The 56,746-nt window shown below is 69.5% G+C and carries 50 protein-coding genes and 4 pseudogenes (1 of these 54 cut by a window edge); 21 read left to right on the top strand and 33 right to left on the bottom strand.

What is annotated here, in order from left to right; all coding sequences use genetic code 11:
* The 3 genes and pseudogenes from EDD90_RS53470 to EDD90_RS53460 all read left to right on the top strand — a co-directional run.
* On the top strand, positions 1-409 hold the 3' portion of the coding sequence (locus tag EDD90_RS53470; RefSeq protein ID WP_311737289.1) for a transposase. The gene continues 218 nt to the left of window position 1, outside the view; 409 of the gene's 627 nt are visible here — the last part of the coding sequence; its start codon lies off the left edge, out of view; the stop codon is at positions 407-409.
* Positions 410-454: 45 nt separating this feature from the next.
* Positions 455-1,123, top strand: a pseudogene (locus EDD90_RS59375) (carotenoid oxygenase family protein); the annotation flags it as partial.
* Positions 1,124-1,169: 46 nt separating this feature from the next.
* The gene (locus tag EDD90_RS53460) at positions 1,170-1,307 is read left to right on the top strand and encodes a carotenoid oxygenase family protein (RefSeq protein ID WP_107472567.1); all 138 of its coding nucleotides are present in this window, start codon (positions 1,170-1,172) and stop codon (positions 1,305-1,307) included.
* 50 nt (positions 1,308-1,357) lie between these two features.
* Here EDD90_RS53460 and EDD90_RS53455 read toward each other — a convergent pair whose 3' ends face one another.
* Together EDD90_RS53455 and EDD90_RS53450 are read right to left on the bottom strand one after the other, a co-directional pair.
* Positions 1,358-3,058: a thiamine pyrophosphate-binding protein gene (locus EDD90_RS53455; protein WP_123982607.1), complete on the bottom strand. Its 1,701-nt coding sequence runs from the start codon at positions 3,056-3,058 to the stop codon at positions 1,358-1,360.
* A gap of 44 nt (positions 3,059-3,102) precedes the next feature.
* Complete coding sequence (locus tag EDD90_RS53450; protein WP_123982605.1) at positions 3,103-4,560, bottom strand: benzaldehyde dehydrogenase; 1,458 nt, start codon at positions 4,558-4,560, stop codon at positions 3,103-3,105.
* 160 nt (positions 4,561-4,720) lie between these two features.
* Here EDD90_RS53450 and EDD90_RS53445 point away from each other — a divergent pair, with 160 nt between their 5' ends.
* Positions 4,721-5,191 carry a VOC family protein gene (locus EDD90_RS53445; protein WP_121417173.1) on the top strand — a complete coding sequence of 157 codons (471 nt, stop codon included), beginning with the start codon at positions 4,721-4,723 and terminating at the stop codon, positions 5,189-5,191.
* Positions 5,188-5,952, top strand: coding sequence for a glucose 1-dehydrogenase (locus EDD90_RS53440; RefSeq protein ID WP_101375148.1), 765 nt, complete (start codon positions 5,188-5,190; stop codon positions 5,950-5,952). Before EDD90_RS53445 ends, EDD90_RS53440 begins: the two co-directional genes overlap by 4 nt.
* A 350-nt stretch (positions 5,953-6,302) precedes the next feature.
* Here EDD90_RS53440 and EDD90_RS53435 read toward each other — a convergent pair whose 3' ends face one another.
* Complete coding sequence (locus EDD90_RS53435) at positions 6,303-8,528, bottom strand: MMPL family transporter (RefSeq protein WP_123982603.1); 2,226 nt, start codon at positions 8,526-8,528, stop codon at positions 6,303-6,305.
* 105 nt (positions 8,529-8,633) lie between these two features.
* On the opposite strand from EDD90_RS53435, the gene EDD90_RS53430 reads away from it, so the two are divergent.
* Positions 8,634-9,224: a TetR/AcrR family transcriptional regulator gene (locus tag EDD90_RS53430; RefSeq protein ID WP_123982601.1), complete on the top strand. Its 591-nt coding sequence runs from the start codon at positions 8,634-8,636 to the stop codon at positions 9,222-9,224.
* 175 nt (positions 9,225-9,399) lie between these two features.
* On the opposite strand, the gene EDD90_RS58310 is transcribed toward EDD90_RS53430, so the two are convergent.
* Positions 9,400-10,185 (bottom strand): TetR/AcrR family transcriptional regulator, encoded by a 786-nt coding sequence (locus tag EDD90_RS58310; RefSeq protein ID WP_260328844.1) that lies wholly within the window; start codon positions 10,183-10,185, stop codon positions 9,400-9,402.
* A gap of 147 nt (positions 10,186-10,332) precedes the next feature.
* On the opposite strand from EDD90_RS58310, the gene EDD90_RS53420 reads away from it, so the two are divergent.
* Positions 10,333-11,181 (top strand): SDR family NAD(P)-dependent oxidoreductase, encoded by an 849-nt coding sequence (locus EDD90_RS53420; protein ID WP_030944676.1) that lies wholly within the window; start codon positions 10,333-10,335, stop codon positions 11,179-11,181.
* A gap of 250 nt (positions 11,182-11,431) precedes the next feature.
* A complete protein-coding gene (locus EDD90_RS58790; protein WP_311737288.1) occupies positions 11,432-12,034 on the top strand; it encodes a transposase in 603 nt (200 codons plus the stop codon).
* Here the strand turns inward: EDD90_RS58790 and EDD90_RS53410 are convergent.
* The 10 genes from EDD90_RS53410 to EDD90_RS53365 form a co-directional block, all read right to left on the bottom strand.
* A complete protein-coding gene (locus EDD90_RS53410; protein ID WP_311737287.1) occupies positions 12,016-12,414 on the bottom strand; it encodes a hypothetical protein in 399 nt (132 codons plus the stop codon). The two genes, EDD90_RS58790 and EDD90_RS53410, sit on opposite strands and share 19 nt — an antisense overlap.
* Before the next feature lie 125 nt (positions 12,415-12,539).
* Positions 12,540-13,952, bottom strand: a complete 1,413-nt coding sequence (locus EDD90_RS53405) for an NF041680 family putative transposase (RefSeq protein ID WP_221305243.1) — start codon at positions 13,950-13,952, stop codon at positions 12,540-12,542.
* Positions 13,953-14,113: 161 nt separating this feature from the next.
* Positions 14,114-15,724 (bottom strand): FAD-binding oxidoreductase, encoded by a 1,611-nt coding sequence (locus EDD90_RS53400; RefSeq protein WP_030944683.1) that lies wholly within the window; start codon positions 15,722-15,724, stop codon positions 14,114-14,116.
* On the bottom strand, positions 15,721-16,470 hold the full coding sequence (locus EDD90_RS53395; RefSeq protein ID WP_099926173.1) for an ABC transporter ATP-binding protein: 750 nt from the start codon (positions 16,468-16,470) through the stop codon (positions 15,721-15,723). The genes EDD90_RS53400 and EDD90_RS53395 overlap by 4 nt, the downstream gene beginning before the upstream one ends.
* Positions 16,467-17,183: an ABC transporter ATP-binding protein gene (locus EDD90_RS53390; protein ID WP_123982597.1), complete on the bottom strand. Its 717-nt coding sequence runs from the start codon at positions 17,181-17,183 to the stop codon at positions 16,467-16,469. Before EDD90_RS53390 ends, EDD90_RS53395 begins: the two co-directional genes overlap by 4 nt.
* On the bottom strand, positions 17,180-18,250 hold the full coding sequence (locus EDD90_RS53385; RefSeq protein ID WP_123982595.1) for a branched-chain amino acid ABC transporter permease: 1,071 nt from the start codon (positions 18,248-18,250) through the stop codon (positions 17,180-17,182). The genes EDD90_RS53390 and EDD90_RS53385 overlap by 4 nt, the downstream gene beginning before the upstream one ends.
* 3 nt (positions 18,251-18,253) lie before the next feature.
* Positions 18,254-19,123, bottom strand: a complete 870-nt coding sequence (locus tag EDD90_RS53380; RefSeq protein ID WP_115905603.1) for a branched-chain amino acid ABC transporter permease — start codon at positions 19,121-19,123, stop codon at positions 18,254-18,256.
* A 33-nt stretch (positions 19,124-19,156) separates the two neighbouring features.
* On the bottom strand, positions 19,157-20,488 hold the full coding sequence (locus EDD90_RS53375) for an ABC transporter substrate-binding protein (protein WP_185149721.1): 1,332 nt from the start codon (positions 20,486-20,488) through the stop codon (positions 19,157-19,159).
* A gap of 73 nt (positions 20,489-20,561) precedes the next feature.
* Positions 20,562-22,172, bottom strand: coding sequence for an FAD-binding oxidoreductase (locus EDD90_RS53370; RefSeq protein WP_260328843.1), 1,611 nt, complete (start codon positions 22,170-22,172; stop codon positions 20,562-20,564).
* Between the two features lie 81 nt (positions 22,173-22,253).
* Positions 22,254-22,877 carry a hypothetical protein gene (locus EDD90_RS53365; protein WP_007379940.1) on the bottom strand — a complete coding sequence of 208 codons (624 nt, stop codon included), beginning with the start codon at positions 22,875-22,877 and terminating at the stop codon, positions 22,254-22,256.
* A 108-nt stretch (positions 22,878-22,985) separates the two neighbouring features.
* Here EDD90_RS53365 and EDD90_RS53360 point away from each other — a divergent pair, with 108 nt between their 5' ends.
* Both EDD90_RS53360 and EDD90_RS53355 read left to right on the top strand, forming a co-directional pair.
* The gene (locus tag EDD90_RS53360) at positions 22,986-23,741 is read left to right on the top strand and encodes an SDR family oxidoreductase (protein WP_123982589.1); all 756 of its coding nucleotides are present in this window, start codon (positions 22,986-22,988) and stop codon (positions 23,739-23,741) included.
* An 80-nt stretch (positions 23,742-23,821) separates the two neighbouring features.
* The gene (locus tag EDD90_RS53355; RefSeq protein WP_007379938.1) at positions 23,822-24,391 is read left to right on the top strand and encodes a MarR family winged helix-turn-helix transcriptional regulator; all 570 of its coding nucleotides are present in this window, start codon (positions 23,822-23,824) and stop codon (positions 24,389-24,391) included.
* A gap of 275 nt (positions 24,392-24,666) precedes the next feature.
* Here EDD90_RS53355 and EDD90_RS53350 read toward each other — a convergent pair whose 3' ends face one another.
* Genes EDD90_RS53350 through EDD90_RS53340 form a run of 3 tightly spaced genes read right to left on the bottom strand, consistent with a single transcriptional unit; the run spans position 24,667 to position 27,342 of the window.
* Entirely contained in the window at positions 24,667-25,620 is a 954-nt protein-coding gene (locus tag EDD90_RS53350) for a hypothetical protein (protein ID WP_123982587.1), read from the bottom strand.
* Between the two features lie 46 nt (positions 25,621-25,666).
* Positions 25,667-27,139 carry an aldehyde dehydrogenase family protein gene (locus EDD90_RS53345; protein WP_260328842.1) on the bottom strand — a complete coding sequence of 491 codons (1,473 nt, stop codon included), beginning with the start codon at positions 27,137-27,139 and terminating at the stop codon, positions 25,667-25,669.
* A complete protein-coding gene (locus tag EDD90_RS53340) occupies positions 27,136-27,342 on the bottom strand; it encodes a hypothetical protein (protein WP_123982585.1) in 207 nt (68 codons plus the stop codon). Before EDD90_RS53340 ends, EDD90_RS53345 begins: the two co-directional genes overlap by 4 nt.
* A gap of 292 nt (positions 27,343-27,634) precedes the next feature.
* On the opposite strand from EDD90_RS53340, the gene EDD90_RS53335 reads away from it, so the two are divergent.
* Complete coding sequence (locus EDD90_RS53335; protein WP_260328872.1) at positions 27,635-28,855, top strand: CdaR family transcriptional regulator; 1,221 nt, start codon at positions 27,635-27,637, stop codon at positions 28,853-28,855.
* Between the two features lie 493 nt (positions 28,856-29,348).
* Here EDD90_RS53335 and EDD90_RS53330 read toward each other — a convergent pair whose 3' ends face one another.
* From EDD90_RS53330 to EDD90_RS56210, 3 genes are all read right to left on the bottom strand, one after another.
* Complete coding sequence (locus EDD90_RS53330; RefSeq protein ID WP_097258733.1) at positions 29,349-30,509, bottom strand: serine hydrolase domain-containing protein; 1,161 nt, start codon at positions 30,507-30,509, stop codon at positions 29,349-29,351.
* Positions 30,510-30,788: 279 nt separating this feature from the next.
* On the bottom strand, positions 30,789-31,418 hold the full coding sequence (locus EDD90_RS53325) for a TetR/AcrR family transcriptional regulator (RefSeq protein ID WP_123982581.1): 630 nt from the start codon (positions 31,416-31,418) through the stop codon (positions 30,789-30,791).
* Positions 31,419-31,909: 491 nt separating this feature from the next.
* Positions 31,910-32,206, bottom strand: a complete 297-nt coding sequence (locus EDD90_RS56210; RefSeq protein ID WP_185149720.1) for a hypothetical protein — start codon at positions 32,204-32,206, stop codon at positions 31,910-31,912.
* On the opposite strand from EDD90_RS56210, the gene EDD90_RS53315 reads away from it, so the two are divergent.
* From EDD90_RS53315 to EDD90_RS53285, 6 genes and pseudogenes are all read left to right on the top strand, one after another.
* The gene (locus EDD90_RS53315) at positions 32,186-32,836 is read left to right on the top strand and encodes an oxidoreductase (RefSeq protein WP_185149719.1); all 651 of its coding nucleotides are present in this window, start codon (positions 32,186-32,188) and stop codon (positions 32,834-32,836) included. The two genes, EDD90_RS56210 and EDD90_RS53315, sit on opposite strands and share 21 nt — an antisense overlap.
* A 510-nt stretch (positions 32,837-33,346) precedes the next feature.
* A pseudogene (locus tag EDD90_RS53305) lies at positions 33,347-33,532 on the top strand (MFS transporter); the annotation flags it as partial.
* 73 nt (positions 33,533-33,605) lie between these two features.
* A protein-coding gene (locus EDD90_RS53300; protein ID WP_101375162.1) for an IS5 family transposase occupies positions 33,606-34,432 on the top strand; the annotation gives its coding sequence in 2 pieces (ribosomal slippage) (positions 33,606-33,966 and positions 33,966-34,432; 828 coding nt in all).
* Between the two features lie 31 nt (positions 34,433-34,463).
* Positions 34,464-34,670, top strand: a complete 207-nt coding sequence (locus EDD90_RS53295; protein ID WP_260328841.1) for a hypothetical protein — start codon at positions 34,464-34,466, stop codon at positions 34,668-34,670.
* 904 nt (positions 34,671-35,574) lie between these two features.
* Complete coding sequence (locus EDD90_RS53290; protein ID WP_123982577.1) at positions 35,575-37,794, top strand: alpha-L-fucosidase; 2,220 nt, start codon at positions 35,575-35,577, stop codon at positions 37,792-37,794.
* 155 nt (positions 37,795-37,949) lie between these two features.
* A complete protein-coding gene (locus EDD90_RS53285) occupies positions 37,950-38,096 on the top strand; it encodes a DUF4177 domain-containing protein (RefSeq protein ID WP_107487142.1) in 147 nt (48 codons plus the stop codon).
* Here the strand turns inward: EDD90_RS53285 and EDD90_RS53280 are convergent.
* The 12 genes and pseudogenes from EDD90_RS53280 to EDD90_RS53225 all read right to left on the bottom strand — a co-directional run.
* A pseudogene (locus tag EDD90_RS53280) lies at positions 38,077-38,609 on the bottom strand (IS5 family transposase); the annotation flags it as partial. The gene EDD90_RS53285 and the pseudogene EDD90_RS53280 overlap by 20 nt on opposite strands.
* Positions 38,579-39,577, bottom strand: coding sequence for an aldo/keto reductase (locus EDD90_RS53275; RefSeq protein WP_116128618.1), 999 nt, complete (start codon positions 39,575-39,577; stop codon positions 38,579-38,581). The pseudogene EDD90_RS53280 and the gene EDD90_RS53275, both read right to left, overlap by 31 nt.
* A gap of 61 nt (positions 39,578-39,638) precedes the next feature.
* On the bottom strand, positions 39,639-40,733 hold the full coding sequence (locus EDD90_RS53270) for a sugar kinase (RefSeq protein ID WP_123982575.1): 1,095 nt from the start codon (positions 40,731-40,733) through the stop codon (positions 39,639-39,641).
* Positions 40,730-41,362 carry a bifunctional 4-hydroxy-2-oxoglutarate aldolase/2-dehydro-3-deoxy-phosphogluconate aldolase gene (eda, locus tag EDD90_RS53265; protein ID WP_101418912.1) on the bottom strand — a complete coding sequence of 211 codons (633 nt, stop codon included), beginning with the start codon at positions 41,360-41,362 and terminating at the stop codon, positions 40,730-40,732. The genes EDD90_RS53270 and eda overlap by 4 nt, the downstream gene beginning before the upstream one ends.
* On the bottom strand, positions 41,359-42,120 hold the full coding sequence (locus EDD90_RS53260; protein WP_116128617.1) for an SDR family NAD(P)-dependent oxidoreductase: 762 nt from the start codon (positions 42,118-42,120) through the stop codon (positions 41,359-41,361). The genes eda and EDD90_RS53260 overlap by 4 nt, the downstream gene beginning before the upstream one ends.
* Positions 42,117-43,160 carry a zinc-binding dehydrogenase gene (locus EDD90_RS53255; RefSeq protein WP_123982573.1) on the bottom strand — a complete coding sequence of 348 codons (1,044 nt, stop codon included), beginning with the start codon at positions 43,158-43,160 and terminating at the stop codon, positions 42,117-42,119. The genes EDD90_RS53260 and EDD90_RS53255 overlap by 4 nt, the downstream gene beginning before the upstream one ends.
* A gap of 159 nt (positions 43,161-43,319) precedes the next feature.
* Positions 43,320-44,225 carry an amidohydrolase gene (locus EDD90_RS53250; RefSeq protein WP_123982571.1) on the bottom strand — a complete coding sequence of 302 codons (906 nt, stop codon included), beginning with the start codon at positions 44,223-44,225 and terminating at the stop codon, positions 43,320-43,322.
* 58 nt (positions 44,226-44,283) lie between these two features.
* On the bottom strand, positions 44,284-44,631 hold the full coding sequence (locus EDD90_RS53245) for an L-rhamnose mutarotase (RefSeq protein ID WP_030944749.1): 348 nt from the start codon (positions 44,629-44,631) through the stop codon (positions 44,284-44,286).
* Positions 44,628-46,664 carry a hypothetical protein gene (locus EDD90_RS53240; RefSeq protein WP_123982569.1) on the bottom strand — a complete coding sequence of 679 codons (2,037 nt, stop codon included), beginning with the start codon at positions 46,662-46,664 and terminating at the stop codon, positions 44,628-44,630. The genes EDD90_RS53245 and EDD90_RS53240 overlap by 4 nt, the downstream gene beginning before the upstream one ends.
* Before the next feature lie 8 nt (positions 46,665-46,672).
* The gene (locus EDD90_RS53235) at positions 46,673-47,581 is read right to left on the bottom strand and encodes a carbohydrate ABC transporter permease (RefSeq protein ID WP_231976292.1); all 909 of its coding nucleotides are present in this window, start codon (positions 47,579-47,581) and stop codon (positions 46,673-46,675) included.
* A gap of 55 nt (positions 47,582-47,636) precedes the next feature.
* Positions 47,637-48,551, bottom strand: coding sequence for a carbohydrate ABC transporter permease (locus tag EDD90_RS53230; RefSeq protein ID WP_097258724.1), 915 nt, complete (start codon positions 48,549-48,551; stop codon positions 47,637-47,639).
* Entirely contained in the window at positions 48,548-49,912 is a 1,365-nt protein-coding gene (locus tag EDD90_RS53225) for an ABC transporter substrate-binding protein (RefSeq protein WP_123982568.1), read from the bottom strand. The genes EDD90_RS53230 and EDD90_RS53225 overlap by 4 nt, the downstream gene beginning before the upstream one ends.
* A 308-nt stretch (positions 49,913-50,220) precedes the next feature.
* Between EDD90_RS53225 and EDD90_RS53220 the strand changes: the two genes are divergently transcribed.
* A complete protein-coding gene (locus tag EDD90_RS53220) occupies positions 50,221-50,979 on the top strand; it encodes a FadR/GntR family transcriptional regulator (RefSeq protein ID WP_030944761.1) in 759 nt (252 codons plus the stop codon).
* A gap of 422 nt (positions 50,980-51,401) precedes the next feature.
* On the opposite strand, the gene EDD90_RS53215 is transcribed toward EDD90_RS53220, so the two are convergent.
* A complete protein-coding gene (locus EDD90_RS53215; protein ID WP_179852033.1) occupies positions 51,402-52,175 on the bottom strand; it encodes a FadR/GntR family transcriptional regulator in 774 nt (257 codons plus the stop codon).
* Positions 52,176-52,344: 169 nt separating this feature from the next.
* On the opposite strand from EDD90_RS53215, the gene EDD90_RS53210 reads away from it, so the two are divergent.
* The 3 genes and pseudogenes from EDD90_RS53210 to EDD90_RS53195 form a co-directional block, all read left to right on the top strand.
* Entirely contained in the window at positions 52,345-55,512 is a 3,168-nt protein-coding gene (locus EDD90_RS53210) for a DUF1349 domain-containing protein (protein ID WP_185149718.1), read from the top strand.
* Positions 55,513-55,609: 97 nt separating this feature from the next.
* Positions 55,610-56,050 carry an RICIN domain-containing protein gene (locus tag EDD90_RS58300; protein ID WP_123982562.1) on the top strand — a complete coding sequence of 147 codons (441 nt, stop codon included), beginning with the start codon at positions 55,610-55,612 and terminating at the stop codon, positions 56,048-56,050.
* A gap of 481 nt (positions 56,051-56,531) precedes the next feature.
* Positions 56,532-56,744: pseudogene (locus tag EDD90_RS53195) on the top strand (integrase core domain-containing protein); the annotation flags it as partial.
* Between the last annotated feature and the right edge of the window lie 2 nt (positions 56,745-56,746).

The following is a 56,746-nucleotide window of genomic DNA, read 5'->3' as shown; positions in this document are numbered from 1 at the left end:
GTGTCACCGGCTGCGGCTGCACACCGGGCGCAAGGGCGAGCGCCGCAGCTTGTCCGAGGACGACTACATCCGTCTGATCGACGGGATGCACCAGCTGGTCAAGGCGCCGATCGTGCTCGTATGGGACCGGCTGAACACGCACGTCTCCCACGCGATGCGCGACCTGGTCCAGGCCCGGGACTGGCTGACGGTGTTCATCCTGCCCGCGTACGCGCCGGAGCTGAACGTGGTCGAGTACCTGTGGGCCCACGTGAAACGCAGCCTCGCGAACCTTGCCAGCGTCGCCCTCGACCGCCTCGAAACCCTCGTGCGCAACCGGCTCAAGCGGCTCCAGTACCGCCCCGCCGTCCTCGACGGCTTCCTCGCTGGCACCGGCCTCTCCCTCGACCTCCTACCACCATCACCTTGAACCGCCGAAATCAGTATTCGCCTCGCTTGCTACGTCTCCTATCACGTGGTCGGCCCCGAGGGCCGGGTCACCCGCAGCGAGAACATCTCCGTGCCGTCAGGCGCGATGATGCACGACTTCGCCCTGACCCAGAACCACGTCCTCATCTACGACCTGCCGGTCACCTTCAGCCGCGAGGCCGCCCTGCGCGGCGCGCCGGTTCCCTACGAGTGGAACGACGCGCACCAGGCCCGCATAGGGGTGATGCCGCGGGCGGGAATCGCGGCCGACGTGCGGTGGGTCGATGTGGATCCCGTATGGATCTTCCACACGCTGAACGCCTACGACGACGGGGAGCGCGTGGTTCTGGACGTGGTCACCCACCCGAGGATGATGTCCAAAGCCACCGGCTCCATCGAAGGCCACGGCACGCCCGCCCTGGACCGCTACACCCTCGACCCGGCCGCGGGGAAGGCCACTGTGCAGCGCCTCGACGACCGACCGCAGGAGTTCCCCCGGATCAACGACCGGCTGATCTCGCTGCCGTACCGCTACGGCTACACGGCGGCCACCACCGATCTGATCGAGTCCTTCGCCAGCACCCTTGAACTCGAGCAGCTCCCTGACGACGCGTTCTCCAACCGGTTGATCAAGCACGATCTCCACCGCGGGACCCAGGAGATCCGCACGTTCGGCAGGGCCGCGACGCTCACCGAGCCGGTCTTCGTGCCCGCGGCGGCCGGTGGCGCCGAGGACGACGGCTATCTGTTGGTGTTCGTCCATGACCCCGAGCGGCTCCGCCACCGACCTGGTGATCCTGGCGGCCCAGGACGTCACCGCGGCCCCCGTGGCCACCGTCCATCTGCCGGCCCGGGTCCCCCTCGGCTTCCACGGCAGCTGGATCCCCGACGCGGGCTGACAAGGAGCCCTGGAAGGCGCCCGCTTCGGAGGGCCCGAGGCGGGCCACGATCACTCGTCCTGCGGGTAGGTCGTGAAGTAGTGCTCCTTGGTCTGCGCGAGCCGGGTGCGCGCGACGGCGAAGTCCAGGACGGCGGGGCGGCCGGCCGCGTTCTCCGCGAGGGCGCGCTTCAGGGCGTCAGGTACGGCGGCCGGGTCGTCGACGCGTTCGCCGTACGCGCCGCAGGCCTCGGCCAGGCGGGCGAAGTCGGGCTGGAAGGGGAACTCGGTGTCCTGAATGCGGTTGCCGTAGGTGTGTTCCTGGAGGTCCCGGATGGAGCCGAGGGCGTCGTCGTTGAGCACGCACCAGGTGACTGCGAGTCCGTACTGGGCGGCCATCGGCACGATGTTCATGACCATTTGGAAGGAGCCGTCGCCGACGAAGCACAGGGCGGGCCGCCGCGGGTGGACCAGGCGGGCGGCGGGCAGGGCGGCGGCCGCGAACCCCATGCCGTAGAAGCTGGACGGGGTGATGACGGAGCGCGGTTGGTAGACGCGGAAGAAGGGGAACGCGCCGCCGATGTGCTGGGCGAGGGCGCCGACGTCGACGCCGAGGACGGTGTCGCGGGGGAAGACGGAGCGGGCGGTGCGGATGACGCGGGCGGGATGGATCGGGGCCCTGTCGTCGAGTGCCATGCGGTCGACGGCGGCGTCGAGGGCGGTGATGTCCTGGAGGAGGCGCTCCGTGCGGCCGGGGGAGGCGTTTGTGTCCTCGGACAGGGCGGTAAGGAGTTGCTCCAGGACTCTCTTGATGTCGCCGTTGACGGGGATGTGGGCCGGGATGGCGCGGCCCAGTTCGGCCGGGTCGATGTCGACCTGGATGTAGGTGGCGTCGGGGGACGGGAGGGCGGTGGGCTGCCAGTTGGTCTCCATCTCCTCGAAGCGGGTGCCGAGGCCGAGGACCACGTCCGCCTCTCCGAGCAGCCGTTTGGCGACCGGGTTGCGGTGGGCGCCGAGGCCACCGGCCGCGAGGGGGTGGTCGTCGGGGAGGCTGCCGCGTCCGGCGAGGCTGGTCAGTACGGGGGCCGACAGCCGTTCGGCCAGGGCGCGCAGTTCGTCGAAGGCGCCGGAGGAGGCGACTCCGCCGCCCGCGATGATGAGCGGGCTGCGGGCACCGGCGAGAGCGGCTGCCGCGGCGTCGACGGCCGGTTGGTCGGCGGCGGGCCGGGCGGGCGGGCCGACCGGCAGGTACGGCTTGTCGGGGACGTCGAGGGTCAGCAGGTCACGCGGAATGTCGATCAGGACGGGGCCCGGCCTGCCGCCGCGGGCGCGGGCGAAGCCCTGCCGCAGGACGTCGGTGAGGAGGTCGGCCCGGTCGACCCGGACCGACCACTTGGTGACGGGGGCGAACACCTGGTCGGTGGCGACCTCCTGGCTGGCGCCCCGGTGCGCGGTCGCCGTGGCGCCGCGGCCGCCGAGCACGATCATGGGCAGGGCCCCGACGTATGCCTCCGCGACCGCGGTGAGGGTGTTGGTGACGCCCGGTCCGGCGGTGACCAGGACCACGGCGGGCCGGCCGGTGAGCTGGGCGTACGCCGCCGCCATGGCCGCCGCATGATGCTCATGGCGTACCAGGAAGCTGCTGATGCCAGGCGTGCGGTGGATGGCGTCGTAGAGGGGCAGAACATGACCGCCAGGCATGCCGAAGACATGGCTGACGCCCTCGGCCCGCAGGGCATTGACGATGGCCTGACCGGCGTTGATCTCGACCATGGCGGCGCGACTCCTGTTCTGGCGTGCTGGTTACGGGTGTCCGGTCAGAAGGGGTAGGGGGCGATCCGGGGGCGCGCGGTGAGCCACTGGGTCTCGGTGAAGGCCTCGATGTTGGCCTCGGGGCCGCCGAAGCGTGACCCGGTGCCGGAGGCGCCGACGCCGCCGAAGGGGGCGTTGGCCTCGTCGGAGACGGTCTGCTCATTGATGTGGACAATGCCGCTGGGAACCGCGTCCGCGATGGCCATGGCGTCGCCGACGTCACCGAGGATGCCGAGGGAGAGTCCGTACTCGCTCTCGGACGCGAGAGCGATCGCCTCCTCCGTCGTGGCGAAGGGCACGACGGGCGCCACGGGGCCGAACACCTCGTCCGTCCAGGCGGGCATCGCCGGGGACACGGCCGCCAGCACGGTCGGGGCATAGAAAAGGTCCTGGTAGGTGCCGCCGGCGGCGAGCCGGGCGCCGGCGGCCACGGTCCGCCGCACGAGGTCGTCGACGCGCCCGAGCTGCCGGTCGTCGATGAGCGGGCCGAGCGCGACCTGACCGGACGCCGGGTCGCCGACGGGCAGGTGGGTAGCCTTGGCGGACAGGGCTTCCACGTAGGCGTCGTGCAGGCTTTCGTGGACCAGGTGGCGGCCGGTGGACATGCATATCTGGCCCTGGTGCATGAAGGAGCCGAAGGCGCCGGCGGAGGCGGCCAGCGCCAGGTCCGCGCCGGGCAGCACGATGAGGGCGTTGTTCCCGCCGAGTTCCAGGTGCGTGCGCTTGAGATGGCGGGCACCCAGCTCTCCGACCCGGCGGCCCGCCGCCGTGGATCCGGTGAAGGAGACGACGCGGACCTCGGGAGCGGTCACCACGGCCTCGCCCACGTCGGCGCCGCCGGGCAGTAGTTGGAGGAGTCCCTCCGGCAGACCGGCTTCCTGGAAGATCCGTACGAGGGCGACTCCGCCGCACACCGCCGTGCGCGGGTCGGGCTTGAGGAGTACCGCGTTGCCCAGCGCGAGGGCCGGGGCGACGGAACGGATGGACAGGATGACCGGGAAGTTGAAGGGTGCGATGACGCTGACCACGCCCGCCGGGCGGCGCCGGGCGAAGCTCCAGCGTGCCTCGTCGGACGGCAGCACAGTGCCGTGCGGATGGCTGGGCAGCGCGGCGGCCTCGTAGCACTCCTGGGCGGCGATGTGGGTCTCCAGCACCGCCTTGGCGCGGATGGCGCCGCTCTCGCGGACGATCCAGTCCTGGATCTCCTCGGCGTGCGCCTCCCACAGCGCGCCGGCCCTGCGCAGGACGGCGGCCCGCTCCCCGGGCGGCCGGGCCGCCCACTGTGCCTGCGCGGCCGCCGCTCGGGTGGCGGCCTTGCGCGCGTCCTCCGCGTCGGCCATCCCGATGGCGCCGAGCGGGTCCCCGGTGGCGGGCTCGATGACCGGGGCGGTCCCGCCGGAACCGCCGGACCAGCCGTCGGCAAAGATCTTCGCAGTCCATGTGTCCGCGTCGAGAAGGCTCACGATGCACTCCCTGAAGTGATTAGACTTCACAGTATTGTCGTGTGTTTCAATTTCGCAAGACCTGTGCACGGATGGTCCTTCCACCTGCAGAAGTCTTGTTGCCGACATCGCCAGACTGCTTAGATGTCTTAGATTGTTGACTACTCCACAGGAGGCAGCGATGTGCTCGATGCACCCCACGGCGGCAGCGGCACCCCAGGCCTCGGCCGCAACCACGGCCATCGACCATGTCGGACTGTCGGTCCGTGATCTCGACGCGGCCGTCGTCTTCTACACCAAAGCCCTCGGACTCACCGAGGAGTTCCGCTTCGAGGTCGAGGACCAGCGCATGCGTGCTGTGGTGCTGCGCGCCGCCGACGGCTACGCGGTGGAGCTCATGTCCCGCCCCGATTCGGTCCCCTCGCCCCCCGCGTCCGACCCGAACACGGCCGTACTGCGCCAGGGTTACGGGCATTTCTGCCTTCGGGTGACCGACTTGGACGGCCTCTACGACCGAGTGCTCGCCGCGGGCGCCTCAGTGATCGTGCCACCGGGCCCGGCCCCCCACCCCGATGTCCGCTTCGGCTATCTCGCCGATCCTGAAGGCAACCTGATCGAGCTGATCCAGATTCGCGAGGGAGCAACGCTGTGACCGGCACACCGTTCATGGAGGGGAAGTCCGGACTGGTGACGGGCGGCGCCGGCGGTATCGGCCGGGCCAGCGCGCTCGCCTTCGCACGGGCGGGTGCCGCGGTGCTCGTCAGCGACCTGGAGAGCTGCCGGGACGGCGGGGAGCAGACGGTCGAGCTGGTCGGGAAGGAGGGCGGTCGTGCCCGCTTCGTTCCCTGCGACGTCACCCGCGAAGCGGACCAGGAACGGCTGGTCGCCGAAACCGTACGAGCTTACGGGCGGCTCGACTTCGCGCTGAACAACGCCGGCGTCGAGCACCAGGCGAGCCTCGTCGACATGGAGGCCGCCGACTTCGACCGGGTCATCGCCGTCAACCTCAAGGGCGTCTGGCTGGGGCTGAAGCACCAGATCCGGCAGATGCTCGCCCAGGGCGGTACCGGCGCGATCGTCAACACATCGTCGCTGGCCGGGCTGGTGTCGCCACCGCTGCTCGGAGCGTACGTGGCGAGCAAGCACGGTGTGCTCGGCCTCACCAAGACGGCCGCCGTGGAGTACGCCGAGTCCGGAATCCGGGTGAACGCCGTGTGTCCTGCCTCCATTCGCACACCGCTCATGGACGCGCTGACGGACGATCAGCTTGCCCAGTGGGTCAGCCGCATGGCCATCAAGCGGCTCGGCAAGCCGGAGGAGGTCGCGGCGGCGGTGGTGTGGCTCTGCTCGGACCAGGCGAGCTTCGTGACGGGGGTCGGTCTGCCGGTCGACGCGGGGGCGTCGGCGATGTGAACCCTCCGGCGGAGGATGACGAGGCAAGTACCGGGCGTGACCCGCGAGTTCGGGTCCCCCGGCACTCTTGTGTCCGAACACCTCTGCGTGAGACACGTCGGGCCTGCGGCCTGGTGCCGCGGGCCCGACTCACGTATGTGCTGTCAGAAGCCGTTGCACGCCCTCCACACTGGCCGGGACCGGCGCCAGCCCCAGTGAGGCGACGATCTCCTGACACGACATCACCCTGTGCCTGTCTGACCGGCGTTCGGCCAGTGGGGATTCGAGGGTCGCGGCGGCTGACCGCGCGAGGCCGCAGCCGGGAGCACCCGCTGACGCACCGTCATGCCGCGCGTCAGCGGGTGTTCGGGTCAGACGTGGTCGAGCTGCCGGACCGGGTTGGTCGCCGGGGTGTTGGCGGTCGGTGTGGGAGCGGGCAGGCGGGCGCCTTCGATGTCGACGTCGGGCAGTACGCGGTCGAGCCAGCGGGGGAGCCACCAGGCACGGTGTCCGAGCAGGGCCATAACTGCGGGGACGATGGTCAGGCGGACGACGAAGGCGTCGAAGAGCACGCCGAAGGCGAGGGAAAAGGCGATCGACTTGATGACGGGGTCGTCGGTGAAGATGAACCCGCCGAAGACGACCATCATGATCAGTGCGGCGGCGACGACCACGCGTCCGCTCCTGGCCACGCCGTGGGCGACGGCTTCGCGGGCGTCGCCGGTGTGCTCGAAGTGTTCGCGCATGCGGCTGATCAGGAAGACCTCGTAGTCCATGGCGAGGCCGAAGAGCACTCCGACGAGCAGGACGGGGAGGAAGGCCACCACGGGTGCGGCGGCGGCGACTCCGAAGGCGTCGGTGAGGTTGCCGTCCTGGAAGACCCAGACGGCGAAGCCGAGGCTGGCCGCGGTGGACAGCAGGAAGCCGAGTACGGCCTTGAGGGGGACCAGCAGTGACCGGAAGGCGATGGTCAGCAGGACGATGGCCAGGATGGTGATGATGGCGATGAACAGGGGCAGTGCGTCGGCCAGTTTGGCGGAGACGTCGATAGCGGTGGCGGTGGTGCCGGTGACGTACATGACGCCGCCGGCCTGGGTGACGGCTTGCTTGTCGTTGTCGCGCATCCGGTGCACCAGGTCGGTGGTGGCCTGGTCGTCCGGTCCGGTTGTGGGGATGACGCTGAGGAGGGAGACCGTGCCGGCCTGGTTGGTCACCGGCGGGGCGACGGCGGCGACGCCGGTGTCGCCCCGCAGCGTGTCGGCCAGGTTGTCGAGGAGCGCGGTGCGCTGGGCGTCCGGGACGCGGGCGGTGTCGACGGCGACGGTGACGGTGGCGTTGTAGCCCGGCCCGAGTCCCTGGCCGAGCAGGTCGTAGCCGCGGTGCTGGGTGCTGGCGACGGGTTGGGTCTCGCTGCCGGGCAGGCCGAGACGCAGGTGGCCGACCGGCAGCGCGACGGTTCCGAGAGCCGCCAGGCAGACGAGCAGGGCGGCGACGGGCCGGCGGATGATCATGCGTGCCCAGGCCAGGCCCCACGCCCCGGCGGAGTCGGGGCGTGCGCTCCGGGAGCGGCGCTGCTTGGCGCGGGGGCGCAGCCGTTCACCGGCGAAGGCCAGCACGGCCGGCACGAGGGTGAGCGAGACCAGGACGGCGAGGAGCACGGTGAAGGCCGCGGCCAGGCCCATGACGGTCAGGAACGGGATGCCGGTGGCCGACAGGGCCGCCAGCGCGATGATCACCGTGAGGCCGGCGAACGCCACGGCGCTGCCCGCGGTGGCGGTGGCGCGACCGATCGAGTCCTGCACGTCGAGCTCGTCGTCACCCTGGCAGGCCAGCTGCTCGCGGTGGCGGGACACCAGAAACAGGGCGTAGTCGATGCCGACGGCCAGGCCGATCATCAGCGCCAGGGTGGTCGCGGTCTCGGTCATCTGGACGAACCCGGCCACGAACTCGACGCCCAGAACGCCGATCGCCACTCCGACGAAGGCGGTGACCATGGGCAGTCCGGCCGCGACCAGCGACCCGAGGGCGAGGGCGAGTACGAGGAACGCGACGACGATCCCGATGATCTCGGCGGGGCCGCTCACCGAGACGGTCGGATCCATCGCCGAGCCGTCGTACTCGACCGTGAGGCCGGCGTCCCGGGCCGGTCCCATCGCTGAGATCAGCGCATCGGTGGCGGACTTCGGCACCTCTCCTGCCGCCTTGGCGAACTGGACGTCGGCGAAGCCGATCGTGTGGTCGGCGGACATCGTCTGGCCCGTCACCGGGTCGGACACGGAGATCACCCCGGGCACCGAGGCGGCGTTGTGCAGGCTCGAGGCGATCGCGGCCTGCTCCTTCCCGCTGAGCAGCGTGGCACCGGGCGGTGCGGCGAACACCACGCGTGCGTCGGCGCCGGCAGCTTCCGGAAACTCCTTCTTCAGCAGGTCCGTGGCCCGCTGCGCCTCGATCCCCGGCACGCTGAACTGTGTGGAGAGGTTCCCGTGGAGGGTGATCCCGAGCCCGCCCACCACCGCGAGCAACAGCAGCCAGCCCGCCACCACCCAGCGCCGGCGGCGCGCCGCCCACCGGCCAAGTGCGTACAACTTTCCAGCCATGACTGTTCCCTGTCGCCGATCCGTCGAGACGACTGCAGCCTAAGCTAAATTTGCAGTGCGCTGCAATATTGCGAGGAGCTGTAATTTTGCAGTAATCTTGGCGCCATGGTGAAGCAAGGTCTGCGGGAGCGCGGTAAGGCAAGGCGCAGCGAGGCGGTCATCCGTGCCGCCTTCGAGTTGTTCGCCGAGCAGGGCTACGACGCCACGACGGTCGCCGAGATCGCGGAACGGGCCGAGGTCTCGCCGCGCACGGTGGCCATGTACTTCCGCTCCAAGCAGGACATCGCCATGTCCAAGTTCAGCGAGGGCGCGGACCGGCTGACCGAGGCGATGCGCAACCGGAGCCCCGACGAGCGTGCGGTGGACGTCCTCGGGCGGTGGCTGCTGGCGGAACACGAGTCGGGCGACGACGAGATGGTCGAACTGGAACGCCGCATGTTCGTCGCCAACCCCGAACTGGCTGCGCTGCGGACGGCACGGATGGACGCCGCCATCCGCGAATCGACCAGAGTCGTCGCCGAGGATCTCGGCGTCGCCCCGGAGACCGTCGGGCCCCGGATGGTGGCCGTCGCGGCGACCGCCATCATCATCGAGCTCTTCACCGGCACCCAGGAGTCCGACCTCGAACAGGCCGCGGTGGTCGCCCTGCGCCTCATTGAGGCGGCGATCGAGTCCCTTCCTCGGGACGCCGGCTAGCGCCGGGTGTCCTTGGGTTTTCGGCCAGTTGCGGCGAAGGGGGCACCTCCCGGCCGAAGGCTGGGCGAGCGTGCATGGGGGGCACCTCCCGCCCCCTTGGGGCCGGGGGAAGCGTCGCGACGGGGCGAAGGTTGCCTGCCGCGGCCTTGGCACCGCACGCCGGCTCTCCGCACTTTCAGGAGTGGTGCACCCCGTGGGCGAAAGCGCGAGCGGTCACCAGGGGTAGGAGCGCCAGGGCCGCGGGGATCGCGAAGGCGAGGCGGAACGCGGGGTGGGGTGTGGGCCGGGTCCGGGGTGTGTCTGGGGGCCCGGGAATCGACCAGCGGGAGCAGGGCTGCGGGCCGGGGGTCACTGGGGGTGGTTCACGTGCCGGGGGCGGGGTGCGCTGCCGGCGTCCGGTGGTGCGGCCGGTCGGCGTCGCCCGGGTGAGCTGGAGCGCGGCGGGGCGGGGCTGGTGCGGTGTCCGCGCGGTGTGGTGCGCAGCGGTACGGCTCGGTGATGATGGCCCGACGGTCTCCGGGGCGACGCCGAGATCCTCGGCGACGACTCTGGTCGATTCGCGGATGGCGGCGTCCATCCGTGCCGTCCGCAGCGCAGCCAGTTCGGGGTTGGCGACGAACATGCGGCGTTCCAGTTCGACCATCTCGTCGTCGCCCGACTCGTGTTCCGCCAGCAGCCACCGCCCGAGGACGTCCACCGCACGCTCGTCGGGGCTCCGGTTGCGCATCGCCTCGGTCAGCCGGTCCGCGCCCTCGCTGAACTTGGACATGGCGATGTCCTGCTTGGAGCGGAAGTACATGGCCACCGTGCGCGGCGAGACCTCGGCCCGTTCCGCGATCTCGGCGACCGTCGTGGCGTCGTAGCCCTGCTCGGCGAACAACTCGAAGGCGGCACGGATGACCGCCTCGCTGCGCCTTGCCTTACCGCGCTCCCGCAGACCTGGCTCTCGGAATGCCCGCAAGTTACAGCCCACCGCAATGTTGCAGTCCGCTGCAAACTTAGCTTAGGATGAAACTCGCCCGCCCCGGCGGCCTCGACTCCCTCCCCACCGATGACCTGGACCGCGCCAAAGCCGCATCTGGGACCTCCTGCACCGAAAGGCCACCCCATGACCCCGACCCGGACCATCCTGATCACCGGCTGCTCCTCCGGCATGGGCCGGCAGGCCGCGCTGGCCCTGCACCGGCTCGGCCACCGCGTGTACGCCACTGCTCGCCGCCCCGAGACCCTGGCCGACCTGGCTGCGCTCGGCATGTCCACCCTGCCGCTCGACGTCACCGACGAGCAGTCGATGGCCGACGCGGTGGCCGCCGTCGAGGCCGAGCACGGCAGCGTCGACATCCTGATCAACAATGCCGGATTCGGGCTGCACCTGCCCGTGGAGTCCGCCACCCCGGCCGAGGTCCGCGCCCAGTTCGACACCAACGTCTTCGGCCTGGTCCGGATGGCCCAGCTGGTGCTGCCGGGCATGCGCCGCGCCGGGCACGGCCGGATCATCAACCTCTCCTCCATGGCCGGCCGCTTCTCCCCTCCCGGCGGCGCCTTCTACCACGCCAGCAAGCACGCCGTGGAGGCGATCAGCGACTCGCTGCGCCTGGAGGTCGCGCCTTTCGGCATCGAGGTCGTCGTCGTCCAACCCGGGCCCACCATCACCGAGTTCAGCGGCACCGCGGTCGGCACCATGGCTCCCGCCACGGACGCCGCCGACCCGTACGCCGGCTTCCGCGCCAAGCTCGCCGACATGTACGCCAACCACGCCTTCACCCGCCGCAGCGGCGCCGTCCCCGCCGAGGCCGCCACCAAGGTGATCGTCCGCGCCGCCACCACCGCCAAGCCCCGCGCCCGGTACGCGATCGGCGCGCTCGCCCGCGCCACCATGCTGGCCAAGCGCCTGCTCCCCGACGCCGCCTTCGACGCCCTGATGCGCCGCAGCTTCCCGCTTCCCGAGGCGGCCTAGTGGTGGGCATCGGTTCGATTGAGGTGACTCGGTCGGGTGATCTCCAGCCGGTTCGCGCATGAAGGCAGGGCCTCCTGTCCAGCTCGGGATTGTCGAAGTCCAAACGAGCCGGCCAGGAGGCCCTGTGTCGCAGTCTTGCGTTCCTATGCCCGTGCCGTCCAACTCGGCTACCCGGTCGTGTGATTGCCTCGCTCACCGGTTCGGGAATGCGGGCGACCGTCCGGACCGTGCGCGCGGCTACGACTTGGACATGACGGACACCGAGTGGGTCATCGTGCGGGACGCGATGCCCGTGCCGCCGTGGCTGCAGGGACGGGGCGGGCAGCCGGAGGGCTACTGCCACCGGCAGATGTCGGACGCCGTGCGCTCCCTGGTCGACAACGGCATCAAGTGGAGGGCGATGCCGGCGGACTTCCCCGCCTGGCACCGGGTCTACGCCTTCGCGCGGCGGTGGCGCGCGCGGGGCCTGCCGGCTGAGTTCCACGACCGGCTGCGGGGCATGGTCCGCGAGGACGCCGGCCGCGACCCGGAGCCGACCGCCGCGGTGATCGACGCGCAGTCCCTGCGCGCGGCGGCCACGGTGCCGGCGTCCTCACGCGGATACGACGGCGCGAAGAAGGTCCCCGGTCGCAAGCGCCACATCGTGGTCGACTGCCTCGGCCTGCTGCTGGCCGTGCTGGTCACCGCCGCGCCCGGCGGCGAGCGTGAACCGGCCCGGGGTCGGATCGACGGCCCAGCCCCGATCCGCCAGCCGCTTCATCTTCGAGCGCACGCCCTCCACACTGGCCGGGACCGGCGCCAGCCCCAGTGCGGCGACGATCTCCTGACACGTCATCACCCTATCCCTGTCTGACCGGCGTTCGGCCAGCACGGACAGGATGCGCCGGTAGCCCAGGGCCAGTACGTTTCCGCCGACAACGCGGGCCGCCACACCGGGACGACCGAACCCGCACGAGCCACCCGCGACGGCACGGCAGCGGGCGCGTCCGGGACGGACACCGGCTCCGACACGCAAGGTTCCTCGGCCGATGCCGGGCCCTCGAGTCCGGCTTCCACGGGCCTCGGCGCGGACAGGACCTCACCGACCCGCTGACGCGTGATCAGCCATTCCTGCCAGTCCGTCTCCGCCTCGGCGAGTGCGGCGAGCACCCGGTCTGCTTCCTCCCGCAGCCCCTCCACCCGCTCACGCGCGGCCAGCTCCCGCTCCTCCAGCAGACCCACGACCGACGCCATCTTGGCGCCTTCACCCACGAGGCAACCCGACCCGCCGAGCCTGCCTCGCCAACACCGACATCATGCCTGAGCTGCGGAAACACACCCATTAAGTTCGGTACGACAACGGCTTCTCAGCTTGATCATTAACCTCGCTGCTGTTTCAGGCGGACGTGTTCGGTGAGGGTTTCGATTCGTTTCACGGTCTTCCCCGGCTCGTGACGTGGGGCTGGCCTGCGGTTCTTCGAGCCGAGTGGGCGTCCGGGCCCTGGCTTGGAGGGTCTGGGCACGTCGGCGGGACGGGCGGTTTTCACGCGGAGGTGGCGGAACCCCCGGCGGACCCGGGCAGGGGTGAGCCGGCGCGGCTCGGAGGGCCGTTCCCAGGGGCGGCGGAGGTCCTCGGCGAGGGGCCGGGCAAGGCGGAGTTGGGTGTGGGCGGCGATGATCAGCCAGGTCCACAGGTCGGCCGTGTGTGGATCGCGGACCTTGGGGACAGTCCAGCCGAGGGTCTGCTTGAACAGCCGGAAGGTATGTTCAAGATCGAATCTGCGGAGGAACGCCTGCCAGCGGACGTCGACGTCCTCGCCGGTCATGCCGGTGCGCGAGGACCACAGCCACACCGGCTTGGGGTCGCGGTCACCAGGCAGGTACTCGACCTTCAGACGGATCAACGTGCCGTGGATCAAAGGGAGTTCACCGCAGTGGTCGAGCCAGGGGCCACGGGCCTGCAATCGGGGGTGCATCCGGTCCCAGGCGAGGGCTTCGGCCGTGCCGTAGCGGGTGGTGTCGCACGTCGTGGCCTGGTCAGGGGTGTGCCAGGACTCCGGGTTGGAGAAGGTGAGGACCCCGCCGTGCTTGCGGGGCTGCCCGCCACGCGGGGTGGAGCGACGCGGCCCGGCATCCCGGAGCATGACCCGGTCCGAGCGCAGCCGGCCGACCAGCTCGACGGGCAGGTCGGCCAGGACGTAGGCGAGGCGGGTCACGTCGTAGCCGGAGTCCATGACGACGAGGATGTCCTCATCGCCCGGCCGCCACTGCCCGGCGTGCACCAGCCGGGTGACCACCTCACGCAGCTGGGCGGCGGTGATTGCGGTGGCGTCGTCGGCCGGCCCGAGCCGGATCGCGTCCAGCACGGCTGTCCAGGAGGTCCGTCCTGTTTCCAGAGCGGCCACGAAGGAGTAGGGCCAGCCGGGGATGAACTGATCGGCGCTGCGGCCCCGCCCGTAGACATGGCAGAACAGCAACTCCGGACTGGTCGGGGCATCAGGGCGCAGCCAGTTGCTCACGTCCACGGCGAGGACGATCCGCCCGTCGGCGGCACGCGGCAGCGGGGTGGAGGCCAGCAGCCTGCGCAGGCGGCGCGGCTCCAGCCAGCCGTGGTTGACCGCGTCGTACATCGCCCCGTGCCCGCGCCGGTGCTCGGCCGTGAGCGTCAGCTCGACCAGCGAGGTGACCGGACCATCGGCACACAGCACTGCGTCGGTGAGCTCGAAGAGCGCATCCGCACGGCTGTAAAGGCAGTCGTAGAACTGGACACGAAAGTGGGACAGGATGCCCAACGCGGCCTCAGCAGACTGTTCAGCGGCAAGACTCTTCACCAGCGGCCGTTCCTTCACGCGACGTTGCTCGACACCTCGAAGCGTGAAGAACGGCCGCCCTGCTGTCTCAGGAACACACCAAGATCAGCAGGTCGAGTGACCAGCGAGGATAAATGCCAAGCTCAGCGCAGCGCCCGCGCCCTGATCCCCTGCTTGCCGGGCGAGAAGATGCCCTGCGGGTCGAGGCAGTCCTTGACGGCTTCGTTGAAGCGGCGCTGGGCGTGGCCGCCGAAGTCGAAGGTGTCGGCGACAGCGTCCATGTGGCGCAGGTGTGTGCGGTAGACGCCGTAGCCGCGGCGGGCGCCTTCCGGGATGAGCCGGCCGATCACGTCGTACGCGTGCCGGGTCTGCGCCGCGTCGGCCGTGTTGAACCACAACGAGGTGATGTTGACGAAGGCGCGCGGGGTGAGCATCAGGGAGGTGGCGTAGTCCAGGCCTTCGGCCGCGAGGGCGGAGCGCAGCCAGCGGTTCTGCTCCAGCGCCTCCTCGCCGGTGAGCGGGGCGACGGGGGAATAGTCGAGGTGGCCGCCCACGCCGTGTTCGTCCCAGCTGAGGTTGTCCAGCAGGTCGAGCGTGGGGACGCCGGCCTGGGTGGTGTCGGACTGGTGCCGGATGCGCGGCAGGGCGGCGGCCGGGCCGTCCGGGATGGGTTCGGCGGGCGCCGTGAGCCGGTCGACGGCGGTGGCGCCGTCGTATGCGCGAGCGGTGAGGCGGGCGCCGGGGATGGCCTCGAAGGCGCGGCGGCAGATCTCGTACTGCTGCTCCACGATTTCCGCGTGGCCGTACAGGGCGAAGCGCATGTACCAGCGGCCCGTGTCCGTCTCGCGGGCTATACGGTCGATGGCCTCCTCCGGAAGCGCGCCCTCTCCCCGGTACCAGTACTCGCGGGGGACACCGCTGAGCGCGCCGCCGACGAGCATCGTGTTGTACGCGATGGGGTAGTTGGGGATGGTGCGGTCCAGGAGCAGCGGGCGGACGGTGTCGACGAGGGCGACGATGTCCTCCTCGCGATCGACCCGCACGTCGCAGGACATGTACACCTCGGGCTGCGGTACGAGCCAGCAGCCCATCTTGGTGACGATGCCGTAGTTGGACTGCATGAACATCCCGTCGGCCGACGGACCGAAGCCGGGCTTGCGGACGGGCCAGGACGGGTTGCCCTTCATGGCGCCCATGCCGGTACGCAGCAGGGAGCCGTCGGCGAGGACGACCTCCATGCCGCTCTGGCGGCCGGGGTGGTCGCCGAGCGGGGTGAAGCCGACGCCGTGATCGAGGCAGTTGCCGATGACGCTGCCCCAGCCGAGGTCGGGGATGGAGGGCCACAGGGCGAGGCCGCGCCGCCGGATCTCCTCGAAGAGGTCGAAGAAGCGCACACCGGGCTCGACCACGCAGTACGCGAGGTCTTCGTCCAGTTCCAGGATGCGGTTCATGCGACGCAGGCTGACCGAGACCGAGCCGGTGGTGGCCGGGGCCGGACCGCCGTATCCGTTGTTGCGGCCCTGGGAGAACGTCCACAGCGGCAGGCTGTGTTCGCCGGCGATCCGGACGACGGCCTGGACCTCCTCGACGGTCGCGGGTGAGACGACAGCGGAGGGGATGTGCTCCTGCCAGGAGGCGTGGGCGTAGGGATCGCGGTACGGCAGCAGGTCCTCGGGGCGGTGCAGGACATGCTCCGGGCCGAGGGCGGCGGAGAGAGCGGCTAGGGCGTCGGCGGAGAGGGGCGGTCGGGTCATGACGGGGAGTCCTCGGCGTTCGTGCGCAGCAGGTACGCGGCGCTCAGCTTGTCGGGGTTGTCCTTGAGCTCCTGTGCCGTGCCGCTGAAGCGGATGCGGCCGCCTTCCAGGATGTGGGCGGTGGTGGCCAGGGCGAGGGCGACGTGTGCGAACTGCTCGATGAGCAGGACGGCCGTGCCGGCGGCGGCGACGTCGGCCAGGACCGGCATCAGACGCTTCACCACGACCGGCGCCAGGCCCAGCGACAGCTCGTCCACGACCAGCACGGACGGCCGGGAGGCGAGTGCCTGGGCCAGGACGACCATCTGCTGCTGCCCGCCGGACAGGGCACGGGCGGGGGTGTGCCAGCGTTGCCTCAGCTCGGGGAAGAGCTCCAGCGCGTACTCGACTCCGGTCCGGCGGGCCTCGCGGCCGAGGGAGTAGACCGCGGCGTGCAGGTTGTCACGGACGGTCAGGCTGGGCAGCAGCCGCCGTCCTTCGGGTACGACTGCCACCCCGGCCGCCCGCACCTTCTCGGGCCGGCGTCCCGTCAGCTCGCGCTCGCCGAGCAGGAGGCGCCCGCCGGTGGGGCGCAGGATGCCGCCGAGCGCGAGGACCAGGGTGGACTTGCCCGCGCCGTTGGGGCCGAGGAGAGCGGTGACCTCTCCGGCGGGGATGTCGAGACGTACGTCGTGCAGCACGGTCCGGGTTCCGCGTGCGACACGGAGCTCTTCGACGTGCAGCGCGGGCGCGGTGGTGACGGTCATGCGACCTCCTCGGTACCGAGGTAGGCCCGCACGACATGCTCGTCGCGCAGGACCTCCTGGGTGGGACCGGCGGCGACGATCCGGCCGAAGTCGAGCACGGCGGTGACGTCGCAGCAGGCAGACACCAGGCTCATGTCGTGGTCGACCAGTACGGTCATGGCGTCCAGCTCCGCCGGGATGCGGCGGATCACGGCACCGATCCGGCCCGTCTCCTCGTCCGGCAGCCCCGCGGCGGGCTCGTCGAGCAGGACCACGCGGGGGCGGCCGACGACCGCACGGGCGAGCTCGACCAGCCGTCGTTCCCCCGCGCCCAGGGCGCCGACCGGGGCCGTGGGGCTGACGGAAAGGCCGACGAAGTCCAGGGCGGTGAGCACGTCGCGGTGGCGGTCGCGGCGGTGGCCCCCGGTGTGCTCGTGGACCATGGCCACGTTGTCGTACACCGACAGTTGCTCGATCGCCTGCTCGGTCTGGAAAGTGCGGCGCAGCCCCCAGCGGGCTCGGCGGTGGCCCGGCAGGGCCAGCAGGTCGTCACCGAATGCCAGGACGCGGCCGGTCGCCGGGGTGACGAAGCCGCTGAGTACGTTGAAGAAGGTGGTCTTGCCGGCGCCGTTGGGGCCGATCAGGCCGCAGGCGCCGCCGGGCAGCGTCAGATCCATGGCCTGGATGGGGGTGACGCCGCCGAAGCGTACGGTCAGCTCCCTGATCTCGATCATGACGTGGTCCTCCGCATCCCGACCCGGGCACCCAGCCGGGCCAGGTCCCGGCTCATCTGGCCGGCGATGCCCTCCGGCGAGGTGACCAGTGTCTGCACGAGGCCCACCCCGAAGACGATCAGCAGGACGTTGCCGCTGACCCCCCAGGTGTCGAGCAGGGCGGGCATCGCCTTCAGCATCAGCCCTGCCACGACGGCTCCGGCGAAGTGGTACATGCCCGCCATCAGCAGGGCGGCCAGCAGAGTGATCGACTCCTGTGGGGGGAACTGGTAGACCGTCAGCCCGCCCGCGCTGGCCGCCAGCAGGGCCCCGGCCACACCGGTCATGAAGCACGCCAGGGCGAAGGCCCACAGCTTGTACAGGGTGACGTTGATCCCGGCGGCCACCGCCGCGTGCTCGCTCTGCCGGATCGCCGCCCAGGCCCTGCCCGGCCTGCCCCGGGTATGGGCGATGGCCAGCAGGAACATCAGGACACAGACCACGACCGTGTAACGGAAGTAGGCGGTGTCGCCGGCGGCGACGGCGGGCCGGGCCAGCGGCACGGTGCCGGATTTCACGGGGTCGTAGCCGAGGAAGCCGGGTCCGCCGTTGGGGAAGTTGGTGTTGGTCAGCACGATGGTGACCGCAGCGGCCAGCATGAGGGTGATCAGGGCCAGGTACAGGCCGGACAGCCGCAGGGCGGGGAGCCCGATGACGATTCCGATCAGTCCGGTCACCACACCGGTGGCCAGCAGTACCAGCCAGAACGGCAACGCACCGGTCTGGCCCAGCCGTTCCGCGGTCCAGCCGCCGACTGCGAGCATCGCGATCTGGCCCAGTGAGATCAGCCCGACCCGCCCGTACAGCACGCTCAGACCCAGGGCCGCGACCGAGAACACCGCCGCGGCGGTGAGAACCTGGATCCAGTACGGGCTGGTGAACAGCGGCAGCAGGAGCGCGGCCGCCGCCACAGCGGCCGGCCAGGCCGCCGCCGACAGGGGCTGCCGCAGCCTGTGCCCGATGGCCGCCGTCGGGTGCCGCGCATGGTCCGGTGCGGTGGTGCGGTGCGCGTCTTCGAGGACGTTCATTCGTCAGACCCTTGTCTGTGACGGGCGGCGGACGGCCATGACCAGCACGACCGCTATCGCCACCAGGAACGGCGTCATGGACCGGTAGGAGGACAGGCTCGCCACGGGAGTGAGCAGGGACTGGGCGACCCCGATGACGAGGCCGGCAGCCAGCGTGGTCCACAGCGACTCCAGCCGTCCGACGAGGGCGGCGGCCAGCCCGGAGATGATCAGGAACGTCAGACCGTTGATGTCGAGGCCGACCAGGTTGGACAGCACGATCCCCGCCACGCCGAAGACGACGCCGGAACCCAGCCAGGCGGCCGCCTCCACCCGGCGCACCGGTACGCCCAGCAGCGCGCTGCTCTCCCGGTCGTCGGCCAGCGCGCGCATCGCCGTGCCCAGCGCCGTGCGGTCCAGGAACACCGCGGTGACGGCGGTGAGCAGCAGGCCGAGCGCCAGGCTGATCAGCTGGGTGCCGTTGACGTGCACGGTGCCGAGGACGATGCCCCAGGCGGTCGTGGGCAGGGAGAGGGAGTAGGTCTGCGCGCCCCAGATCCAGGACATGGTGCCCAGCAGGACGAGCGTCAGACCGAGCGTGGCCGCGGCCTTGACCAGCGGTTCGCGCTGAGCGAGCCGGGGACCGAGGAGCAGGCCGTACACCAGGGTGATCGCCGCCGACAGCGCCACGCCGAGTGCGGCCGCGGGCCAGACGGACAGGCCCGCGGTGGTGGCCAAGGAGCAGGCGGTGAAGGCACCGACGGCGCCGACCGCTCCGCCCGCCAGATAGAGCACTCCGGTGGTGCGGTACAGCACCACGATGCCGACGCCGGAGAGCGAGAACACACCACCGAGAGCCAGTCCGAGAACGAGGAAGGGCAGAAGGCTTGGCATGGGAGACGTCCGGTTCCGATCAGCCGCCGGCGGTCAGCCGAGACCGATCTGCTTCTCGTATGCGCGGATCTTGGCGAAGTTGTTGTTCGGGAGGGCGGGCATCTCGGAGCAGTCCTGGGTCTGCGTCCACTGACCGCTCTTCGGAGTGATGGTCCGGGTGGTGTTGTTGGCGGTGTGGAACGTCTGGGTGCCGAAGTACCAAGGCTTGCAGTACAGGTCGGACCGGTAGTCCTTGACACCCTTGAACGCCGCGCCCACGGTGGCGGTGGTGTAGTCGCCGGACTTGATGCTCAGCAGCGCCTGGACGGCGATCCGTGCGGCGGTGAAGCCGAGCTGGCCGAAGTTTCCGAGCTGGGTCTTCGGGGCGTACTTCCGGCGCAGCTGGAGATAGAGCTGGTTGTCCGGACCGGGCGAGCTGGCCAGGTTCATCTCGGCGTTGACACCGAGCTTGCCGTCCCAGGCGCTGCCCAGTTGCTGGAGCATGGACTGGTCGTTGCAGCCCGCCGGGCAGCCCCATATGGCCTGGTCGATCAGTCCCTGCTGCTCGATTGCCTTGAACACCTTCAGAGCCTCACCCGCGTTGAGGTTCACCACGACACCGCCGCCGGCGCCCGCGGCCTGGGCGGCCTTGAGCGCGAGCCCGTTGGCGTCGGCGACCGGGACGTTCTCCACCCAGGCGGTGACCGGGACGCCAGCCTTCTTGCCGAGCTCCTTGATGCTGGCGTTGATGGCGTTGGAGCCGGGTGTGTTGCTGGTGAAGACGACCAGCTTCTTGGCGCCCTTGTCGAGCAGGTACTGGGCGGTGGCCAGCGCGCTGTAACTTGCGCCGACGTTGACCGGCGCGATGGCGGGGGAGTTGAAGCAGTCGAGGGCGAGGCCCGCGTCGATACCGTAGACGGCCTTCTTCTCGTAGGTCTTGGCGTTGACCGAGCAGTCCAGGACGCTGCTGCTGGCGGTGAAGCCGACGATCTTCTCGGTGTCTATCAGCTTGGTCGCCAGGGACGCGGTCAACTGCGGGTCGAGCGCGTCCTTTTCCACGACGAGTTTCACGGGGCGGCCGATGATGCCGCCGTTGGCGTTGACGCAGGAGAAGTACGCGTTCGCCATGTCGGTGACGTCGGTGAAGCTCAGCCCGGGGGTGTCAGAGACGATGGCACCGAGCTTGATGGCCGGCCCGGTGGCCGTCTTGCCGTTGCCGAGGCCGCACTTGGAGGCCTTGGACGGCTTCGCGGAGGAGGCCGCGGCGGCGTCGGTGCCGGTGGAGGCGCAGCCGGTGGCCAGCAGGGCCAGGAGGGCTGCGCAGGCGGCGACGGTGAGCACGCGGGTGCTCGTGGATCTGTGCGGGCGATTGCCGTTGGTCTTCACAATGGGCTCCGTTGCTCACGGTGGTCGACTGGGGCGAAGGGGAAGGGAGAGAGGGCGCGCAGGCGGAAGCGGGTCAGCGGCTGGGCGACACGTCGCGCAGGTGGCGCAGTCCGGAAGGCCAGACGCCCTGCTTGCCGGGGGAGAGAATGCCGTGCGGGTCGAGCGCGTTCTTGAGCCGCTCGTTGAAGCGGCGCAGTGCGTGATCGCCGAAGTCGAAGGTGTCGGCGACGGCGTCCATGAAGTCGACGTGCGTGCGATAGACGCCGTAGCCGGCCCCGGCGAGGGCGCGGACCAGTTCGGGGTAGAGCCGGTAGGCGTCGCCGGTCTGCTTCTCGTCGCAGGGGTTGAAGTAGAGCTGGGCGACGTTGGTGATGTGCCGCTGGCCCAGGATCATGGCGGGGTCGTAGTCCAGCCCGCTGCCGCTCAGCTGGTCGTCCAGCAGGGCATGCACCTGTACGACGTCCTGCCCGCGCAGGGGTGAGACGGTGGAGAAGTCGAGATGGCCGCCTCCCTCGCCGCTGTACCAGGACAGTGCGCGCATCAGGTCCAGGCTGGGGATGCCCGCCTGGACCTGGGCGTTCTGATCGCGGGCGGTGTCGTGTACAGCGTGTCCGGCGAACTTCTCGCCGACGACGTGGACGCCGGGGATGATCGACAGTGCCTTCCTGATCCGGGCGAGGCGGGCGTCGACGATGCCCTCGGTGCCGTACAGCGCGAAGCGCATGTTCCAGCGGCCGAGGCCCATTTGCCGGGCGAGCCGGAGAACCGCCTCCTCGGGTACGGGGCCGGGACCGTCGTACACCTCGGCACGGGTGGGTGCGCCGTCCATGACGGAGGCGATAAAGAGCGGATGGCCGATGGCGGGGTGGTTCTGGAGGGTGCGGTCCAGCAGGAGGGGGCGAAGCGCGTCGATGAGGATGGGCAGGTCCTCCTTGCGGGGCACCTGGACGCCGCCGGAGAGATAGCACTCCGGCTCGGGCATCAACCACACTCCCGCCCGGGTGACGATGGAGAGTCCGGACTGCTTGAACAGACCGTCGGCCGTGGGACCGAAGCCACGAGGGTAGGCGTGCCAGGCACGGTTGCCGGACATCGCGCCCATACCGGTGCGCAGCAGACTCCCGTCGGGCAGGACGACCTCCAGGCCGCACAGCCGGGCGGCGTGGTCGCCGTCGACGGTGTATCCGATCCCGTGGTCGAGGGCGTTGCCGATGACGCTGCCCCAGCCGAGGTCGGGGGCGGAGGACCAGACCTTGTGACCGCCGGCGCGCAGGTGGTCGTACAGGTCGAAGAAGCGCACACCGGGCTCGACGACCGCGTAGGCCAGTTCCTCGTTCACTTCGAGGACTCGGTTCATGCGGCGCAGGCTGACCTGCACTGATCCGGGGACGCGGGGGGCGGGTCCGCCGTAGGCGTTGTTGCGGCCCTGGGAGAAGGTCCACAGCGGGACGCGGTGCTCGCCGGCGATGCGGACGACCGCCTGGACCTCTTCGACGGTGGCCGGCATGACGACGGCGGCCGCGGTGTGGTCGCTCCAGCCCGGGTGGGAGAAGGGGTCCCGGAAGTCGTCGACGGTTCCGGGGGCGGTAAGGACCGCGTCCGTGCCGAGCGCCTCGACGAAGGCGTTGGCGGCGGCGTCGGGGAGCGGGCGGACGGCGGTGTGGGAAGGTGGCTGGAAAGGCACGTCGGGCCTCCCGGACATGCGGGCCGGCTCGGACCCGCGAGGTGCAGAAAAATACTGAGAGATCTAACCGATTTCTGGAAGCTACGCCGGGGTCACACCCACGTCAATAGGTGGGTCGAGCAACGGTGCCAGCAGGTCAGCGGCCTGCTGCGGCGTGACGACGTCCGCTGGATCCATGCGGTGGACCTCGCGTGAGGCGCGGTCGATGTAGACGTGTTCGCCGAGCAGCTTGACGGCCTCGTCATAGGGCCAGATGTTGGCCACTTTGTGGGTGACGAGGTAGTGGGCGTCGAGGTCGTCGACGTCCTCGCCCATCGCGGGCTTCATCAGCGCACCCGGGACGATCTGCCCCAGTAGTGACTCGATGGCCAGTCCCCAGTCCGCGACCGCGATGCGCTCGGTGAGCGGGACGAGCACGTTCAGTCCGGCGTCGGTCATCGTGCGGTAGAAGCCGGCGACGGCGTCATGGCCGTCGAAGACGGCGGTGTTGTCGCCTTCGACGATGCGGTAGACGGGGTGGGGCACGGTCAGATCCGGGTCGAGGATCTCCGGCCACCGGCCGGACACCTCCAGCATGGCGTGGCGGCGGAAGTTGGTCAGGATCGCCCGTTGACGGGGATCGGTCGCGAGGCCGAGCTGGCGCTCTGCCTCGCGCGGGACGTTCAGGACGTCCAGTCGCGGCACGACGGCCGGAATGAGGCGCACGGTGCGCTCCTCTCACTCTGAAGCGGCCTCAACGTAGCAACCAATTAATTAGAGGTCTAGGTACCGGGCGGGTGTGAATTACTGAGACATCGAGCTAGTCTCGGAGGCATGGAGATCATCATGAAGGGCAAGGCCGGGCTGGTCACCGGCGCGGCAGGCGGCATCGGACGAGCCGCCGCCGTGGCATTCGGACGCGCCGGGGCGGCGGTCGTCGTCGCCGATCTGGGCAGCCGACGCGCCGCCGGACTGGATACCGTGCGGCTGGTCGAGCAGGCCGGCGGGCGGGCAGTGTTCGTCGCGTGCGACGTCACCGAGGCCGACGAGTGCACCGCACTCGCGGCGACCGTGGCAGAGACGTACGGGCGGCTGGACTTCGCGCACAACAACGCGGGTATCGCCGTGCAGGGCAGCGTCACCGACACCGACGAGGCGGCCTTCGACCGTTGCCTCGCCGTGAACCTGAAAGGGGTCTGGCACGGGCTGCGGGCGCAGATCCCCCTCATGGCCGCGTCGGGTGGCGGTGCGATCGTCAACACCGCGTCGCTCGCCGGGCTCACCGGCCTTCCGCAGGGCGCCGCCTACTCCGCGAGCAAGCATGCCGTAATCGGTCTGACCAAGACCGCCGCCATCGAGTGCGCGGACCGGAACATCCGGGTCAACGCGGTCTGCCCGGCGGCGGTCCGCACCGATATGACCGCCGCTCTGCCGCCCGAACTCCAGGCGCAGGCCGTAGCCCCCCAGGTGATCAAGCGGTTCGCCGAACCGGAGGAGATCGCCGATGCCGTGCTCTGGCTCTGTTCCGACGCGTCCTCCTTCGTGACGGGGACGGCTCTGCCTGTGGACGCGGGGGCCACCGCGTCGTAACCGGGCAGGATGTGCGGCGAGCCGGCTATACGCTGAGACCTCTCAGTAACTTCTCCTAATGGTGAGGACAGAGTCCCTTCATGCAGCCGAGCCAGTCCCAGCTCCCGATCCCCGGCGATCCCGCCGAGGCCGACGCCCAGGCCGCCGAGGCCGCACGATCCTTCGCGCCGGACGCGGACATCGACGCCATGCTCATGATCTTCGGACTGGTAAGAGCGGCTGAACGACTCCAGCAGGACTTCGAGGTCAGCGTCCAGCGCCCGGCCGGCCTCACCTGGGCGGGCTTTCGTGCCCTGTTCGCGGTCAAGACGGTCGGCGAACTGACCCCGCTGCAGCTCGCCCGGCTGACCAACGTCTCCCAGGCCAGCGTTTCGGCGGTGCTCAACACCCTGGAACGCAAGGGACTCATCCAGCGCAGCAGGTCGGACAAGGACGGCCGGTCCGTCACCATCCAGCTCACCGACTACGGACACGACGTGGTCGGTGAGCTCTTCGCACGCAACAACGCCCGCGAGGCCGAATGGGCCCGAGCCTTGACCGCCCGCGAGCGCAGCACTCTGATCCGGCTGCTGCGGAAGATCCGTCGGCATGAGGTCAGCACGATCACGGACGCCACCCGAGTGGTGAACGGTGACGTCAGCACGGCGTGAGCTTTCGCAACGAACCGGTGGGTGAGGCGGCGGGCCGCGCGGTGTCGGCTGACGGCGTCGCCACCGCCTCGGTCGGAGCGACCCCGGCAGCACGGACCGCCGGGTAGAGGCCGGCCGCGGCCCCTCACAAGGGTCGAGGCGAGGCCGCCCGCGACCGCCCGGCGGGGGACGGTAGCCGGCCGACGACCGCCACGGGGTCGAGTTCGGGACCCGGTGCGGACGGGGCGAGGATCCCGACGACCGTGTACCGGTCCCCGCCGACACGTCAGGCGTCCTTACTCGTCGACCCGTCCGGCGCGGGCCGTTGTTCCCCTCATGCCGGACAGAGCGGCCTTCAGCCGGCCGCCCATCGGGGTCTCCGGGCGGGGCTCGGCGAACGCGGTGCGGATCGGCGCCACCTCGACCGGGTCGGGCGCCCACCGGACCTGGACGGTGATGAGCGTGCGCAGTGTCCGCCGCAGGGTCCGGGCCACGAGCGGTCGCGGGCCCTTGAGCCCGTGGACGGCGAGCAGGTCCGGGGTGGCAAGGGACAGCACGAGGGCACGACCGAGCCCGTGCAACGGGCGGGGGAACCAGCGGTCGCAGAACTGCTGCAGCATCGCCTCGGCGACGACGTTGCTCTCCGGAGCGGTCGAGTAGTCGTTGCGCTCGAAGTCGGCGAGGAAGGCGAGCATCCCGTCGAAGTCCGCCGGCACCGGGACGCCCTGGTCCGAACCGATACGGAACAGCCCGGCGATCTGCGACCAGTGCCGGTGAGCGGCCCGCTGCTCCTTGGCGCTGAAGCCGGGCAGGCCGAGCCGCTGCATCACCCGGTGCGGCTCGGCGGCGAGGATGCAGATCGTGTACGTGTACTGGCGTACGTCCAGGATCGCGTCGGGGTACTTCCCCGCCCAGGCGTCGTGCTGCCGGTTGACCCGTTCGACGGACTCACGCACGCGCGGGTCGTGCGCACCCTCGCCGAGGTACCAGGTCCACACCTCGCGCATGGTGCCCTCTATACGACGCTGCTGGTGCAGGACGACCTTGCCCGTGCCGCCGCGGACGAGTGTGCGTGCGCCGCTGCCCGGCCCGACGAGCCGCAGGAAGCCCTGACACACCGCCATGTTGAGGATCATCGGGCTGGTTCGGTAGGCGTTGCCGAGCTGCCAGATCCGGGCGTGATCGACGTCCGGGTCGAGCGCCTCGATCTCGGCGTCGATCCACTTGCGCGGTTTCTGCCTGGTGGCCACGTGTCCTCCTCGGGTTCCTGATCGGGTCTGGTGATTTCGTCAAGCACTAGCGCTGGATCGCCTTGGTCTCCAGAAACTCCTCCAGTCCCTGGGCGCCGCCCTCGCGGCCGACGCCGGACTGCTTGTACCCACCGAACGGCGCGCCCGGGTTGAACGCGCCCCCGTTCACCTCGATCTGACCGGCCCGCAGGCGCCGGGCCACCCGCAGCGCTCGTTCCCGATCGGCCGACCAGACCCCGCCGGCCAGGCCGTACTCGGTGTCGTTGGCGATCCGGACGGCGTCGTCCTCATCCTGGTACGGCATGATCGACAGGACCGGGCCGAAGATCTCCTCGCGGGCGATCGTCATCTCCGGGGTGACGCCGGAGAACACGGTGGCCGGCACGTAGTACCCCCGGCCCAGGTCGGCAAGGTCGCGTTCGCTCTCCACTCCGCCGACGACCAGGGTTGCGCCCTCGTCAATGCCCTTCTGGATGTACGACCGGACTCGCTCCCGCTGGGCCGAGCTGACCAGCGGCCCCAGCCGGGTCCCCGGGTCGGACGGATCGCCGTGCTGGTATTCGCCGGCCACCCGGGCGGCGATCTGCTCCGCCTCGGCCAGCCGGTCGACCGGCACCAGCATCCGGGTCAGCGCCGAGCAGGTCTGACCGGAATTGACGTAACACTTGGCCAGGCCGTCGGCTACCGCCCGCTCGAAGTCGGCATCGTCGAGCAGCACGTTGGCGGACTTCCCGCCGAGTTCCAGAGCGACCCGCTTGACCGTCTCGGCCGCCACCACCGCGACCCGCTTCCCGGCCCGGGTGGAGCCGGTGAACGACACCATGTCGACCCCGGGATGCGCCGCCAGCGTCTCGCCGACCACCGGGCCGAACCCGCTGAGCAGGTTGAAAACCCCGGCCGGCAGGCCGACGTCGTCGAAGATCGAGGCCATCGCATGACCCGCGAGCGGAGCCACCTCGGTCGGCTTGACCACCACCGTGCAGCCGGCCGCGAGCGCAGCCGCCACCTTCAGCACGATCTGGTGCAGCGGGAAGTTCCAGGGGGTGATGCAGCCGACCACACCGATCGGTTCCCGCACGATCAGGGAGTTGCCGACCTCGGGGCCGTCGAACGTGAAGCTCCGGGCCAGCCGGGCGAAGTTCGCCAGGTTGAAGGCAGGCAGACCGACCTGTATGGACGCGGCGGCCTGCAGCGGCATCCCCATGTCCCGGGAGATCAGCGCCGCGATCTCGTCGGTCCGGGCCACCAGCGCCTCGTGGGCTTTCTCCAGGTAGTCCGCCCGCTCGCCCGGCGGCCGGGCCGACCAGGCCGGCAGCGCCCGGCGCGCAGCGGCCACCGCGCGATCCACGTCCGCCGGTGTCCCGGCCGCGACCTGGGCGATCACTTCCTCGGTGGCCGGGTTCAGCACCTCGATCCGGTCGGTCCCGGCCGAGGCCACCCACTCACCGTCGATGTACAGGGACGTCCGGTCCAGCACCTGGCCGCCTGCGGGGGTGCCGGTGTAGGCCGGGGCGCTCAACGGTCGGCGTCCGTGTAGATCACCATGCCGCGAATGTTCTTGCCTTCTTTCATGTCCTGGCACCTCTGATTGATGTCTTCGAACCGGTACTTGTTGGTGATCAGCTCGTCGAGGTTCAACCGGCCGGCCTGGTAGAGCGAGAGCAGCGCGGGGGTCTCGACTCGCGGGTGGCTCTTGACCCCGGAGATTCCGTGCGCGAGCACGATGATCGGTAGGGCCCCTCGATCGTCGGAAACGGCGGGACGGAAGATCGTTGCTTCACGTTCGCCATCACCGGACCTGAATCGCGCTTCAGTCCGGGGCCCTGACACACGAGTCACCTGACTCTCCCATCGTCGTTCGCCTTTGTCCGATCGCGGGGTCGGCGAGCGCACCGACGCACTCATGGTCGACCTGTGACAGGCGCCACTCAATGTTGTGGTGCACAGCATTGACCGAGAGAACAGTGCACAGTGCACAGCGCAGGGCATAGGGAGGAGGGGTAGTGTGGGCGCTATGCATGGCGCCGGTTTGCGGGGCGACTCCGAAAAGTTGCTACGCACCATGTGCAAGGAATTCCTGGCCGATCCCTCCGTCTTGGGTCCGATCCAGGACGCACTTGTCAACGCAATCGATGCCCGCTTCGGATCGGACCCCTCCATTTCTGAGGCGATCGGTGAGGCGACCCGGGCCTACTCCCATCATTGGGCACGCTCGATGTACGAGGACCCGTGGCGGGACGTGGAGCCCCTCCTGACAAGCCAGATCGTCAACATCTCGCGCGACGGGTATCGCTGGGGTGAGGAGGACACCTTCCGCGCTTCCAACTACGCCGCTCAACAGGCGATGTGGTCCATCTTGATGCGGATCGCATTTTCACTGTGCGATGAAACCGCCGTCCTGCAGCCCGCGCTTGACCGGGCCTCGCGCTCACTGTCGCTCTGGGTCGACCGCACAGTCACTGCCGTGATCGACATTCTGGAGCAGGAGCGCGCAGCTCTGTCGGGCGACGAGCACGTAAGACGCCTTGAGCTGGTCAATCTCATCCTGGGTGGAACACCGGTTCCTGTGACCGGTGTTGATCAGAGTCTCGGATACCCGCTCTCAGCCAGACATCTGGGGGTAATCCTCTGGGCGCCACCACAGTTCGCCGATCGCGCGGCACTCGTGCAGGTGGCGAGCGCGCTCAGCCGGATCGCGGAGTCCAGAAGCCGGCTGCTCGTTCATGCCAGCGCTTCGTCGCTGTGGCTGTGGCTGACGCCCGGAATCCCAGTTTCGGCCGAGGCGCTCGAGACCGCTCTAGCCCCGCACCGCGACGTCAGGCTTGCGATCGGTTCATTGGACGAGGGAGTGGACGGGTTCCGACGCACCCACGACCGCGCGGTGGAGACCCAACGGCTGGTGCAGAGCAACAACGCGCACCGGGTCGCCTTCTATGACGACGTCGCCGCCGTCATATTGCTGGCCCGAGATGAAGCCCGGCTACGCGAATTCATCTACGCGACTCTCGGCCCGTTGGCCACAGGCCCACAGGACCTACGTGAGACGCTGCGAATGTTTATCCACCAGCGGTACAACGCATCCCGGACAGCAGAGCTGCTGTTCACCCACCGAAACACCATCCTGCAACGCATTCGCCGCGCCGAAGACCGCCTGCCCGTCACTCTGGACCGGCACGGCACCAATGTCGGCATCGCCCTGGACGCGATGCACTGGCTGAACCTCCAGGACGAGTAGGTGCAGCCCATCATCGGGGCTGGGGATGCCACACTGTCCCAGCGGTACGCCCGCGCCGCCCGCTGCAGGAGATGGTCAAAGGGCACAAGCGCCAACGCCCCAGCAGACCCCGGGCTTCGTCGACGCGGAAGCCGGCACGTTGGCCGACGACCTCGCCCGGCGTACCGAAGGGAATCCCGGGCGGAACGGCGCGCTCGTGCCGTTGGCCCGTCCATCCCTTCGCCGTCCGCTCGCAGTTCAGCGGGCCAGGCCAGAGGTGGGGCTTCGGCCTGGCCGCAAGTACTGCGCAGTGTCGGCCGCAAGACAGGAAGAGCGCCATCCGCGATGCTGGACATCGAGGAGCGGCTTTGCTTCATACTCACGGCCTGCGGCGATCTCCCGATCGAGGCTCCCGTTCGAGGCGCACAGCTCAAGATCACGCTGTGCGTTGGTCCTAGGTCTGGAGCGTGCTCGACGGATCCGTCGAGCACGCTTGCTGTGGTCGGTGCGGGCGTTACGGGCGGCCGAGGCCCTGATAGACGGCTTCTGCAATGCGGTGGAACCGCTCGTCGCCGCCGGTGTTGATGCTGCCGTTATTGCCGCCCAGCTTCATGTGGTTCATGGTGAACGCCACGGTCAGGCGGTTGTCGCAGTCCGCGATGACCATGTGGCCCCCAGCGCCGCCCCAGTAGCAGGTACGAGGCCCGGCCATGGGCAGATCGTCGTTGCCCAGCCCCCAGCCCATACCGAACTTCACGTGCTTTCCCAGGATCAGGTCGGCGCCGTCCGACTGCTGATCGAAGAGGGTCTGGACGCCCTTCTCGGACAGCACTCGCACACCGCGTGCCTCGCCGCCGCAGGCGATCACCGAGTGCACGGCGGCCACCGAGCGCGCATTGCCCTGGCCGTTGGCGGCAGGAATCTCCGCAGCCCGCCAGGCGCGCGTGGCCGCGAACGGCTCCGGGTCGGCCAGCACGTTGGGGCGCCCGAACACCTTGGCACCCGTTTCCTCCAGCTCGGGCGGGAGGGGGAGGCCGTCGATGTTGAAGACATTCGAGACACGATCGTCGGCCTCGGCGGGCAGGCCGATGTGGAAGTCGGCGGCCAGCGGGGTGGCCACCTGCTCGGCGAAGAACTGACCCACGCTCTGCCCGGTGATCCGGCGAACCACCTCACCGACGAGATAGCCCTGGGTCACGGCGTGGTAGCCGGAGGCGGTGCCCGATTGCCACCAGGGCTTCTGCGCGGCGAGCAGGTCGGTGCACCTGTCCCAGTCATACAGCTCGTCGGGAGCCGCCAGCGGCACGTCCCAGCCCGCCAGCCCGGCGGTGTGGGACAGCAGATGCCTGACCTCGACCGCGTCCTTTCCCTCGGCGGCGAACTCCGGCCAGTACCGCGCCACGGGTGCGTACAGGTCCAGCTCCCCGCGGTCGGCAAGCACAAGCGCGCAGAGATTGGTCATGGTCTTGGTGACCGACCAGACGTTGACCAGGGTGTCGCGGGTCCAGGGCCGGGTCTGCGCACGGTCGGCGTAGCCGCCCCACAAATCGACCACCGGCTCGCCGTCCAGGAACACCGCCGCCGATGCCCCGCCCTGGCTCTGGTCCAGGGCCTGTTCGAAGGCTTTCCTTACTGCGGCGAACCGGTCGTCGCACTGACCCGAGATCTCTGTCATCCTCAGCTTTTCCCTTCGTGTTTTGAATGTCTCAGCAGCGCTGAGCCCAGAAGAACGAAACGACTAATGCGGACTAAAAGGGCTGAACGGGCCCCGCTTCGTGCGGGCGCGGTCGCCTTGGCGGCTGAGCCGCTGGAGCGGAACGGGTTTTGAAGCGCACCCGGCCCGTGTGAACGATCGGATCGAGAGGCTGTCGCGTGCGTCGTCCGCGACCCGCGCGGCGTGGCCCGCCATCACGTCCACAGCCAGGACTGCTGAGCTGAGCGGAGGTGCTATTGCTCACTGCTCGGTGGTCAGGCCGAGAATGATGCCGCGGACGACGGCTTCGCGGACGGCTTCGGGGTCGTCGTGGAGTGGTGACTGAGTGATCGCGCCGACGTGCGCGGTGATGACGGCCCGGGTGAAATCCTCTACGGAGTCCAGCGGTCGACGGCCGGTGAGCTCCAGGACATGCAACAGCAGCGGCTGGAGATGCCGACGGAGCTGCTCGGCATGCTCGCGCAGTGCGGCCGCGACCTCTGGCCGGTGCTGGGCCTGCCCCGCGAAACTGGTGCGGATCGCCACCCACTGCGGATCCATCGGCAGCGCCCGCAATATCGTGGCCACGACGGACTCCAGGGAACAGCGAGCCTCCTCAGAAAACGGCGCGTCGGCGGTCAGCGCCTCCAGCCGCTGCTGAGCCTCGGCGTTGCGCTGTTCGTACAGGGCAAAGAAGACGTCGTCGACGGTCTTGAAGTTGGAGTAGAACGCGCCGCGGGTGAACCCGGCGCGCTCACAGATCGCCCCGATGCTGACGTTGGTGGTGCCATGTTCGGCGAACAGGTCGGCGGCCGCGGCGATCAGCTGCGCGCGGGTCGCCTTGCGCTGGCGGGGTGGACGTGCGGGCGCGGGGGTGGTCGGGTGGTTCATCGGGCCATCCTCTCCGTCGGCAGCTGCGAGGCTGCCTCCTGACTGAGAGGCGAGCCGCTGTGCAGGTAGTCGCGCACGGAGCCGACCGGGCTGCTACCTCGGACTCGCGCACTGCTCCACTCTCCTGCGATACAAAACGTATTGAGTACAGTTTGCATCGAGTTCGCGTGCCGGGCAACCAGCCGGACCGAACGTGCACCAAGGAGTCCCGTGATGACCCACTCTTCTCGTCAGCTCACCGCTCCAGCTGGAACAGCGCAACATCGAACCGGCTCAGGCTCTGGAGGAGCGGCAGGCAGAACTCGATGCCGCCCGGGCCGCGAACCGCGACCTCACTCGCGCCCTGAACCAGCGTGGCTGATGCACCTGGGCCGACGTAGGGCTGTCCGGCCTGACCGTCGCGCCGGGCTGTCCGTACGGCCGTACAACACGGTTGCCTGGCCGCCCCTGCTGGAAGGCAATGGTTATGAGGCAGTTCCGGTGTCTCCGGTTCATGTGTGGGTCGTCAGGCCGGTGAGGACCAGGGTGAGCCAGCGGGTGCGGGCGGCGGAGGGCTGGTTGGTGGGGGCCGTGCTGAAGAGCAGGTAGATGTCGTCGACGGTGACGTCCTGTTGGATGTCTCCGTCGGCCTGGCCCGCCTGGATCAGCGCGGCCAGTGCAGCGCCTGCGCGGGCTTCGGCATCCCGGTCGACGGGGTCGGCGCCGAGGGCGCGGGCGGCGGCCTTGACGGCGTGGTTGATGGCGATCGCCTCCGTGACGACGGCTCCATGGCCGCCGGCATCGACCACATCGTCGCCGAGGCGGGCCGCATCGACGTGCTGGTCAACAACGCCGGCTACGGCTCCTACGGCGCCATCGAGGACGTCACCATGGACGAGGCCCGCCGCCAGTTCGAGGTCAACGTCTTCGGCGCCATGCGCCTGGCCCAGCTGGCCCTGCCGCACATGCGCGCCCAGCACTCCGGCACGATCGTCAATATCACGTCCGTGGGCGGCAAGATCTACGTCCCGCTCGGCGGCTGGTACCACGGCACCAAGTTCGCTCTCGAAGCCCTCAGCGACTGCCTGCGCCTGGAGGCCAAGCCCTTCGGCATCGACGTCGTCGTCATCGAGCCCGGCGCCATCGCCACCGAGTGGAGCGGCATCGCCGCCGACCAGCTGGAGAATTCCTCCGCCGCCGGTGCCTACGCCAAGCAGGCCGACGCCGTGGCCTCCTTGATGCGCTCCGAAGCCCACGCCAAGCGCAACTCTCCGACCCAGGTGATCGCCGACGCGATCGGCAAGGCCGTCACCGCCCGCCGTCCCAAGACCCGCTATGCCACCGGCTTCGGCGCCCGCCCGCTCATCGCCCTGCGGCGCCTCGTGTCCGACCGCGCCTTCGACACCGTCATCTCCCGCGCCTCCGGCCTGCCCTCCTGACCCTCAACGGGCCCAGCTTCGTCAACAGCCCTGCGCCGCGCTCTCCATGGCGCGGGACGAACCGGACCTCATGTCTTCACCGCAGGCCGTACCGTGCCTTCACCGGTTTCCCCGGCGGCGCCCGTCGTCCTGCCGCAGCACCATCGGCCCTCATCTGCACCGCGGCCCGCCTGTCCCCGGCCGCGTGCTGAATCGCTGGCCCCCTGCCCCTGGCCCTGCCTGCGACGCCAAACACCTCCCGTCCCGCAGACACAGAACTGGTCGAGGCAGCCGTCCGGGCCCCGCAGGCGCCTCCTACCCCTAGCAGCCCGCCCCCTTCCTGCTACGCACACCACCTCAGACCGGGGCCGCTCATGAGCAGGAGCGGTCCCGCCGCGCCGGATCCGTGGGGACGGGACCGGCGCGCCGCCCGGGCCCGGCGGCAGGATCCTCCCCCCCGGTCCGCCGCCAGGCCCGGGCCCCTCCTTCTTCCTTCGCTCTCCGTCACGAAGTCCCGAAGTGAGTACCCCCATGTCCGAAACAGCTCGCAAAGCCTCCGCCGCCCCGAGCGGTGAAGCCAACCGCTGGAGGGCGCTCGTCTTCATCGCGCTCGCCCAGCTCATGGTGGTGCTCGACGCAACCATCGTGAACATCGCCCTGCCCTCCGCCCAGGCAGACCTGGGCATCTCCGACGGCAACCGGCTGGGGGTCCCCACGCCCTTAAGAACTCCTAACAGAATGCGACAACTCGCCTTGGAATGTTGGTGTCTGATGGGTTGTTAGCCTGCGCATGAGAAAGGGTGAGCAGCCGCCGTGGATCGTGCCGGATGGGCTGTGGGCGCGCATCGAGCCGTTGCTGCCGGTTGTGCCGCGCCGAACGGATCACCCTGGCCGTAAGCGTCTGGACGACCGGAAGGTGCTGTCAGGCATCCTGTTCGTGCTGTACACCGGCATTCCGTGGGAGTTCCTGCCTCAGGAGCTGGGCTTCGGCTCCGGCATGACCTGCTGGCGGCGTCTGCGTGACTGGAACGACGCGGGAGTCTGGCAGCATCTGCACGAGTCACTCCTGGCCGAGCTGAACGCCGCCGGCGCGCTGAACTGGTCGAGGGCGGTGATCGACGGCTCGCACGTCAGGGCGCTTAAAGGCGGCCCAAAACAGGACCGAGCCCGGTCGACCGTGCCCGAACAGGCTCCAAGCACGATCTGATCACCGACGGGCACGGCATCCCGCTGGCGGTATCGCTGGCCGGCGGAAACCGCAACGACGTCACCCAGCTCATCCCCCTGCTCCAGGCCGTCCCGCCCGTACGCGGCCTGCGCGAACGGCCCCGACAGCGACCGGTCGCGCTCTACGCCGACCGCGGCTACGACCACGACAAGTACCGCAAGCAGGCGCGGGCCCTGGGGGGCACCCCGGTCATCGCGCGGCGCGGAGTCGAGCACGGTTCCGGACTGGGCGTGCACCGCTGGGTGGTCGAGCAGAGTTTTGCACTGCTGCACTGGTTCCGCAGACTGCGCATCCGCTGGGAGATCCGCGACGACATCCACGAAGCCTTCCTCAGCCTGCCCTGCAGCATCATCTGCTGGCGCCGACTGGTCAACCTGTCACTTTGTTAGGAGTTCTCAGGCAGGGCTGCGAGCGTTCGACGTGCCCAACGAACCATTCGTCGACGCAGCCCGGGCGCTCATCAGCGGCGAGCGGTTTCCGCCCCTCATCCTCGTCGGCGAGAGGCAGGACAACCTGGTCTGCCTTGAGGGCCATCTGCGTCTGACCGCCTACACCCTCGTCGGCTTCCCGACCGGCATCGAGTGCCTGATCGGCACCTCGCCGACCATGGGACGCTGGGCGCAATAGACCAGTCACCTCGGGCTACGTGGGCTGATGGTGCGGCGTGGCGGAGTTGCTCGGGCGAGCGCTGTTCTCTTCCCGCGCTGCTCAGTAGACCCTCTCGAGCAGCGCCTACTGCTGAAGTTTCCTCGACTGCAACCGACGGACTCGAACAGGCCCGCCGGCGCGCGTCGACGCCGGCCAACTCGGCAGACCCGAAGGGCCGGTCTGAATGTCAGGGCGCACCAAAGAGCAGATGTCCTGCCCGGCGCAAGACGATCCCACGGCCGCGACGAGGTCGAGCACAGTGAGCCGCGCGTACGTCGCTCCCCCACGTCGCCGTCCATCGCTCGTACTGCCGGGTCGCGTTGGGCCATGCCGGGGCTGACCGGAGGACCGGCGCCCTCCCGGCACTGCAACCGATCCGGGACCACTGACGCCTGACGGTTAAACATACGATGTCTATCGAGGGATAGATCAGTAGAATCTCGCACAAAAAGGAACAAAAGCTCAGTTGGCGAGCTGCTTTCATCCCTGCACGACCGTTGACATGGGCAGGGTGAGTGCCGCAATTTCATGCGTGACATCCGGCACCACGCGGCTCAGGGGTCTGCAAGAAGTCCCGGAGCCGAAACGGTCACGCGGCGGTGCTGCCGTACGGGAACGGAGTGAGGACATGTCGTCAGGAACCTGCTCTGCCACGAGATCCCTGGAGTCCGCACAGACCGTTGCCGTTCGCAGCCGGTGACGCGCTCCATCCACCCGCTTGCGCCGCGGACTTCGTCGCCCGTAGGCCGTGGCGCCGAGTCAGTCACCTGCCGACCGTGTCCGGTCCGGGTTGCGTCGCGCACGTCGTGCTCCCGCCACCGGAAGTGCCCGCCACTGACCACCGGCCCTGGTCTCCCACCACAGCTCTGACGGAGGTACCACCATGATCAACAGACGCCAGTTCCTGGCGAGTGCCACGGGTGTCGCGGCGACTGCGGTCGCAGGCAACGTCCTCGCCGCCGGCACCGCCCGGGCCGCGACCACGTACACCCCCACGTGGGCCTCGGTCGACCAGCACACCGCGGCTCCCGAGTGGTTCAAGGACGCCAAGTTCGGCATCTACTACCACTGGGGTGTGTTCAGCGTTCCGGCCTACGGGAACGAGTGGTATCCGCGCCGCATGTACATCAGCGGCGATGCGTGCAACCAGCACCACATCGCCACGTTCGGTGACCCGTCGGCGTGGCCATACCACAACTTCATCAACGGCGCGAAGGACCTGAACGGCAACTTCAACAAGTTCGCCCCGAAACTGAAGTCCGCGGGCGGGAACTTCGACCCGGACGAGTGGGCGCAGCTCTTCGTCGACGCCGGCGCCCGGTTCGCCGGCCCCGTCGCCGAACACCACGACGGATTCTCCATGTGGAACAGCTCGGTCAACGAGTGGAACTCGGCCGCCAAGGGCCCCCAGCTCAACCTGCTCCAGTTGTTCACCGACTCCATCCGCGCCAAGGGGCTGAAGCTCCTGGTGGCCATGCACCACGCGTTCAACTTCAACGGCTACTACGACCACGTGCCCGCGCAGTCCGACCCGAGCCTGCAGAAGCTGTACGGGCAGTTGGGCACCACGGCCGAGAACCAGCCGTGGTACGACAAGCTCAAAGAGGTCATCAACCTCGCCAAGCCCGACATCATCTGGCAGGACTTCGACCTCAACAAGGTCGACCAGACGCAACTCCTGAACTTCCTGTCGTACTACTACAACCAGGCCCAGGCGTGGGGCCGCGAAGTCGTCGCCACCTACAAGGACGGCCTGAACGGACACGGCGAGGTCTTCGACTACGAGCGCGGCGGCCCCGGAGACATCACCGCCCCCTACTGGCTCACCGACGACAGCATCTCCAGCTCCAGCTGGTGCTACACGAACGGCATCGGCTACTACAGCACCCAGCAGATGCTGCACTCACTGATCGACCGGGTCAGCAAGAACGGCAACATGCTGCTCAACATCGCCCCGATGGCGGACGGCACCATCCCCCAGGCCCAGAAGGACATCCTCCTCGGCATCGGCGACTACCTGCGCCGCTTCGGCGAGTCGGTCTACTCGACCCGGGCCTGGACCACGTACGGCGAAGGCCCCACACATATGGGCGGCGGCGCCTTCACCGCCCCGCAGGTCGGAACGGCACAGGACATCCGCTTCACCCGGAACAAGAACAACACCGTCCTGTACGCCACGGTCCTCGGCTGGCCGGGAAGCACACTGACCATATCGACGCTCAACTCGGCCCGGATCAACGTCAGTTCCCTGACCTCGGCGAAGCTGCTGAACTCCACCGCCGGCACCTACACGGACCTGCCCACGCCGACGCAGGACTCGACCGGGCTGCACGTGACCCTGCCGTCGTCGGCGCCGTTCTCCGCCCTGGCCTACGTCGTGAAGCTGACCTTCTCCGGCCAGATCCCCGCCGTGCAGCCGCTGTCCGGGGCCGTGGTCTACCAGGACGTCAACTACTCGGGCGGCTCCTCCCTGCTCCAGCTCGGCTCCTACACCGCCGACCAGTTGTCGCTCGCCGGCCTGCCCAGCCGCAGCCTGTCCTCGCTGAAGCCGGCTCCCGGCTACCAGATCATCGGCTACTCCGGTGACAACTTCACCGGCACCGCCTGGACCTTCACCGCCGACAACGCCGACCTGCGCGTCACCGGCAACAACGACGCCGTCGTATCGATGAAGGTGCAGCTCAACCCCTCGGCATGGTTCAGGATCACCAACGTCACCGACGGGCTGGTGCTGGACAGCGGCGGGAACGTCCCCAGCGGCTCCAACCTCAAGCAGTGGACCTGGAACGGCAGCACCAACCTCCAGTGGCAGGCCGTCGAGCTCGGCAACGGCTACTACAAGCTGGTCAACCGCGCCAACAGCATGGTCGCCGACGGCGGGGGCGCCACCACGAACGGCTCCCCCGCCCTGGAGGCGACCTGGACCGGTGGCAACAGCCAGCAGTGGCAGCTCAAGTACCAGGGCGGCAACAGGTACTGGATCGTCAACCGCGCCACCGGCCTCGTCCTCGACGGCGGCGGCGACGTGCCCTCGGGCTCCGTGACCAAGCAGTGGTCCGGGAACAGCAGCACCAACGTGCAGTGGACCCTCACCAAGGCCTGAGCAGGCAGAGGGGCGGGCGCCGGGGCAGCCGCTCCGGCCCCCGCCGACGCGCGTCGGAAGTCCCGGGAGCAAGGTCGTCCCGCAGGTGTGACCTGCCTCGGAGCATGATTGGCTGGCCCTGGGCAGTGCAACAACACACCGGAGGGCACGCAGGCATGAGCAACGGCCACACCTACGAGGTCGTCAGTTTCAGGGAGTCGCTGATCGGTGACGCACTGGACAGCGACAAACTGGAGAAGGTTCTCAACAAGCATGCCGAGGACGGCTGGGGCCTGAGAACTCCTAACAAAGTGACAGGTTGACCAGTCGGCGCCAGCAGATGATGCTGCAGGGCAGGCTGAGGAAGGCTTCGTGGATGTCGTCGCGGATCTCCCAGCGGATGCGCAGTCTGCGGAACCAGTGCAGCAGTGCAAAACTCTGCTCGACCACCCAGCGGTGCACGCCCAGTCCGGAACCGTGCTCGACTCCGCGCCGCGCGATGACCGGGGTGCCCCCCAGGGCCCGCGCCTGCTTGCGGTACTTGTCGTGGTCGTAGCCGCGGTCGGCGTAGAGCGCGACCGGTCGCTGTCGGGGCCGTTCGCGCAGGCCGCGTACGGGCGGGACGGCCTGGAGCAGGGGGATGAGCTGGGTGACGTCGTTGCGGTTTCCGCCGGCCAGCGATACCGCCAGCGGGATGCCGTGCCCGTCGGTGATCAGATCGTGCTTGGAGCCTGTTCGGGCACGGTCGACCGGGCTCGGTCCTGTTTTGGGCCGCCTTTAAGCGCCCTGACGTGCGAGCCGTCGATCACCGCCCGGACTCGTTCGCCCGGGGCACGTCCGACCTGATCAGCCCCCGGTCGCGGAGATCGTCCCAGAGACCTTCGGGGATGTGCTGACGGTGGAGTTCCACGTTCCGTGCGACCTGCTGCGCGGTGCGCATGCCGAGGGTGACGTTGATGACGCTGGGATGGCTGTACGGGAACGCGACCGCTGCCGCGGGCAATGTCGTACCGTGCTTCGCGCAGACCTCGGCGATCGCCCTGGCGCGGGTCACCAGGGCCGAAGGAGCCTCTTGGTAGTCGTACTTCATGCCCTCGGCGGGCCGGTCGCGGGAAAGCAGTCCCGAGTTGAACACGCCGACGGCCACCACGCTCTTGCCGAGTTCCCGTGCGGCGGGAAGGACGTCGTCCAGTGCCGACTGGTCGAGGAGGGTGTAGCGACCGGCCAGCATGACCACGTCGGCAGCGGTCTCGCGCAGGAAGCGGGCGAGCATGGCCGACTGGTTCATGCCGGCGCCGATCGCGCCGATCACCCCCTGGTCGCGCAGTTCCGCCAGAGCCGGCATGGCCTTCTCGGCGGCCTGCCTCCAGTGGGCGTCGGGATCGTGCAGGTAGACGACGTCCAGGCGTTCCAGTCCCGTTCGTTCCAGCGTGTCCTCGATGGACCGCAGGACCCCGTCCCGGCTGAAGTCCCACTGTCGGCGCAGGTCATCGCGTACGACGAAGCCCTCGTCGTCGGTGCCACGCGGGTGCTCGTTGGGGACGAGCAGACGGCCGACCTTGGAGGAGACGACGTAGGTGTCCCGCGGCCGGTCCCGCAGTGCGGCGCCCAGGCGCCGCTCGGAGAGGCCGAGGCCGTAGTGCGGTGCGGTGTCGAAGTAGCGGATGCCCGCGTCCCACGCCGCCTCGATCGCGGCCTGCGCGTCCTGCGCCGGGGTGGCCTTGTAGAGGTTGCCGATGACGGAGGCCCCGAAGCCGAGCTCGGTGAGCTCGACAGGGGTGCTCCCGATCTTCCGGCGCCCCATGCTCCTGTGTGTCAACTGTTCTCCTTGGATGACGCGGACGGTGTGAGCGCCCACGGGCCTGTCACCTTCTGACGGCGGCCGAGCCGCCTGCCATCAGCGCCTCCACCTCGGCGAGCGAGGCCATGGACACGTCGCCGGGGGTGGTCATGGTGAGGGCCCCGTGCGCGGTCCCGTAGGCGAGGGCGCGGCTCAGCGCGGCGACGTCGAGGTGCGCCAAGGGTGTGGCAGCGGCCGCCGGTCCGTCCTCTTCCCCGCAGGCGGTCAGCAGTCCGTAGATCAGGCCGGCTGCGAAGCCGTCACCCGAGCCGATGCGGTCGAGGACGTGCAAGCCGGACATCTGCGGGCCACGGACGAATCCGGTACGGGCCGACCAGGCGGCGGAGGACCAGTCGTTGACCCCGGCGGAGGGCACGTGACGCAGCGTTGTAGCGAGGACCTCGGCCTGAGGCAGGAGCCCGGCCACTTCGACGAGGGCGTCTTGCACCTCGTCCGCCCCGATGCGTACCGCACCCGGGTACGGCCCGGCCAGGCCCAAGACGCCCACGACGACATCGGCGTGGCGGGTGAGCTGTACGTCGACCTCGCGGGCCCGGTCGGCGCCGCCGCGGCCGGCCCAGAGGCTGGGGCGGTAGTTGGGGTCGTAGGAGACGGTGACGCCGTGGCGGCGGGCGGACGCCATGGCTTCGTCGGCGACATCCACGGTGGTGTCGGACAGGCCGGCGAAGATGCCGCCGGTGTGGAACCACCGCACTCCGGCCGAGAAGATGGCGTCCCAGTCGATGTCCCCCTTGCGCAGCTGAGAGACGGCCGTGTGCGCGCGGTCGCTGACGCCCAGTGCGCCCTGGATGCCGAAGCCCCGCTCGACGAAGTTCAGTCCGTTGCGCACCCCGCGGCCGATGCCGTCCGCTGGCACCCAGCGGATCAGTGACGTGTCGACGCCGCCCTGCAGGATCAGGTCCTCGACCAGCCGGCCGACCTCGTTGTCGGCGAGGGCGGTGACGACGGCGGTGCGCAGGCCGAAGCAGCGGCGCAGTCCGCGCACGACGTTGTACTCCCCGCCGCCTTCCCAGACCTGGAGAGTGCGGGCGGTGCGGATCCTGCCCTCGCCCGGATCGAAGCGGAGCATCACCTCACCGAGTGCCACCACGTCGGTCACGTCGCGCTCCCGTGCACGGCCTCGGCGGTCAGCCGGCGGATCTCCCCGTACTCGACCCGCTCCAGATGGGCAACGGTGGCCATCCAGCTGCCGCCGACGGCGAGGACCGCCGGGTCGGTGAGATAGGCGGGCAGACGACGGGCGTCGATGCCGCCCGTCGGCACGAACCGTACCTGGGGGAAGGGCGCTGCGAGCGCGCGCAGCATCGGGACGCCGCCGAGCGGCTCGGCCGGGAAGAGCTTGACGGTGTCGAGGCCGGCCTTCAGGGCGCACATCAGCTCGGTGGCGGTGGCGATGCCCGGCACGACCGGGACCCCCAGCTCACCGCACTTCGCGACAACCTCCTCGTCGAAGCCGGGCGAGACCACGAAGCGGGCCCCGGCCGCCACGGCCCGCTCGGCCTGCTCGGGCGTGAGGACCGTGCCGGCGCCGACGGCCAGTCCCCCGTGGGAGGCCATGGTCTTGAGGACCTGTTCGGCGTCGGGGGTGCGGAAGGTGACCTCTGCGCACCGGGCACCGCCCGCGGCGAGCGCGTCGGCCAACGGGCCGGCCGTGGCGGCGTCGCGCACAGTCAGCACCGGCATGACACGGGCGCCGTCCAGCACGCAGGCCAGGTCTACGTCACTCATCGGCCGAGCCATCCGCCGTCGACGGGCAGGACTACGCCGTGGACGTAGGCGGCCGCGTCGGAGGCCAGGAACACGGTGGCGCCCGCGAGGTCGTCGGCGCTGCCCCAGCGCGCGGCCGGGATGCGGTCCAGGATCGCCTTGCTGCGCACCGGGTCGTCCTGGAGGGCCTGGGTGTTGTCGGTGGCGATGTAGCCGGGGGCGATGGCGTTGACGTTCACACCGTGCGGGGCCCACTCGTTGGCCAGCGCTTTGGTCAGGCCCGCGATGCCGTGTTTGGCGGCGGTGTAGCCGGGGACGGTGATGCCGCCCTGGAAGCTGAGCAGCGATGCGGTGAAGATGACCTTCCCCTGGCCGCGGGCGACCATCGCCGCGCCGACCGCGCGGGTTAGCGCGAACTGCGCGTTGAGGTTGACCTGGAGCACCAACTCCCAGTCGGCGTCGGTGTGTTCGGCGGCCGGGGCGCGGCGGATCGTGCCCGCGTTGTTGACCAGGACGTCCACCGGGCGTTCGCGCCCGGCGAGGTCCGCGCCCAGGGCCCGTACCGCCTCGGGGGCCGCGAAGTCGGTGCGGATGGCCTCGAATGTGCGGCCTGCGGCGACGACGTCCTTTTCCACCGCGCTGCCGGACTCCTCCAGGGAGGCGCTGACGCCGATGACGTCCGCGCCGGCCCCGGCGAGCGCGCGGGCCATGGCCCGTCCGATGCCTCGCCGGGCTCCGGTGACGACGGCGAGCCGTCCGGTGAGGTCGAAGGCGGTCATACGGCGGCTCCCTGGGCGTCGTCGGTGCAGTCCACGAGGATCTTCATCACGTCGCCGCCACCCTCCAGCGCCTCGAAGGCGGCGGGTGCCTGGGTGAGCGGCACGACCTTGCTGATCAGCCGGTCGGCGGGAATGGCGCCGTCGGCCACCAGTGTCACCGCCTTCTCGAAGTCGGAGCGGTCGTACAACCGGGCGCCCACCAGGGTCAGTTCACGCCAGAAGAAGCGGTGCAGGTTCACCTCACGCGGGCGGGAGTGGATCGCGACCAGACACAGCCGGCCGCGCACGCCGAGCACGTCGACCGCGGTGTCCACCCCGCCCGCCGCGCCGGACACCTCGAAGGCGACGTCCGCCCCCGCGTCCCCGGTCCACCGCCGGACCAGCTCGGCCAGGTCCTCGGCGGCAGGATCCCACACGGTCAGCCCCAACTCCTCGGCGAGCAGCCGGCGGTGGGCGCTGAGCTCCACCACCCGGACGTCCGCCCCCGCGGCCTGGGCCACCAGCGCGATCAGGACGCCGACCGGGCCGCCGCCCACCACGACGACCCGCTCGCCCTCGCGCACCCCGGCCCGGCCGACGTCGTGCACCGCGACCGCAGTGGGCTCGACAAGCGCGGCCCGGTCCAGCGGGAGGGAGTCGGGCAGCCGTATCAGGGTGGCGGCGGGTACCGTCCAGCGCTGCTGCATCGCGCCGGGAGAGTCGATGCCGATGAAGTCCAGGTGCTGGCAGATGTGCTGGTGGCCGTTGCGGCAGGCCGGGCAGGTGTCGTCCCAGCGCAGCGGCATCACGGTGACCGCGTCGCCTGGCCGCCAGTCCGTCACGTCCGGCCCGCAGCGGACCACGCGCCCGGCCATCTCGTGCCCCAGGACGGCCGGTGCGCTGACCCGGGCGTCCATGTCGCCGTGGAAGATGTGCAGGTCGGTCCCGCAGATGCCGACGTAGGCGGGGGCCAGTTCCACCTCGCCGGGTCCCGGCGGCGCGCTGTGGGCGGGGGCCGTGTCCAGGGTGCGGGCGCAGAGGTATCGGGCGGCTAGTGACATGGGGGCAGGGTCCCTTCGGCGCGGACCGGTGCCTACGGATGCCGAGTGGCTCGGCGTCCGTGGCTATGTGTCCGGCGCTGGTTTCGCGCGAGTTCGTGTGAGTCCGTGTCATGGGATGTGGCTCCGCGGCAGTGGGTCTCGCCGCGGAGCCAGAGCGGGTCAGGCCCTCCGGGCGGTCGCGTCGCCCTTCGTGAAAACGGAGGCCAGGCCGTAGAACGCGGTCGCGGTGCCGGCGAGGAGCGCGTCGACATCGCTCTCGCTCCAGCCGGTGAGCAGTTCGTCCACGGTGGCGGCCCACCGGTTCCAGCCACCCGCCAGGTTGGCGACCGGCCAGTCCGAGCCGAACATCAGCCGCTCGGGGCCGAAGGCCGAGAGCAGCACCTCCCAGACCGGGCGGATGTCGGCGGTGGTCCAGCGGGTGTGGTCGGCCTCGGTGATCAGCCCCGAGACCTTGCACACCACCTGCGGGTGCCCGGCGAGCTGCCGCATCCGGCGTTCCCACTCGGCGATGTCCCCACGGGCGATGTCCGGCTTGCCCGCGTGGTTGAGCACCTGGGGCAGGTCCGGGAAGCGTTCCGCGAGCCGGATAGCCTGACCGAGCTGGTGGTCGCGCACGAGCACGTCGTAGCGGAGTCCGCGCTCCCGGGCCGCCCTCAACCCGCTTTCCACATCGGGGTGTTGGAGCCAGTCGGGGTCGGTCTCGCTCTGGACGAGGTGCCGCAGGGAGCGCAGGTATCCGCCGCCCGGTCCGGCTTGCAGCTGGTCGAGTACGTCACCGATGGCCGGTGACGTCAGGTCGGCCCAGCCGACCACGGCCTGGATCTGGGGCTCCCGCTCGGCGAGCGCGAGCAGGTCCTCGGTCTCGGCGATCTCCGCGATGCACTGGACGACCACTGTGCTGTGCAGCCGTCGGCCCGCGATGGGGTGGGTGGCGGTGGTGCGCAGGTCATCGGCGGTGAAGGTGCGGCGGATCGATGCCACGCCGGGGTCGTCCAGCCAGGGCTGCGGACGGTGGGCGAGGTCCCACAGGTGGTGGTGGGCGTCGACGAGCACGGGTGCGTTCATGGGGTGGTCCAAGTCGGGTCGGGCGGGTGCGGGCCGGCTCTGGCCGGTGCGGGCCGGATCAGACGGTGGCGTCGCCGTCGGGCGGGCTCAGATGCCAGATCTCGGGGAGCTCGGTCCACTGGCGTCCCTCCCCCCGGTCGGGGAAGGGCTCCTGGCACGGATCGGTGAGCTTCCACCAGCGCTGGGTCTCGGGGTCGGCCTCGATGGAGGCCATGTCCACCTCGAAGTCGTCGCCGATGTACTCCATGTAGGCGAAGAGCACGTCACCGTGGAGGAAGATGCTGTAGTTGCGGATGTTCGCCCGGAGCAGGGCGGCTTCTACGCCGGGCCACACGGCGGAGTGGAGCCGGAGGTACTCCTCGCGGTGTTCGGGACGGAGCCTGATGGTCTGGGCGATGCGCTTCACGCCGGTTCCCCTGTCGTCTCGGTGGAGTCGGCCTGCTCGGCCTCGGTGTCGAACGGGGTCCGGTAACTGGGAGTACGGGTGCGCAGCCCGAGCCGCAGGGTGAGCCGGATGCGGGTGGAGGCGGGCAGACGGACCGTCAGGTACGGGCCGTCGCACGGGACCTCGGCCTCGGAGACAACTGGCTCGGTGTGCCCGTAGTCGTACATGTCGCCGATCCAGCCGTCGTCCTGGCAGGTGGTGTACCGGACGCTGGTGATGGTGTGCTCGGCGAACGCGCCCGCCTGGACGATCACCGTGCGGTCGGTTTCGGGGGCCAGGTTGACCAGCTCGACGGTGGTCGCCTCGGGGTCGATGGAGGTGACCAGGGCGGCGACGTCGGCGGGCAGGCCGGCCCGGCGGGCGTCGGCGTCGTGGTAGCGCAGCCTCGCCTGCTGCAGACCGCCCTGATACAGCACCTGCGGGCCGCCCCAGGTCAGTTGTACCAGGGCCTCGGTGACCACCGGGTTGCACAGCTGCCACACATGGATGTCGGCCTCGGGCACGTCCAGGTCGCGATAGCGGTCGATGCGCCGCAGCCGGTGGCGGACCTGGGCCTGAGCGGCCGCGAGGATCCGCTCCGGGTAGCCGGGGTCGTCGCCGGCGAGGAAGGCGAACCACGCCTTCTCGTGACCGGAGTCCTCCTTGGACCGGAACGGCCGCACGGTGCGCCAGTCGATGCCGTCCGCCTCGCGCAGCCGCTTCAGCCGGGTGCGGTCGGCGTCGGAGGCCGTGTGGTGCCACAGGGCCACCGGCACGGGCGGGGTGGCCGGGTTGTAGTCGAACCAGCCGGAGTCGTTGTGGCGGAACGGCAGGTGCGGTGTGGGCGTGTGACGGTCCGGACCGAGTTCCACCGCCCACTTGGAGGGCAGGCTGGAGTCGGCCTCCGTGTGGGGCATGACCTTGGCGTGGCCTATGAGGGTGTCGAGCGAGGTCGCGACCATGGAGAGGTAGTCGTCGTCGCCGGTGACCGTGGCCGCCGCGAGCGCCGCCACGCAGGCCGCGTGACCGAGGCTGTGCCAGCCGTGGGGCCACGACCAGCCGTAGTGGCCGCCGTACCAGCGCCCTTCCAGCATGGTGCCGACCTCGCCGTCCGGGCCCACGTTGTCCGGGATCAGGCCGCCCTGTTCGCGGGTGCGCTCGCGCCAGGCGCCCACGTACTCGACGATCCAGTCGCGGTAGCGCTCCTCGCCGGACAGGATCCAGGCGTTGAGGACCAGCCCGGCCGCGGCGAGGTTGACCGCGGTGTCGCCGACGCCCATCCGGTCCCGCATCTGGTCGCCGAGGCGCGGGTCCGCCGACAGGGGGAAGGGGCCGTTCGCCGCCTCGGGGATCCACTCGAGGGGGAAGCCGTAGGTCTCCGCCTCCTTCGGCAGCCAGGGGTAGACGTCGCCGTCGAAGAGGCCGGTGCGGTCGGGGTCGCTGCCGTTGTGCGGGCGGGCGATGATGCGGTGTTCGGGGTCGTAGTTGCCCTTGGCCGGGTCGACGTACAACTCGGCGAAACGCAGGGCGCGCTCACGCCAGCGGTCGGGTGCGGCCATGCACAGGAAGTACAGCAGCAGCAGGCTCTCGCCCTGGTGGAACCAGTCGTAGCCGCGTTCGAACTCGTCGCGCAGCATGTCCAGTTCGGTCAGCTGCCTGGTGACGCCCTCCCAGTGCTTCTCGCTGGCGGGGAGCAGGTCGTCGGCGCCGCCGAGGAGGTACAGCTGGGGCCAGTTGAAGAACACTTCGTAGAAGTCGTCCACGCCGTCGCGGGTGGTGAGCGGGCCGGTGTAGTTGAGGCGCCCGTCGGGGCCGGTGAAGTCGCGGGCGAAGCGGCGCCAGGCGTGGTCGAGAAGGTCGAACAGCGCGCGCTGGGCCACGGCCCAGCCGGGGGGTTCGAGCAGCGGCACTGCGGCTTGGACATCGGAAGCGGGGGTGGACCGGTCGGCGGCCGGGATGTCGTCGCCGGGGTCGCCGGGGTCGCCGGAGAGGTGGGAGTCAGGGCTGTATGGCATGAGAGCTGTTACTCCTTGGTGGCGCCGGCGAGCATTCCGCTGACCAGGAAGCGCTGGGCGAACAGGAACACGACGAGTACCGGTGTGATGGCGACCAGCGTGGCCAGTGCCAGTTGCGGGCGTTGGATGGCGAGGGTGCCGACGGTCGGGTTGAACGACGGCACGTTGCTGAGAAGACTGCCGACGCCCACCTGGATGGGCATCTGGTCGCTGTCGGGGAGCATGACGTAGGGCAGGAAGTAGTTGGTCCAGTTGGCGACGAAGCTGAAGAAGCCGACCAGCGCGATGACGGGCGTGGCCAGCGGCAGCGCGATGTGCCGGAAGACGCCGAACTCGGAGCAGCCGTCCATGCGTGCCGCGGCCAGGAGGTCCTTGGGGACGGCGGTCGTGAAGTAGATGTAGGTGAGGTACACGCCGAACGGGTAGAACGAGTAGGGCAGGATGATCGACCACATCGTGCCGATCAGGTGCACCGCGTTGAGCTCCAGGAACAGCGGCACCACCAGGGTGGCGTTCGGCATCAGCATCACGACCAGGGTCGCGATCAGCAGCGTGCGTCGGCCGCGGAACTCGGTCATCGCCAGCGCGTACCCCGCGGGAATGGCCAGGCAGAGCGTGATGACCAGTGAGATCGCGGCGTAGACGGCGGAGTTGCGCAGCCACAGCAGGATGGCGTTGTCCTGGAAGGCGGTGAGCGCGTGCCAGTTGGCCTTGAAGGCGTGCCAGGAGCCGAAGGTCAGGGGGTTGTCGTGGACGAGTTGCTGGTCGGTCTTGGTCGCCGCGAGCAGCAGCCACAGCACCGGCAGGACGAAGAACACCACGAAGACGGTGAGCACGGAGCCCGCCAGCAGCCGGGAGGCCACGTGCTGCGGGGACCGGCGGCGCCGCCGCGGTTCCCCGTGCCGGGTTCGGCTCATGGCGTTCGTGTCCCGTTCCGTGCGTGGGGCGGTGGCAAGGGGAGTGGGTCGGGTCTCAGTCGGCATCGAAGAACCCCGATCGTGCGACGAAGACACCGGCGACCGACACGCTGACGACCAGGAGCTCCACCGAGACGGCGGCCGCGCCGTTGATGTTGTTCATCTGGAAGGCGAAGTCGTAGGTGAGCTGATTGAGCGAGTAGTCGCGTCCGGCCACGCCCGTACTGGCCAGGGACAGCAGCTGCGGCTCCACGAAGAGCTGAGCGCCGCCCGCGAAGGCCAGGATCACCATGTACACGATCCACTTGCGGAGCATGGGGATCTGCACCCGCCAGGCGGTCTGCCAGCCGTTCGCGCCGTCGATCCGCGCGGCCTCCATGACGTCCTTGGGGATGTTGTTGAGCGCGCCGTACATGACGACGATCCAGCCGCCCGCCCCGGTCCAGAACGCGATGATCGTGAACAGCAGGGCCAGGTTGCCGGGGGCGATGACCTCGCCGAAGGTGTGAAAGCCCAGCGTCTCCAGCAGGGAGCTGACCGGGCTGACCGTCGGGTCGAGCATGAACAGCCACACCAGGACGCTCGCGGCGCCGGCGAGGGCGCCGGGGATGTAGTAGAGGAAGCGCAGTGCCTGACTGAGCGGCCCCAAGGACAGCTTGTGCAGGAGCAGCGCCAGGACCACCACGAACACCACGAGTGAGACCAGCCAGAAGACCAGGTAAAGGGCCACGTGGCTCAGGGAGTCGACGAATCGGAAGTCCTGTGCCGTGGTGACGAAGTTGGAGATGCCGGTGAAGGCGCCTCCGGCGTCCGTGAACGCGAAGTAGATCGCGTAGCAGGTGGGAAGGACGCCGAAGGCGACCAGCAGCAGTACGTAACCGGCGACGAATGCCACGCCGGCCCGGCTTTGCCGGGAGGTGCCGCGAGGGCGCCCCCGGACGGAGCCGGCCGAGGAGGGCGTGAGCGTCACCGGGAGACCTTGTATCCGTCGGCCTTGGCGTACTTGACGATCGAGTCCTGCCAGGCGGGCAGCAGCGATTCGATGCTCTTGCCCTGTGTCAGGCCGGGCTTGACGGTGGCGGCCCAGATCGCCTCCTGGCTGAACTGGCCCGACCCCCAGTCCGACCACACCTGCGAGGAGGCGTCCTTGAGAGGCGTGAGGTCGCCGACGAAGTAGCCGGAGGCGGCCTGTGCCTTCAGCCAGTTCTCGGCGGCGGGCGCGTACGCCGGGAAGCCGGGGGCCTTCTCGCCCTGGTAGGCGTTGTCGGTGGTGACCCACTTCAGGAAGTCGGTGGCCGCCTTGATGTGCTCGGAGTGCTGGGACAGCAGCCAGGTGCCGCCGCCGACGTTGCCGGTGGACGGCGAGGTCTCACCCTGCCACTGCGGCATGGGCGCCACCGCGATCTGCTTGGCCGGGGTCTTGAAGGTGCCCTGGAACAGAGCGCCGCCGTACCAGGCCGGGCCGGGCATGAGCAGTACCTTGTCGGCCTTGTTCTTGGCGAAGTCGGTGCTGAAGACGCCGCTGATGGACATGGACTTGTTCTTGATCAGCACGTCCATGAGCTTGGCCATCTTGGTGCAGGCCTCGCCGGCGGTGTTGACCGACGCGGACTTGGGGCCGGTGATGTGGTTGGCGCCGCACTTGCTCGCCCACAGGTAGATCTCGGGGGTGAAGGAGTCTCCCGCGTCGCCCACGAGGTAGCCGGGGTGCTCCTTGGCGACCTTCTCGCCGAGCGCCTGGTACTCCTCCCAGGTCGTCGGCACCGTGTAGCCGAACTTCTTCAGCAGCGGCGCGTTGTACCAGAGCACCGCCTGGGAGAGGTCGTTGCGCAGGCAGTAGAGGGTTCCGTCGACCGTGCAGACGTCGTTGGCGCCCTTCGCGAACCCGCCGAGGGTCGCGTCCGGGATCAGGCCCTTGTTCAGCGGGGCGGCGAAGCCGGCGTCGACCGCCCAGGTCACCTCGTTGTTCTGGGAGCTGAAGACGACGTCCGGCCAGCCCTTGCCGGTGCGGTTGAACAGCTGGACCTTGGTCTGGAGGTAGTTGGATCCGTTGGCGTCACCGTCGTAGCTGACGATGTTCATCTTCACGTCCGGGTGCGACGCCTGGTACTGCTTCGCGGCGTCCATCCGCGTCGCGTCCACCCAGACGGTCAACGCCCCGTCCTTCTGCGGCGCCTGGGCGAAGCCGTCCTTGGTGGTCGTACCGGCGCCGCCACCACTGCCGCAGGCGGCCACGGTGAGCAGCACGGTGGCGGCACAGCCGGCCAGCAGCGAGATACGTCTCCTGCTGGTCCCTGTCTCCTGGGCGGCCGAAGGCTTGTAGACGGACATGAGCGACTCCACTGGGTTTGCTTGCGGCTGCTGACGGCTCTGTCGTACCGCCGAGGAAAGAAATTAGCCGCGATATCGACGGGCGAGTCAAGGGGTGAGTAGGTCTTTTCTTGAGATTTGGCGTGCATGTCAAGGTGACTACTGCGAGTCATATACGCAGCTAAAACGGCACTAAAGGCCATAATTTGCATGCAGACTGATGATCGGGAGCGCCAAATGAGTCCGACTTATTAGAGTGTCTGGGGTAGGATGAACGTGGTTTAAGGTTGATCAGTCACCGTCGTCGCAGCCACCCGGAGGCAGGACACATGAAGGACACGCCCGTCGTGGCGGCAGAGGTGAACGGCGCGGACGAGCGGCGCGACTACCGGCCCGGTTACGAGGTCGTGGCGGAGCGGATCCTCGAGTTCATCGCCGAGTCGCGCCTGCTTCCCGGCGACCGGATCCCCACGGAGAAGGACCTGGCCCTGCAGCTGGGCACCAGCCGGGGGGTTGTCCGAGATGCCGTGAAGATCCTCTCGGCCCTCGGCCGGGTCCGGGTGCACAAGGGGCGCGGACTGTTCGTCGCGGACGAGGACGGCATGCTGATCACCAGCCGCTGGGCCGGCTTCTTCCGGCCCGTGGACCTCGATCACGTGCTCATGCTGTTCGAGTTCCGCGGGGTTCAGGAAACGGTTGCCGCCAAGCTCGCGGCCACCCGGGCCACGCCCGCCGAACTGCGCACCATCGAGGTCGCCATGCAGCAGTGCCGGCACGGGTACGTCCACGGTGAGGTCGACGTCTTCAACCAGGCGGACGACGACTTCCACGCCGCCGTGGCCGCGGCTTCGCACAACCCGTTCCTCGGCAGCGCGGTGCGTGAGGCCCGCCAGCTGCAGCGCCAGTCCAGCGCGATCGTCCACGACACCATCGGCGAGGGCACCGCGGCCGCGGTCGAGGAGCACGAGACGATCTACCGCGCCATTCGCGACGGCCGACCCGACGAGGCCGCCGCGGCCACGGCCGTACACCTCGACCGGACGCTGGAAGACTACCGACGGGAGATCCAGCGCCGCCTGTTCGGCTGACCGTTGTGCCGGCACGTGCCGGAGGGGCTGTCACAGGGTGAGGAGTCGCCGGTCCTGACCGGCGCCACCGGCGACCGGCCACTCGATGAGCATGGCGCTTCGGTGGTCGAGGCGTCGCAGGCATCCAGCAGTGGTCAGCGAGCGGGTCGAGCCGACGCACCCTCTGGGAGAGGGGGCTTCGGTGGCCCGCCTGCGACGATTTGGGCCCTACGGGGACGAAACCTTGAGGACGACGAGAACGCGGCACGCCGTCTTGCCGTCTGCACCTGCCACCGTGAGGTTTGTGAGGCGGGCCTGTGGAGGAGTGCAGTGGTCTTTGCGGTACTCGCGCGGGCTGACGCCGCCGTGTAGGGGTCGGTCGGCGGCGTGACCGGATGTATCCAACGTGCTGGTGCGGGCGGGCGTGGGGCCCGTCGGTGCCGTCAGGGCTGCGGGGTCGGTCGGCGGCTCGCCCATGCCCGGGCGATGTGCTCGCGCATCGCGCGGGCGGCTCCGTCGGCGTCACGATGGCGGAGCAGTTCGAGTATGGCCACGTGCTCGCCCAGTGACATGGTCAAGCCGTCGCGGGTCGAGTGACCGGTGTAGAGGCGTGACAGGCGGGCCTTGCCGTGAACGCTGCGGATGATCGCCTGACCCAGGAGATTCCCGGAAGCCCTCATGATCATCTCGTGGAAGGCGGCGTCTTCCTCGGCGTAGCGCACCGGGTCGTCCAGTGCCTCCCGCAGCGCGGTGACCTGCTCCTCGAGTTGGGCGAGTTCGAGGTCGGTGATGCGGCCGGCCGCGTCGGCGGCCATCTCGGCTTCCAGGGCGATCCGGACACTGACCAGCTGGTCGAGGGTCGTCAGTGTGCGGTCGTGGCGGAGCCGGGCCTCCAGGACGATGGGGTCCAGGAGATTCCAGTCCTGTTGCTCGCGTACTCGTGTGCCGCGTCCGGGCGCGGCCCTGACGAGCCCTTTTTCTTCGAGTACCTTCACCGATTCGCGCACGACGGTCCGACTGACGCCGAACTCCTCGCACAGCACCGCCTCGATGGGCAGCGCGGAGTCCGGCGGATAGGCCCCGCCCACGATCCGGTCGACGAGATAGGTGACCACGGTGTCGCTGAGCCGGCCGGTCTGCCGTCGGGGAACGGCTCCCAGCGACCCCTCCGAGGGTGCAGACGCCAGTCGTTGACGATTCGCCGGGGTACGGGCCACGTGCGGCTCCTCGTGATCAGTAAATGCCACAGCATACACCTTGTGGATTATGTCATTCGTATGATGAAGTTCGTCCGCCCGGCGAAACGCCGGTGAAACATGGCCGAAGTCCGCCGGGTCGCGACCGGGATGGGACCAGGCACGGTGTCGCACCACCGAAGGAGCCCTCGTGCTGTCACTCCGAAGAACGATTCCCTCACACCGCCCCGGGCTGCGGATACGTGCCGCGGCCGCGGCGACGGCGCTCGTCGGCGCCCTGCTCTCCGCAGTCGCGTCCGCCGGAACGGCGCAGGCCGCGACCATGACGACGCTCTACGCGGCGCCGAACGGCACGGGCACCGCTTGCTCCGTGAGCCAGCCGTGTTCGATCACCCAGGCGCAGACCTCGGTGCGTGCGGTCAACGCCGGCATGACCGGCGACATCGTCGTGCAGTTGGCGGACGGCACCTACCGACTCTCCGCTCCGCTCGCCTTCAGTGCCGCCGACTCCGGCACCGGCGGCCACACGGTGATCTGGAAGGCCGCGCTGGGCGCGCATCCCGTCATCACCGGCGCGCAGCGGGCGACGGGCTGGACCTTGCAGGACTCGGCGAAGAACATCTGGAAGGCGGACGTCGGAACCGGGTTCGACACCCGGCAGCTATACGTCGACGGCGTCCTGGCGCAGCGGGCCCGCTCCACGGTCAACCGCTCGGACCTGACCGTGACCACGAGCGGCTACACGTTCACCAACAGCTCGCTGAGCTACCTCAACAGCCTTGCGAACCCTGGCCGGACCGAGATCCACGGCATAGGGTCCTGGACCGACCGCTACGCCCCGGTGTCCGGCATCAGCAACGGCACCATCACCATGACCGAGCCCTCATGGACCAACAACACGTTCGGCTGGGACACCCTGTCCCACCCGCTCCGGGTCGGCCCGCTCTACATCGAGAACGCCTACGAGTTCCTCGACACCGCCGGTGAGTGGTACCTCGACACCAACACCGGCACCCTGTACTACAAGCCGCTGCCGGGGCAGAGCATGAGCACCGCGGACGTCGAGGTGCCGAAGCTCGACTCGCTCGTCGACGTCGGGGGAAGCTATGCCTCTCCTGCCACCCACATCACGTTCTCCGGGCTGCAGTTCTCGGGCACCAGCTGGACGGGGCCGAGCGGCAGCAACGGGTACTCCGCCCAGCAGACCGGGACCTACCTGGCCGGCACCTGGTCCGTCCCGTCGGACTGGCTGACCTCCTGCAACGGTAACGGCTGCAAGTTGTTCGAGGCGACCCGCCCGCACTGGAACCAGATGCCGGCCGCCGTCCAGGTCTCGGCCGCCGACCACATCACCTTCACCGGCAACCGGTTCGCCAACCTCGGGCAGCTCGCCCTCGGCATCGGCCAGGACGCCAACGCCCACGCCACCGGCGTCGGACTCGGTGCCGACACCATCACCGCCACCGGGAACGTCTTCACCCAGGACGCGGGCGGCGGCATCGTCGTCGGCGGGCTCCAGGCGGACGCGCACCACCCCAGTGACAGCCGGATGACCAACAAGAACATCACCCTGAACGACAACGTCATCCACGACGTGGCGATCGACTACCGCGACATGACGGGCCTCCTGGTCACCTACGTCAACGGCGCGAGCGTCTCGCACAACGAGGTGTACAACCTGCCCTACTCCGGCCTCGCCATCGGCTACGGCTGGGGCGTCAATGACCCGGGCGGCAGCCCGGACTACGCGAACCGGGGCCTGTACGACTACCAGCCCGTCTACTCGACGCCCACCACGGCCCAGAACAACACCGTCACGGGCAACCAGATCCACGACATCATGCAGCAGATGGCCGACGGCGGCTGCGTGTACACCCTGTCGGCCTCGCCCGGCAGCACGATCACGGGGAACTACTGCCACAACACCAACAACTACTACGGCCTTTACCACGACGAAGGCTCCCGGAACTTCACCGACACCAACAACGTCGTGCGCTACACCAACCAGTGGCTCTTCGCCCACGTCAGCTCAACCCACAACACCGGCGCCCTGACCGCCACCGACAACTGGACAAACAACGACAACGCCAACATCAGCAGCACCGACGGCCACGGTGACACCGTCAGCGGCACCGTCGTCGTCACCGACGGCAACTGGCCGTCCGGCGCGCAGACCGTCATGAACAACGCCGGCATCGAGCCGCAGTACCGGCCGCTGACCACCGGCGCCGTCACCGGCCCGTACAGCGCCTACTCCTCCACCCCCGCCGCCACCGGACAGACCGGCGGCTTCTTCACCGTCACCGACGCGGGCACCGACATCTGGGGCGCCGGCGGCCAGCACGACGACACCTACGGCACCGTCTACCAGGCAGGCGCCGCCGTCAACGGCACCTCGGTGACAGCCCGGGTCGACAACATCGACAACACCAACGCCTGGGCCAAGGCCGGAGTCGTGCTGCGCAACAACCTCACCGGCAGCGGCTCCTCACCCGGTTACGCGACCGTGGTGGTGACCCCGGCCAACGGCGTCAGTTTCCAGTGGGACTCCAACGGCGACGGCTACCTCGACCAGCTGACCTCCACGGCCACCTCGGTCAAGGCACCGGTCTGGGTGCGGCTCACCCGCACCGCCACCCAAGTGTCCGGCTACTACTCCACCGACGGATCCACCTTCACCCAGATCGGCTCGGCGGTGACCCTGCCGTCCATGGCCGCCACCCAGGACGCCGGAGTCATCCACACCGCCCACAGCACCACACCCGGCAGCGCGACCTTCAGCAAACTCCAGATCGTCACCTCGCCCTGGCGGGCCTACAGCTCCATCCCGGCCGCAGTGAGCCAGAGCCAGGGAGTGACCTCCCTGACCAGCGCGGGCATCGACACCTGGGAAACGACCGCGCTGCACGACGACGAGTACTCCGCGGCCTACCAGCCGGCCGCCGCGGGAACATCCTCCACCGTCACCGTCCACGTCGACAGCCAGGACAACACCAACGCCTGGGGCAAGGCCGGCCTGATGCTGCGCAACAACATCGCCGCAGCCGGCTCGTCCGCCGGCTACGCCTCCCTCTCCGTCACTCCCGGCAACGGCGTCACCCTGGAGTGGGACTCCGACAGTGACGGCTACGTCGACAAGAGCACCACCAAGACCGGCCGCTCCGCCCCCGTCTGGCTCCGGCTGGTCAGGAGCGGCACCTCGGTCACCGGTTCCTACTCCGTCGACGGCACCACCTGGACCACCGTCGGCACCGCCACACTGACCGGAGCGAACAGCAGCCTGGACGCGGGCACGTTCTTCACGGCCCACGCCCCGACACCCGGCACCGCGAGCTTCAGCCAGTTCTCCATCAGCTGACGAAGCGGAAGGGGCACCCGGGACTGCCACAGGACCGCCAGGCTCAGCGTCGCCTGGCGGTCCTGGGCCACGCCTAGGATGTGACGCAGACGTCGCGCTGACCGGGACCGGCATCGTCCCGGCCGGCGGGCAGCTCTACAAGATCGTGAACAGGAACAGCGGCAAGGTCCTCGACATCAACGGCTTCAGTCACCGGAGGGGGACTTCGATTCAGCGGCACTCCTTCGCCGGCGGCAACAACCAGCTGTGGCCCTTCCAGCCGACCACCGGCGGGTACCTCATCCGCAACTGGACCCATCAATGGCATGGTCGCCGACGGCTGGGGCTCCACCACCAACGGCGACCCTGTCCGGCAGGAGGCCTGGGACGGCAGCGACACGCAGCAGCGACCACGGCGGTCTGGCCGGCGGCGACCTTGTCGGCGAGGACCCTGGAGCAGCTGCCGAGGAAGTTCCGGCGCGGCCGGCGCACCCTGATCCGCACCGACTTCACCGGCGTACCCAGAAGTTCCTCGACCAGGGCCTGTATGGAGTTGTGATCAAGGCTGTGATCCGCTGTGTCGGATCACAGAGGAGGCCGGCGCATAATTCGAGTCCGGCCTGGTAGCTTCAGGCTTTTGTCGTAGCGGCCACCGTGCACCGTGTCCTCGTTCTGCGGGGACTCAGCCGGCTGCGCGACATCGATCCCCGCCCACTGGCGAGCAACTGCGCAAAGTCATCCGCTACGAACACGAACGCATTGGCGACTTGATCCACGTAGACATCAAGAAGCTCGGTCGCACCCCGTCGGCGGTGGGTGGCGGATGCACGGCCAGGGGGACCGGCTCGCCTGCACCGAGGCCCTGGACGACGAGAGGCCGTCACCCGCGGTCGCCTTCTGGCACCGCGCCGCTGCCTTCGTCGCCGCCCACGGCATCACCTCGATCCGCCGTTACCTCACCGACACGGGTCGTGCCACCGGTCCACGACCTGGGCCAACGCGCTCGCCGCGACCGGTAACGACGCAACAAGCGGACCCGGCCCTACACCCCGCGCACGAACGGGAAAGTAGAGCGCTATAACGGGACACTCGCCCGCGAGTGGGCGTACGTGCGCGACTACACGTCCGGACACGAACGCCGCGTCACGCTCGCCGAGTTTGTGAACTACTACAACCACGAGCGGCCACACCGTACGGGAAGCCCCGAGATCACGACAGAAGGTGTGATTGGGCGGTGCCGGCCACGGCGGTGACC

Origin of the sequence: Streptomyces sp. Ag109_O5-1, from assembly GCF_003814875.1 — a bacterium.
Lineage (GTDB): Bacteria > Actinomycetota > Actinomycetes > Streptomycetales > Streptomycetaceae > Streptomyces > Streptomyces sasae.
Note: the sequence above shows the minus strand (reverse complement) of the source record. Positions and strands in the feature narration are given on the sequence as shown.

What these genes read in the sequence shown, in the direction of transcription:
- EDD90_RS53460 (WP_107472567.1), top strand. Translation starts at nt 1,170, where the DNA reads ATGACCCCGAGCGGCTCCGCCACCGACCTGGTGATCCTGGCGGCCCAG.
- EDD90_RS53455 (WP_123982607.1), bottom strand. Translation starts at nt 3,058, where the DNA reads ATGGTCGAGATCAACGCCGGTCAGGCCATCGTCAATGCCCTGCGGGCC.
- EDD90_RS53445 (WP_121417173.1), top strand. Translation starts at nt 4,721, where the DNA reads ATGTGCTCGATGCACCCCACGGCGGCAGCGGCACCCCAGGCCTCGGCC.
- EDD90_RS53435 (WP_123982603.1), bottom strand. Translation starts at nt 8,528, where the DNA reads ATGGCTGGAAAGTTGTACGCACTTGGCCGGTGGGCGGCGCGCCGCCGG.
- EDD90_RS53430 (WP_123982601.1), top strand. Translation starts at nt 8,634, where the DNA reads ATGGTGAAGCAAGGTCTGCGGGAGCGCGGTAAGGCAAGGCGCAGCGAG.
- EDD90_RS53420 (WP_030944676.1), top strand. Translation starts at nt 10,333, where the DNA reads ATGACCCCGACCCGGACCATCCTGATCACCGGCTGCTCCTCCGGCATG.
- EDD90_RS58790 (WP_311737288.1), top strand. Translation starts at nt 11,432, where the DNA reads ATGACGGACACCGAGTGGGTCATCGTGCGGGACGCGATGCCCGTGCCG.
- EDD90_RS53410 (WP_311737287.1), bottom strand. Translation starts at nt 12,414, where the DNA reads ATGGCGTCGGTCGTGGGTCTGCTGGAGGAGCGGGAGCTGGCCGCGCGT.
- EDD90_RS53400 (WP_030944683.1), bottom strand. Translation starts at nt 15,724, where the DNA reads ATGACCCGACCGCCCCTCTCCGCCGACGCCCTAGCCGCTCTCTCCGCC.
- EDD90_RS53395 (WP_099926173.1), bottom strand. Translation starts at nt 16,470, where the DNA reads ATGACCGTCACCACCGCGCCCGCGCTGCACGTCGAAGAGCTCCGTGTC.
- EDD90_RS53390 (WP_123982597.1), bottom strand. Translation starts at nt 17,183, where the DNA reads ATGATCGAGATCAGGGAGCTGACCGTACGCTTCGGCGGCGTCACCCCC.
- EDD90_RS53385 (WP_123982595.1), bottom strand. Translation starts at nt 18,250, where the DNA reads ATGAACGTCCTCGAAGACGCGCACCGCACCACCGCACCGGACCATGCG.
- EDD90_RS53380 (WP_115905603.1), bottom strand. Translation starts at nt 19,123, where the DNA reads ATGCCAAGCCTTCTGCCCTTCCTCGTTCTCGGACTGGCTCTCGGTGGT.
- EDD90_RS53360 (WP_123982589.1), top strand. Translation starts at nt 22,986, where the DNA reads ATGGAGATCATCATGAAGGGCAAGGCCGGGCTGGTCACCGGCGCGGCA.
- EDD90_RS53355 (WP_007379938.1), top strand. Translation starts at nt 23,822, where the DNA reads ATGCAGCCGAGCCAGTCCCAGCTCCCGATCCCCGGCGATCCCGCCGAG.
- EDD90_RS53335 (WP_260328872.1), top strand. Translation starts at nt 27,635, where the DNA reads ATGCATGGCGCCGGTTTGCGGGGCGACTCCGAAAAGTTGCTACGCACC.
- EDD90_RS53330 (WP_097258733.1), bottom strand. Translation starts at nt 30,509, where the DNA reads ATGACAGAGATCTCGGGTCAGTGCGACGACCGGTTCGCCGCAGTAAGG.
- EDD90_RS53325 (WP_123982581.1), bottom strand. Translation starts at nt 31,418, where the DNA reads ATGAACCACCCGACCACCCCCGCGCCCGCACGTCCACCCCGCCAGCGC.
- EDD90_RS53315 (WP_185149719.1), top strand. Translation starts at nt 32,186, where the DNA reads ATGGCCGCCGGCATCGACCACATCGTCGCCGAGGCGGGCCGCATCGAC.
- EDD90_RS53290 (WP_123982577.1), top strand. Translation starts at nt 35,575, where the DNA reads ATGATCAACAGACGCCAGTTCCTGGCGAGTGCCACGGGTGTCGCGGCG.
- EDD90_RS53285 (WP_107487142.1), top strand. Translation starts at nt 37,950, where the DNA reads ATGAGCAACGGCCACACCTACGAGGTCGTCAGTTTCAGGGAGTCGCTG.
- EDD90_RS53275 (WP_116128618.1), bottom strand. Translation starts at nt 39,577, where the DNA reads ATGGGGCGCCGGAAGATCGGGAGCACCCCTGTCGAGCTCACCGAGCTC.
- eda (WP_101418912.1), bottom strand. Translation starts at nt 41,362, where the DNA reads ATGAGTGACGTAGACCTGGCCTGCGTGCTGGACGGCGCCCGTGTCATG.
- EDD90_RS53260 (WP_116128617.1), bottom strand. Translation starts at nt 42,120, where the DNA reads ATGACCGCCTTCGACCTCACCGGACGGCTCGCCGTCGTCACCGGAGCC.
- EDD90_RS53255 (WP_123982573.1), bottom strand. Translation starts at nt 43,160, where the DNA reads ATGTCACTAGCCGCCCGATACCTCTGCGCCCGCACCCTGGACACGGCC.
- EDD90_RS53250 (WP_123982571.1), bottom strand. Translation starts at nt 44,225, where the DNA reads ATGAACGCACCCGTGCTCGTCGACGCCCACCACCACCTGTGGGACCTC.
- EDD90_RS53240 (WP_123982569.1), bottom strand. Translation starts at nt 46,664, where the DNA reads ATGCCATACAGCCCTGACTCCCACCTCTCCGGCGACCCCGGCGACCCC.
- EDD90_RS53235 (WP_231976292.1), bottom strand. Translation starts at nt 47,581, where the DNA reads ATGAGCCGAACCCGGCACGGGGAACCGCGGCGGCGCCGCCGGTCCCCG.
- EDD90_RS53225 (WP_123982568.1), bottom strand. Translation starts at nt 49,912, where the DNA reads ATGTCCGTCTACAAGCCTTCGGCCGCCCAGGAGACAGGGACCAGCAGG.
- EDD90_RS53220 (WP_030944761.1), top strand. Translation starts at nt 50,221, where the DNA reads ATGAAGGACACGCCCGTCGTGGCGGCAGAGGTGAACGGCGCGGACGAG.